The organism is Stenotrophomonas sp. OVS01A, from assembly GCF_019969775.1.
Classification (GTDB): Bacteria; Pseudomonadota; Gammaproteobacteria; order Xanthomonadales; family Xanthomonadaceae; genus Stenotrophomonas; species Stenotrophomonas indicatrix.
Genome location: NZ_JAHXYV010000001.1, coordinates 451,475 through 508,535 on the forward strand (window position 1 = coordinate 451,475; position 57,061 = coordinate 508,535).

At 67.0% G+C, this 57,061-nt stretch carries 49 protein-coding genes and 1 tRNA gene (2 of these 50 cut by a window edge); 36 read left to right on the plus strand and 14 right to left on the minus strand.

Features of this window, described 5'->3' with window-relative positions:
- From ileS to LC407_RS02220, 5 genes are all read left to right on the plus strand, one after another.
- A protein-coding gene (gene ileS / locus LC407_RS02200) for an isoleucine--tRNA ligase (protein ID WP_223482121.1) crosses the window boundary here: on the plus strand, positions 1-1,695 show its 3' portion. 1,137 nt of this gene lie to the left of the window's left edge; 1,695 of the gene's 2,832 nt are visible here — the last part of the coding sequence; its start codon lies beyond the left edge, outside the window; it ends in the stop codon at positions 1,693-1,695.
- A complete protein-coding gene (gene lspA, locus LC407_RS02205) occupies positions 1,695-2,219 on the plus strand; it encodes a signal peptidase II (RefSeq protein WP_032975973.1) in 525 nt (174 codons plus the stop codon). The genes ileS and lspA overlap by 1 nt, the downstream gene beginning before the upstream one ends.
- 27 nt (positions 2,220-2,246) lie before the next feature.
- A complete protein-coding gene (gene ispH, locus LC407_RS02210; RefSeq protein WP_059063475.1) occupies positions 2,247-3,197 on the plus strand; it encodes a 4-hydroxy-3-methylbut-2-enyl diphosphate reductase in 951 nt (316 codons plus the stop codon).
- Positions 3,198-3,447: 250 nt separating this feature from the next.
- The gene (locus LC407_RS02215; RefSeq protein ID WP_223482122.1) at positions 3,448-5,331 is read left to right on the plus strand and encodes a peptidase M61; all 1,884 of its coding nucleotides are present in this window, start codon (positions 3,448-3,450) and stop codon (positions 5,329-5,331) included.
- Positions 5,328-5,993 (plus strand): lysoplasmalogenase, encoded by a 666-nt coding sequence (locus tag LC407_RS02220; RefSeq protein ID WP_223482123.1) that lies wholly within the window; start codon positions 5,328-5,330, stop codon positions 5,991-5,993. The genes LC407_RS02215 and LC407_RS02220 overlap by 4 nt, the downstream gene beginning before the upstream one ends.
- A gap of 8 nt (positions 5,994-6,001) precedes the next feature.
- On the opposite strand, the gene LC407_RS02225 is transcribed toward LC407_RS02220, so the two are convergent.
- From LC407_RS02225 to LC407_RS02245, 5 genes are read right to left on the minus strand one after another with little or no spacing between them, the layout of a single operon-like run.
- Positions 6,002-6,706, minus strand: coding sequence for a hypothetical protein (locus LC407_RS02225; protein WP_223482124.1), 705 nt, complete (start codon positions 6,704-6,706; stop codon positions 6,002-6,004).
- Entirely contained in the window at positions 6,703-7,671 is a 969-nt protein-coding gene (locus LC407_RS02230; protein WP_099783247.1) for a hypothetical protein, read from the minus strand. The genes LC407_RS02225 and LC407_RS02230 overlap by 4 nt, the downstream gene beginning before the upstream one ends.
- 45 nt (positions 7,672-7,716) lie before the next feature.
- On the minus strand, positions 7,717-10,500 hold the full coding sequence (locus tag LC407_RS02235) for a TonB-dependent receptor (protein ID WP_223482125.1): 2,784 nt from the start codon (positions 10,498-10,500) through the stop codon (positions 7,717-7,719).
- Positions 10,501-10,556: 56 nt separating this feature from the next.
- The gene (locus LC407_RS02240) at positions 10,557-11,525 is read right to left on the minus strand and encodes a FecR domain-containing protein (protein ID WP_140227539.1); all 969 of its coding nucleotides are present in this window, start codon (positions 11,523-11,525) and stop codon (positions 10,557-10,559) included.
- Entirely contained in the window at positions 11,522-12,022 is a 501-nt protein-coding gene (locus tag LC407_RS02245) for a sigma-70 family RNA polymerase sigma factor (RefSeq protein WP_080149532.1), read from the minus strand. Before LC407_RS02245 ends, LC407_RS02240 begins: the two co-directional genes overlap by 4 nt.
- 267 nt (positions 12,023-12,289) lie before the next feature.
- Between LC407_RS02245 and LC407_RS02250 the strand changes: the two genes are divergently transcribed.
- From LC407_RS02250 to LC407_RS02280, 7 genes are all read left to right on the plus strand, one after another.
- Complete coding sequence (locus tag LC407_RS02250; protein ID WP_223482126.1) at positions 12,290-15,178, plus strand: autotransporter outer membrane beta-barrel domain-containing protein; 2,889 nt, start codon at positions 12,290-12,292, stop codon at positions 15,176-15,178.
- A gap of 97 nt (positions 15,179-15,275) precedes the next feature.
- Positions 15,276-16,280, plus strand: coding sequence for a 2-hydroxyacid dehydrogenase (locus LC407_RS02255; RefSeq protein WP_223482127.1), 1,005 nt, complete (start codon positions 15,276-15,278; stop codon positions 16,278-16,280).
- An 84-nt stretch (positions 16,281-16,364) separates the two neighbouring features.
- Positions 16,365-16,440 (plus strand) — tRNA-Thr (locus LC407_RS02260).
- 149 nt (positions 16,441-16,589) lie between these two features.
- Complete coding sequence (locus tag LC407_RS02265; RefSeq protein ID WP_051584968.1) at positions 16,590-17,270, plus strand: VWA domain-containing protein; 681 nt, start codon at positions 16,590-16,592, stop codon at positions 17,268-17,270.
- Positions 17,271-17,272: 2 nt separating this feature from the next.
- Positions 17,273-18,028, plus strand: coding sequence for a PP2C family serine/threonine-protein phosphatase (locus tag LC407_RS02270; protein WP_033830639.1), 756 nt, complete (start codon positions 17,273-17,275; stop codon positions 18,026-18,028).
- 4 nt (positions 18,029-18,032) lie between these two features.
- Entirely contained in the window at positions 18,033-19,418 is a 1,386-nt protein-coding gene (locus tag LC407_RS02275; protein ID WP_223482128.1) for a hypothetical protein, read from the plus strand.
- Entirely contained in the window at positions 19,415-21,433 is a 2,019-nt protein-coding gene (locus LC407_RS02280) for an energy transducer TonB (protein ID WP_223482129.1), read from the plus strand. Before LC407_RS02275 ends, LC407_RS02280 begins: the two co-directional genes overlap by 4 nt.
- A 23-nt stretch (positions 21,434-21,456) precedes the next feature.
- Here LC407_RS02280 and LC407_RS02285 read toward each other — a convergent pair whose 3' ends face one another.
- Positions 21,457-22,089, minus strand: coding sequence for a GyrI-like domain-containing protein (locus tag LC407_RS02285; protein ID WP_223482130.1), 633 nt, complete (start codon positions 22,087-22,089; stop codon positions 21,457-21,459).
- Positions 22,086-22,514 carry a VOC family protein gene (locus LC407_RS02290; protein ID WP_080149401.1) on the minus strand — a complete coding sequence of 143 codons (429 nt, stop codon included), beginning with the start codon at positions 22,512-22,514 and terminating at the stop codon, positions 22,086-22,088. Before LC407_RS02290 ends, LC407_RS02285 begins: the two co-directional genes overlap by 4 nt.
- A 338-nt stretch (positions 22,515-22,852) precedes the next feature.
- Between LC407_RS02290 and cyoA the strand changes: the two genes are divergently transcribed.
- The 4 genes from cyoA to cyoD are packed head-to-tail and all read left to right on the plus strand — an operon-like array spanning position 22,853 to position 26,872.
- On the plus strand, positions 22,853-23,896 hold the full coding sequence (gene cyoA / locus LC407_RS02295) for a ubiquinol oxidase subunit II (RefSeq protein WP_223482131.1): 1,044 nt from the start codon (positions 22,853-22,855) through the stop codon (positions 23,894-23,896).
- A gap of 2 nt (positions 23,897-23,898) precedes the next feature.
- Positions 23,899-25,896, plus strand: coding sequence for a cytochrome o ubiquinol oxidase subunit I (gene cyoB / locus LC407_RS02300; protein ID WP_025873833.1), 1,998 nt, complete (start codon positions 23,899-23,901; stop codon positions 25,894-25,896).
- Positions 25,893-26,531, plus strand: coding sequence for a cytochrome o ubiquinol oxidase subunit III (cyoC, locus tag LC407_RS02305; protein WP_025873832.1), 639 nt, complete (start codon positions 25,893-25,895; stop codon positions 26,529-26,531). Before cyoB ends, cyoC begins: the two co-directional genes overlap by 4 nt.
- On the plus strand, positions 26,531-26,872 hold the full coding sequence (cyoD, locus tag LC407_RS02310; protein ID WP_025873831.1) for a cytochrome o ubiquinol oxidase subunit IV: 342 nt from the start codon (positions 26,531-26,533) through the stop codon (positions 26,870-26,872). Before cyoC ends, cyoD begins: the two co-directional genes overlap by 1 nt.
- A 267-nt stretch (positions 26,873-27,139) precedes the next feature.
- On the opposite strand, the gene LC407_RS02315 is transcribed toward cyoD, so the two are convergent.
- Positions 27,140-29,197 carry a bifunctional diguanylate cyclase/phosphodiesterase gene (locus tag LC407_RS02315; RefSeq protein WP_025873830.1) on the minus strand — a complete coding sequence of 686 codons (2,058 nt, stop codon included), beginning with the start codon at positions 29,195-29,197 and terminating at the stop codon, positions 27,140-27,142.
- A 148-nt stretch (positions 29,198-29,345) separates the two neighbouring features.
- Between LC407_RS02315 and radA the strand changes: the two genes are divergently transcribed.
- From radA to LC407_RS02335, 4 genes are all read left to right on the plus strand, one after another.
- Positions 29,346-30,722: a DNA repair protein RadA gene (gene radA / locus LC407_RS02320; protein ID WP_025873829.1), complete on the plus strand. Its 1,377-nt coding sequence runs from the start codon at positions 29,346-29,348 to the stop codon at positions 30,720-30,722.
- 132 nt (positions 30,723-30,854) lie between these two features.
- Positions 30,855-32,711 (plus strand): ATP-binding protein, encoded by a 1,857-nt coding sequence (locus LC407_RS02325; protein WP_223482132.1) that lies wholly within the window; start codon positions 30,855-30,857, stop codon positions 32,709-32,711.
- 51 nt (positions 32,712-32,762) lie between these two features.
- Positions 32,763-35,069, plus strand: coding sequence for a tetratricopeptide repeat protein (locus LC407_RS02330; RefSeq protein WP_223482133.1), 2,307 nt, complete (start codon positions 32,763-32,765; stop codon positions 35,067-35,069).
- Between the two features lie 107 nt (positions 35,070-35,176).
- Positions 35,177-35,641, plus strand: coding sequence for a hypothetical protein (locus tag LC407_RS02335; protein ID WP_105163668.1), 465 nt, complete (start codon positions 35,177-35,179; stop codon positions 35,639-35,641).
- Between the two features lie 111 nt (positions 35,642-35,752).
- On the opposite strand, the gene ccsA is transcribed toward LC407_RS02335, so the two are convergent.
- Positions 35,753-36,547 (minus strand): cytochrome c biogenesis protein CcsA, encoded by a 795-nt coding sequence (gene ccsA, locus LC407_RS02340; RefSeq protein WP_025873825.1) that lies wholly within the window; start codon positions 36,545-36,547, stop codon positions 35,753-35,755.
- Between the two features lie 122 nt (positions 36,548-36,669).
- On the opposite strand from ccsA, the gene ffh reads away from it, so the two are divergent.
- From ffh to LC407_RS02395, 11 genes are all read left to right on the plus strand, one after another.
- Positions 36,670-38,046 (plus strand): signal recognition particle protein, encoded by a 1,377-nt coding sequence (gene ffh / locus LC407_RS02345; RefSeq protein WP_025873824.1) that lies wholly within the window; start codon positions 36,670-36,672, stop codon positions 38,044-38,046.
- 55 nt (positions 38,047-38,101) lie between these two features.
- A complete protein-coding gene (locus LC407_RS02350; protein ID WP_025873823.1) occupies positions 38,102-38,536 on the plus strand; it encodes a hypothetical protein in 435 nt (144 codons plus the stop codon).
- 88 nt (positions 38,537-38,624) lie between these two features.
- Entirely contained in the window at positions 38,625-39,701 is a 1,077-nt protein-coding gene (locus tag LC407_RS02355; protein ID WP_223482134.1) for a nitronate monooxygenase, read from the plus strand.
- On the plus strand, positions 39,698-40,480 hold the full coding sequence (locus tag LC407_RS02360; RefSeq protein ID WP_080149393.1) for an aminotransferase class IV family protein: 783 nt from the start codon (positions 39,698-39,700) through the stop codon (positions 40,478-40,480). The genes LC407_RS02355 and LC407_RS02360 overlap by 4 nt, the downstream gene beginning before the upstream one ends.
- A gap of 148 nt (positions 40,481-40,628) precedes the next feature.
- Positions 40,629-40,889, plus strand: coding sequence for a 30S ribosomal protein S16 (gene rpsP, locus LC407_RS02365; protein WP_025873821.1), 261 nt, complete (start codon positions 40,629-40,631; stop codon positions 40,887-40,889).
- Between the two features lie 45 nt (positions 40,890-40,934).
- Entirely contained in the window at positions 40,935-41,447 is a 513-nt protein-coding gene (rimM, locus tag LC407_RS02370; protein WP_025873820.1) for a ribosome maturation factor RimM, read from the plus strand.
- Positions 41,448-41,455: 8 nt separating this feature from the next.
- Entirely contained in the window at positions 41,456-42,214 is a 759-nt protein-coding gene (gene trmD / locus LC407_RS02375; protein ID WP_025873819.1) for a tRNA (guanosine(37)-N1)-methyltransferase TrmD, read from the plus strand.
- Positions 42,215-42,365: 151 nt separating this feature from the next.
- The gene (rplS, locus tag LC407_RS02380; protein ID WP_025873818.1) at positions 42,366-42,767 is read left to right on the plus strand and encodes a 50S ribosomal protein L19; all 402 of its coding nucleotides are present in this window, start codon (positions 42,366-42,368) and stop codon (positions 42,765-42,767) included.
- Positions 42,768-42,848: 81 nt separating this feature from the next.
- The gene (locus LC407_RS02385; protein ID WP_032976001.1) at positions 42,849-43,223 is read left to right on the plus strand and encodes a DUF6404 family protein; all 375 of its coding nucleotides are present in this window, start codon (positions 42,849-42,851) and stop codon (positions 43,221-43,223) included.
- 76 nt (positions 43,224-43,299) lie between these two features.
- Positions 43,300-43,734: a DUF1801 domain-containing protein gene (locus LC407_RS02390; RefSeq protein ID WP_033830650.1), complete on the plus strand. Its 435-nt coding sequence runs from the start codon at positions 43,300-43,302 to the stop codon at positions 43,732-43,734.
- A gap of 34 nt (positions 43,735-43,768) precedes the next feature.
- Positions 43,769-44,176, plus strand: a complete 408-nt coding sequence (locus LC407_RS02395) for a DUF1801 domain-containing protein (protein ID WP_154879693.1) — start codon at positions 43,769-43,771, stop codon at positions 44,174-44,176.
- A gap of 82 nt (positions 44,177-44,258) precedes the next feature.
- Here the strand turns inward: LC407_RS02395 and LC407_RS02400 are convergent, their stop codons facing one another.
- Entirely contained in the window at positions 44,259-45,731 is a 1,473-nt protein-coding gene (locus LC407_RS02400; protein ID WP_223482135.1) for an MATE family efflux transporter, read from the minus strand.
- A gap of 62 nt (positions 45,732-45,793) precedes the next feature.
- On the opposite strand from LC407_RS02400, the gene LC407_RS02405 reads away from it, so the two are divergent.
- Entirely contained in the window at positions 45,794-46,033 is a 240-nt protein-coding gene (locus LC407_RS02405; protein ID WP_025873813.1) for a hypothetical protein, read from the plus strand.
- A 9-nt stretch (positions 46,034-46,042) separates the two neighbouring features.
- The gene (locus LC407_RS02410) at positions 46,043-46,450 is read left to right on the plus strand and encodes an RNA-binding S4 domain-containing protein (RefSeq protein WP_025873812.1); all 408 of its coding nucleotides are present in this window, start codon (positions 46,043-46,045) and stop codon (positions 46,448-46,450) included.
- Between the two features lie 333 nt (positions 46,451-46,783).
- On the opposite strand, the gene katG is transcribed toward LC407_RS02410, so the two are convergent.
- From katG to mutS, 3 genes are all read right to left on the minus strand, one after another.
- Positions 46,784-49,024: a catalase/peroxidase HPI gene (gene katG / locus LC407_RS02415; protein WP_223482136.1), complete on the minus strand. Its 2,241-nt coding sequence runs from the start codon at positions 49,022-49,024 to the stop codon at positions 46,784-46,786.
- Between the two features lie 144 nt (positions 49,025-49,168).
- Positions 49,169-49,792 carry a DUF937 domain-containing protein gene (locus LC407_RS02420; protein ID WP_025873810.1) on the minus strand — a complete coding sequence of 208 codons (624 nt, stop codon included), beginning with the start codon at positions 49,790-49,792 and terminating at the stop codon, positions 49,169-49,171.
- A 119-nt stretch (positions 49,793-49,911) separates the two neighbouring features.
- The gene (gene mutS, locus LC407_RS02425) at positions 49,912-52,503 is read right to left on the minus strand and encodes a DNA mismatch repair protein MutS (RefSeq protein WP_223482137.1); all 2,592 of its coding nucleotides are present in this window, start codon (positions 52,501-52,503) and stop codon (positions 49,912-49,914) included.
- 196 nt (positions 52,504-52,699) lie between these two features.
- On the opposite strand from mutS, the gene LC407_RS02430 reads away from it, so the two are divergent.
- A complete protein-coding gene (locus tag LC407_RS02430) occupies positions 52,700-53,158 on the plus strand; it encodes a hypothetical protein (protein ID WP_099783281.1) in 459 nt (152 codons plus the stop codon).
- A gap of 56 nt (positions 53,159-53,214) precedes the next feature.
- Here the strand turns inward: LC407_RS02430 and LC407_RS02435 are convergent, their stop codons facing one another.
- A complete protein-coding gene (locus tag LC407_RS02435; protein WP_180831423.1) occupies positions 53,215-53,607 on the minus strand; it encodes a barstar family protein in 393 nt (130 codons plus the stop codon).
- A gap of 369 nt (positions 53,608-53,976) precedes the next feature.
- Here LC407_RS02435 and LC407_RS02440 point away from each other — a divergent pair, with 369 nt between their 5' ends.
- Positions 53,977-55,653 carry a ShlB/FhaC/HecB family hemolysin secretion/activation protein gene (locus tag LC407_RS02440; protein ID WP_223482667.1) on the plus strand — a complete coding sequence of 559 codons (1,677 nt, stop codon included), beginning with the start codon at positions 53,977-53,979 and terminating at the stop codon, positions 55,651-55,653.
- Between the two features lie 21 nt (positions 55,654-55,674).
- Positions 55,675-57,061, plus strand: partial view of a hemagglutinin repeat-containing protein gene (locus tag LC407_RS02445; RefSeq protein WP_223482138.1) — the 5' end (the start) only. The gene runs 10,055 nt beyond the window's last position; 1,387 of the gene's 11,442 nt are visible here — the first part of the coding sequence; its start codon is at positions 55,675-55,677; the stop codon falls past the right edge of the window.

Genomic DNA, 57,061 nt, shown 5'->3' on the forward strand with positions numbered 1-57,061 from the left:
TCGACGCCGCCGGCAGGCGAGGTGGTGCTGGCGGGCCAGCACCTGTGGAAGGCGCAGGAGGCGATCGTGCAGGTGCTGCGCGACAGCGGCGCGCTGCTGGCCTTCGTCGAGATCCGCCACAGCTACCCGCACTGCTGGCGGCACAAGACGCCGGTGGTGTTCCGCGCCACCCCGCAATGGTTCATCTCGATGGACAAGGCCAACCTGCGCAGCGATGCGCTGGCCGCCATCGATACCGTCGGCTGGTTCCCGACGTGGGGCAAGGCGCGCATCCAGAGCATGGTCGACGGCCGTCCGGACTGGACCATCTCGCGCCAGCGCACGTGGGGCGTGCCGATCGCACTGTTCACCCATCGCCAGACCGGCGAGATCCACCCGCGTTCGGTGGAGCTGATGCAGCAGGTGGCCGACCGTGTGCAGGCTGAAGGCATCGACGTGTGGTATTCGCTGGACGCGGCCGAACTGCTGGGCGATGAAGCGGCCGACTACGAGAAGGTCACCGACATCCTTGATGTCTGGTTCGACTCGGGCGTGACCCACGAAGCGGTGCTCGCTGCCCGTGGCTTCGGCAAGCCGGCCGACCTGTACCTGGAGGGTTCGGACCAGCATCGCGGCTGGTTCCAGTCCTCGCTGCTGACCGGCGTGGCCATCGACAAGCGCGCGCCGTACAAGCAGTGCCTCACCCACGGTTTCACCGTGGACGAGCACGGCCGCAAGATGTCCAAGTCGCTGGGCAACGGCATCGAGCCGCAGGAAATCATGAACAAGCTGGGCGCGGACATCCTGCGCCTGTGGATCGCCTCGGCCGACTACAGCAACGAGATGTCGCTGTCGCAGGAAATCCTCAAGCGCACCGCCGACGCCTACCGTCGCCTGCGCAACACCGCACGCTTCCTGCTGGGCAACCTGGACGGTTTCGATCCGGCCCAGCACCTGCGCCCGCTCGACGAGATGGTCGCGCTGGACCGCTGGATCGTGCATCGCGCCTGGGAACTGCAGGAGAAGATCAAGGCCGCGTATGACAACTACGACATGGCCGAGATCGTGCAGCTGCTGCTGAACTTCTGCAGCGTGGACCTGGGCTCGCTGTACCTGGACGTGACCAAGGACCGCCTGTACACGATGCCGACCGATTCGGATGGTCGTCGTTCGGCGCAGAGCGCGATGTACCACATCGCCGAAGCGTTCACCCGCTGGGTGGCGCCGATCCTGACCTTCACCGCCGATGAGCTGTGGGGGTATCTGCCGGGCGACCGTGCCGGCCACGTGCTGTTCACCACCTGGTACGAGGGCCTGGCTCCGCTGCCGGCCGACGCACAGCTCAACGCGGTCGACTTCGACCAGCTGCTGGCCCTGCGCGAGCAGGTGGCCAAGGTGCTGGAGCCGATGCGCGCCAATGGTGCGATCGGCGCCGCGCTGGAAGCGGAGATCACCATCGCCGCCAGCGAAGAGCAGGCGACCCGCTGGCAGCCGCTGGCCGATGAACTGCGCTTCCTGTTCATCAGCGGTGACGTGCAGGTGCGTCCGGCGACCACCGACGAGGTGTTCGTCAGCGCGCAGCCGACGCAGAAAGCCAAGTGCGTGCGCTGCTGGCACCACCGTGCCGACGTCGGCAGCAATGCCGACCACCCGGAACTGTGCGGCCGCTGCGTGACCAACGTCGCCGGTGCCGGCGAAGTGCGGAGCTGGTTCTGATGGCCGCCGCGCGCCCGCATCCCAATGCGCTGATCTGGCTGCTGCTGTCGGCAGTCATCATCGGCCTGGACCAGTGGTCGAAGGCCTGGGTGCTGTCGAGCCTGCCGGAGTTCCAGCCGGTGGTGGTCATCGACGGCTTCTGGAACTGGTACCGCACCTACAACACCGGGGCAGCGTTCAGCTTCCTGAGCGATGCCGGTGGCTGGCAGAAGCACTTCTTCACCGTGCTGGCGATCGCCATCAGCGGCCTGATGGCCTGGTGGCTGCGCGCGACCGCCCGTGGCAACTGGAAGGCCGCCGTGCCGTACGCGCTGATCATCGGCGGTGCGATCGGCAACGTCATCGACCGCCAGGTGCATGGCCACGTGGTCGATTTCATCCAGTGGTACGTCGGCGAGCATGTCTGGCCGTCGTTCAACATCGCCGATTCGGCCATCGTGGTGGGTGCCGTCGGCATCGCCCTGTTCGGCCTGTTCGACGGCAAGTCCGCCAAAAAGGCGGATAATGCCAATCCGAAACCGTAAGCCGGCCGCTGCCGGGAGACTGAACTGATGGATGTGCTGCTCGCCAACCCGCGTGGTTTCTGTGCCGGTGTCGATCGTGCGATCGAGATCGTCAAGCGCGCGATCGAAACGCTGGGCGCGCCCATCTATGTCCGCCATGAAGTGGTGCACAACCGCTTCGTGGTCGACGACCTGAAGCAGCGCGGCGCGATCTTCGTCGAGGAGCTCGACGAAGTGCCGGACAACAACACCGTCATCTTCAGCGCCCATGGCGTTTCCCAGGCCGTGCGCCAGGAAGCCGAGCGGCGTGGCCTGAAAGTGTTCGACGCCACCTGCCCGCTGGTGACCAAGGTCCACTTCGAAGTCGCCCGCCACTGCCGTGCCGGCCGTGACGTGGTGCTGATCGGCCACGCCGGTCACCCGGAAGTGGAAGGCACCATGGGCCAGTGGAACCGCGAAGCGGGCACCGGCCAGATCTACCTGGTCGAGGACGTGGAGCAGGTGGCCACGTTGCACATCAACCAGCCGGAAAACTTCGCCTACACCACCCAGACCACGCTGTCGGTGGATGACACGCGCGGCATCATCGATGCGCTGCGCGAGCGCTACCCGGCGATGCAGGGGCCGAAGAACGACGACATCTGCTACGCCACGCAGAACCGCCAGGACGCCGTGCGCGACCTGGCCAAGCGCTGTGACCTGGTGCTGGTGGTCGGTTCGCCGAACAGCTCCAATTCCAACCGCCTGAGCGAGCTGGCCCGCCGTGAAGGCGTGGAGAGCTACCTGATCGACGGTGCACACGAGATCGACCCGGCCTGGGTGGTGGGCAAGCAGCATATCGGCGTGACCGCTGGTGCCTCGGCACCGCAGGTGCTGGTCGATGGCGTGCTGGCGCGTCTGGCCGAGCTGGGCGCGTCCGGTATCGGTGAGCTGGACGGCGAGCCGGAATCGATGGTGTTCGCGCTGCCGAAGGAACTGCGTCTGCGCCTGGTCGACTGACCGGCAGCGCTGCTGGTGGGTGCGTACCCTGGTTCGCACTGTCGGCTGTACGTCATCCAGGCGTGGCGTGGATCTACTGCTCTGCTTTCCAGCAGATCCACGCCATGCGTGGATGCTGCCAGTCTTCGCCGACGCTCCGATGAGGCTTTGCCGCATCTGGTCGATGCGCCACTGACCATGACCTTCGGCCATGGGGCTCGGCACCTCACAGGCCTAGCATCGGGGAATCCTTCGCTGCTGGAAGTTGCCGATGAAAACCCGTGCCCTGGTGATGTCCGTGCTGTTCGCGCTGGCGGCTACGCCCGCGCTGGCGCAGACTCCGCCACCGGGTGATACCGCCGCCCCCGGCCTGCTGCGCATCGACGTCGATGCACGCGACCTGGCCCGGCGCATCTTCAAGGTGACTGCCACCGTACCGGCCAAGCCTGGCCCGATGACCCTGCTGTACCCGCAGTGGATTCCCGGCAACCATTCGCCCACCGGCCCGATCGACAAGCTGGCCGGCCTGCGCGTCACTGCCAACGGCAAGCCGCTGGCCTGGCAGCGCGACCAGTACAACGTGTACGCGTTCAAGGTGGATGTGCCGGCGGGCGTGAGCGAGATCGTCGCCCACTTCGATTTCCTGTCTTCGCAGGGCGGCAGCCAGGGCCGGGTGGTGATGACCCCGGAAATGCTCAACCTGCAGTGGAACGCCAACTCGCTGTATCCGGTCGGCGTGGACGCGCGCAACCTGCAGGCGCAGGCCAGCGTGACCCTGCCCAAGGGCTGGGCCTACGCGACCGCACTGGAAACCGCACGCCGCGATGGCGACACCGTGGTGTTCAAGCCGATTTCCTATGAGCACCTGGTCGATTCGCCGCTGTTTGCCGGTGAGCATCACCAGCGCATCGACCTCGACCCGGGCGCGAAGGCGCCGGTACATCTGAACGTGTTCGCCGACGATGCCAAATCGCTGAAGCCGACCGACGCGCAGCTGAAGGCGCACCGTGCGCTGGTGCAGCAGGCGGACAAGCTGTACGGCGCGCGCCACTACGACCACTACGAATTCCTGCTTGCGCTGACCGATCGCCTCGGCGGCATCGGCCTGGAGCACCATCGTTCCAGCGAGAACAGCGCCGACCCGGGCTACTTCACCGAGTGGGACAGCAACGCGTGGATGCGCGACCTGCTGCCGCATGAGTACACCCACTCGTGGAACGGCAAGTACCGTCGTGGTGCCGACCTGGCCACGGCCAACTTCAATACGCCGATGGGCGACAGCCTGTTGTGGGTGTACGAAGGGCAGACCCAGTTCTGGGGCCAGGTACTGGCCGCACGTTCGGGGCTGTGGTCCAGCGAGCAGGCGCGCGACATGCTGGCCAATGTGGCGGCCACCTATGATCGTGGTCGCCCGGGCCTGGCCTGGCGACCGCTGCAGGACACCACCAACGACCCGACCATCGCCCAGCGTCGCACCCTGCCGTACCGCAACTACCAGATGAGCGAGGACTACTACTCCGGCGGGCAGATGCTGTGGCTGGAGGTGGAGGGCAAGCTGCGTGGGCTGACCGGCAACCGGCGCAGCCTGGATGACTTCGCGCGTGCCTTCTTCGGCGTCGGCAACGGCGACTGGGACGTCAATCCGTACACCTTCGATGACGTAGTGGCGACCCTCAACGGCATCGCGCCGTACGACTGGGCGAGCTTCCTGCGCCAGCGCCTGGACGGGCACGGATCGCTGACCGGTGGCCTGGAACTGGCGGGCTGGAAGCTGGTCTACCGCGATGCGCCTAACGAGGCCTACAAGGCGCAGGAAAAGCGCGCCAAGGCAGCGCTGCTGGCCTACTCGCTGGGAGCGACGGTGCTCGACAGTGGCGTGGTCGGTGATGTGGTCTGGGACAGCCCGGCGTTCAATGCCGGCCTGGTACCGGGCATGAAGGTGATCGCCGTTGGTGGCCGCGAATACAGCAGCCAGCGCTTGAAGGATGCGGTGGCTGCGGCCGCCACTGACAAGGCGCCGGTCACGCTGCTGGTCAAGCAGTTCGACCGCATCGACACGATGAAGATCGACTACCACGGTGGCCTGCAGTATCCGGTGCTGGAGCGCATCGCCGGCCGCCCGGATCGCCTTGCAGAGCTGTGGAAGGCACGATGAAGCTGCGCACGCGCGATGGGTTGATCCTGGTGGTGGCCGTGCTGGCCATCATCGGCGCCTACCTGGACGGCGACGGGCGCTGGCTGCACTGGTTGGCCAAGCCGGCGACCACGCTGCTGATCGCCGCCATCGCCTGGCAGGCGCGGCCGGCGGGCGATGCGTTCTACCGGCGTGCGGTGCTGGCCGGCATGCTGTTGTCCTGTGCAGGTGATATCGCGCTGATGCTGCCGATCGACGCGTTCGTGCCAGGCCTGGTGGCCTTCCTGCTGGCGCACCTGTGCTACATCGCCGCGTTCCGTGCCGGCCTGCGCGCGGGCCGCGGATTGCTCGCTGCCTTCGTGCTGCTTGCCGCATTCGCTTCGATCAACGTCACCGGCCTGTGGCCGCATCTACCGCTGCCGATGCGCGTTCCGGTGCTGGCCTATGTCGTGGTGCTGGCGCTGATGGCAGTGCTGGCACTGGCCCGCTACTGGAAGCGGCCGCACGTCGACGCACTGGAAGCGGGCAGCACGCGTTGGGCTGCCGCTGGCGCACTGCTGTTCGTGGCCAGTGATTCATTGCTGGCGTGGGATCGCTTCGGCGGTGGCCTGCCGATGGCCAGCCTGCTGGTGCTGTCCACCTACTACGCTGCGCAGTACGCCATCGCCCGCTCGGTGAGATAGCCCTTTTTCTACTGCAGGTTGCCCTTGGCGTCGTAGCGCAGGCGTACGGTTTGGCGGTCGCCGGCTACTTCATCCGGCAACCACGCCAGCTTGCCGCCCTTGCGGATGACCACATACACATGGCCGACGTCGGCGGGCGTACGCATCAGTGCATTGCGCTGTTGCTGCAGGGCCTGCGTCACCCGTGGCACGGCATCGAAATCGATGTTGGCCAGTGCAGTGCTGCTGCGGCGCAGGGTGATGGTCGGCGCGAACTGCTGCGGATTCACCGCATCGCCCTTGCGCCATTGTCCGCGTTGGTAGTGGTAACTATCCACGTGGCCCGGCTGCTGTGGATCGACCAGGTCGATGTCGATTCGGCCGTCGTCATGGAAGTGGATGCTGTGGAAAACGACCAGGCGTTCGCCGGCCAGTCCGGGCATCGCCTCCAGCGCCTGCCGTGCCACCTGCAGGCGCTCGCTGTCGAGCAGCAGGTTCGGCCGCGCGCGCCTTGACAGCGGCATCGGTTCGGGCGCCGCCCGTGGCGTTGCGATGGCCACCGTTCGCAACGGTTGTTCCCATGGGTCTTGTTGCAACGCATCCGCAGGCACGGTCGATGCGGCGCCACGCAGGGTCGCGTTGACGGTCTGCAATGCGCCGCCTGCCGTGGCGGCACCGGCCAGGGCCAGCACCACCCCGGCGAACACCAGCGGCGTGGACACGGGCCGCTTCACGCGTGCTCCATGCGCACGCTGCGGCGATCATCCGGGTCGTAGAGGATGTCGACCTGCCCGCGTGGAATGTTGGCCAGTTCGAGCAGCGCAACGAAGCGGCGCACGCTGGCCTGCTGCACGTTGCCCTCGCGGTCGAGATATTCCAGCTTGAACTCGACCTGCGGTTGTTCGTTGACGTAGGTGCCGGTCTGGCGCACGTCGAGCACCTGCGCTTCAGCGCCGATACCACGGTACTTGAGCGCTTCGCCGCGCGCGTCGATCTGCAGTGTGCCGGCCAGCAGGCGCGCCAGCAGACGCAGGCCGATCAGGTAGCCGCACAGCACCAGCGGGCAGACCAGCAGCGGATGGCCGAAGCCCAGGAACGTCCAGCCCAGTCCATCGCTCTGCAGGCGATAGGCCATGACGTACGCGGCAGCGACCACGACAATGCCGATCAGGCCGCCGATGCCGCGGCGCCACAGGCTGGCGCGGTCCAGTTCCGGTTGCGATCCTGCCAGCATCAGGTTGGGCGCGGGGCCGGGTGTAGGGCTGAGCAGCACCTCCAGCTGGCTGCCCACGGCGAAGCGCTGCAGCTGTGGTTTGCTGTCGACCACGACCAGGGTTTCGGTGATCGGGGTGCCGGACAGATTGTCGAAGGCCAGCTGCAGCCGCCACTGCGCGAAGCCGCGCACCTGCACGCCGGTCTGTTCGGCCTGCTCGATGCGTGCGCTGCGTGGCGTGCCGTCGGCCAGGATGCCGCGCACACGTTGCAACGCACGGGGTGGCGCCAGCAGCAGGTAATGCAGGAAGGCGTACAGCAGCACCAGCCACAGCGTCAGCGACGTCGCCAGCAGGGCCAGTGCCAGCCAGGGCGCGCTGCGGTCGCCCGCTTCCAGCGGCCAGCTGGTGCCGAAGTACAGCAGGCAGGGGAAGGGCAGCGCGAAGAACAGCATGAGCGCGCCCAGGAACCAGAGGTAGGCTTTCATGACTCGCCTTCGACGCCGTGGAACAGGCGGCGTAGGGTACTACGCTCAACGGAATTGCAGGGTCAGCAGGAAGTAGCGCCCGAGTGGATCGTCCAGCCCGGGCATCTGCCCGCCGCTGCCGACCAGGTGGTTCACCGGCCGCGTATCAAGCAGGTTGTGCACGTCCAGTGCGGCAATCACGCGCGGGCTCAGCCGCCGCGCCAGATGCAGGTTCCAGCGCAGCTGCGCCGGGTTCATGCAACGGCCCTGGTCATGCTGCTCCTGCGCGCACGCTTCACCGGCCAGCCATGCGCGGGTGCGGCCGACGCGGTTGCCTCGCAGGGCGATGTCCCAGGACGGGTTCTGCCACTGTACGTTGAGGATGCCCGCGTTCGCCGGCGTGGCATGCCCGCGCAGGTCCACCGATTCGCCATGGCCGCGATCACGACGCAGCTCCTGCTGTTTCAACGCATCCAGCGAGAACAGCCACTGCCCGTTGCGGCCGGTATCCACCCGGTACTCGCCGCGCAGTACCCAGTTGCGCGAGGTGGTGCGGCCGATGTTGTCGAATGACAGGCGAAGATCACGCAGGCGACCCTGCTCATCCAGTTCCCAGGTGCCGGGATTCCACAGGGCATCGCTGGGTTGCAGGGCGAGGATCTCGTTGCGCAGTTCGACGATGTTGTGGGTCAGTGACAGCGAGAACGCATCGTTGGGTGTCCAGCTGGCGGCCAGCGAGTGGCTGCGCGAGGTCTCGGCTTTCAGCCCGTCGTTCTCCGCCACCTCCACTTCCACCGCGCAGCCGCCATCGCGCAGCGGGCGCGCGCACGTCGGCAGGGACTCCGAGGCGGGCAGGCCATACAGGCCGAAGTAGCCCGGTGGCCGCCGGCGCTCGAAGATGCTGGGAGCGCGGTAGCCGCGGCCACTGGCCAGCAGGAACGACCAGTGCGGGCTGGGGCTCCAGCGCAAGCCGGCACGCGGCGAAAACGCAGTGTCACCGCCATCGCGGTCCAGTCGCGCGGCCACGTCCAGGCGCAGTGTCGGCGCCAACGGCAGGCCCACTTCGGCGTAAGCGGCGTTGCTCTGCCGCGACAGCCGGCGTTGCTCCATCGGCAGTCCCAGCGCCAGCTCGCCCTTGCCCAGCAGCGGATCGGGCAGCGAGGTCCAGCGCTCGCGGCGCAGATCGATACCGGTGGCCAGTTGTGCTGCACCGCCGGGCAGTGTCATCAGGGTGCGCTGCATGCCCCACCAGCCCTGCCACTGCTCGGTACGTCCGCGGTTGTGGATGGCCGGGAACAGCTCCTCTGCCAGTCCCGCCGGCAGGGTGGAAAATCCGGGCAGGAAGTCCAGCGTGCGTGCTGCTTCCAGCAGGCGTTCGCTGCGCACGGTGCCTTCGGTGCGCAGGTCCACCTGGCTGCGCTGCGCGCTGAGGCCAGCATCCCAACTGCGGCCGGCGCGCTCACGGCCCATGCCGAAACTGATGTCGCCTTCGGTGGCATGCACGCGCGGGCGCACTTCGCCGCCTTCCTGCAGGACCACGTTGAGGATCGCGCCACGGCTGAAATTGAGGGCGACGGCGGTCGGGCCCAGCTCGAAACGCTGGCGGTTGTGGCTGGCGCGTGCTTCCACGTAGGCGTAGCGTCCGTCACCGCGCTCGTGGCGATAACGCAGGTAGCTGGACAGCGTTTCCGACGCCGGTTGCAGCGAGCGCGGGCGTGCGTTGTCGAACCAGCAACCGTCGTCTTCGCTCTGCAATGGCGGATGGCACTGCGTGGCCGGGTAGTAATCACCGTTGGGCATGATCAGCCCGATCGGGTACAGCGAGGTTTCCGCATGCCAGTCGCGCTGGTCACCGGCCACATGCTGCAGGCGATGCAGATCGATGCCGGCGAACCAGCGGTCGCCGCCTTCGCGCACGCCGCCCGTGGCCGCCTGCAGCCGGTACTGATCGCCATCGCCACGGCTGCTGACACCCGATTGCAGCGTCGCTTCCGGTCCCTCGGCCTGGTCACGCAGAATGATGTTGACCACGCCGGACATCGCATCGGCGCCGTAGATGGCCGAAGCACCGCCACGCACCAGCTCGATGCGCTCGACGAAGCTGAGCGGAATGCCTCCCAGATCGGTCAGCCCGCCTTCTTCCAGCGACACCATCGGATACCGCGGCAGGCGCCGGCCGTTGACCAGGAACAGGGTTGCGCGCGGGCCCATGCCGTCCAGGCTGGTGGTGGCGGCCGCGCCGACCGGCAGGTACAGCGAGTCGCCGCTGCGCGAGGTGCTCAATGGCGGATGGCCGTTCATGCCGGGCAGGTGGCGCAACAGGTCGAACAACGTGCCGTAGCCGCTGCGCAGGATGTCCTCGCGATCGATCACCGTTACCGGCAGCGTGGTCTGCACGGAGGTGCGCGGCAAGCGGCTGCCGGTGACATGGATCGGCGCCAGTTCCACCTGCACCGGCTTGGCTGGCGCGGGCGGCGGTGGCCGCCGTACCGGCTGCGCGACCACGGCGGGTGGTGCAGCGTGCCGGCGCACCACGAATCCGCCGCTGGGGGTCTGCAGGATGTTCACCGGCATGCCGGCGACGAGCTCCTTGAGTGCGGCGGCCGGCGCCAGCGAGCCGGCGACGCCGCCGGTGCGCAGGCCGGTCAGTTCACGTGCGTCGAACACCAGGGCAATGCCACTCTGGCGTGCCCATTGCTGCAGGGCCGGCGGCAGGGCGCCGGGAGCGATCCGGTAGTCGATCTGTCTGACGGCTTCTGCTGACGCCGCCGTTGCCGCCACACCGGGCACCAGCGCGACGCACAACAGGGCCTGCAGCAGACCCCAGCGCAGCACGTCCCAACGGAGCACGTCCCAACGAAGCACGTCCCAACGAAGCACACCAGGCGCCGGCATCGGCCGCCGCCTCAGTAGGTGCGGCGCAGTTCCAGCGCGCCATCCGAGCGCGGCTGGCCAGCAATGGACCACCCCAGTTCCAGGGCGGAAAGCAGTTCATGCGCGTCGCCTGCACGGAAGGTGCCGCTGACCGCGAGGTCGGCGATATCCGGGTCGGCGACCACCAGTGGCGTGCTGCCATAGCGGTTCATGCGCTCGACCACGGTGGCCAGGGGGGTGCCGTCGAACACCAGCTTGCCCTGCGGCCAAGCCTCGGCGGCGGCAGTCGAGGACAGCTGCGGGCCGGGTTGGATTTTGCCGGAGGCCAGGACCTGCAGCTGCTGGCCCGGCGAGAGCGTGTGCTGCGCACTGCCACTGGTGACTTCCACCACGCCTTCCAGCAGCGCGACCTCGACCCGGCCGTCAGCCAGGCGTTCAACCTGGAAGGTGGTGCCGATATCGCGGATCGAGCTGCCGCCGGCCTGCACCCGCAGCGAGCGCGATGACGGTTCGACCTGCAGCTGGATGCGACCGTGTTCCAGTGCCAGTTCGCGCTTGCGCCAGCCGAAGCGTGCGGTCAGCGTGGTGCCAGCGTCGAGCGTGGCGATGCTGCCATCGGCCAAGGTGCGCTGCTGCGGCAGCAGGCTGGCGTTGGCGTAGGTCAGCGGTGTGGGATTGCCATCGGTGTACAGCATCCAGCCCAGGCCAACGGCCAGGCACACGCCTGCAGCGGCGGCGACACCGGGCAGCCAACGCCGCTGCGGCCGGCGTGCCGCACGCGCGGCGGCGGTGCGCAGCCACGGGTCGCCGGCCAGGCCGGCGCTGCGCTGGTGCAGCTTCTCGGCCTGCACCCACGCGCTGACGTGTGCCGGATCCTCGGCCAACCAGTCCTCGAAGGACTGCCGTTCTTCGGCGCTGCAGTCGGGGGCGTCCAGCCGGGCTACCCAGGCGCTTGCGTGTTCAAAAAGCAACGTGTCATCCCTGTTGTCGTTGCGGATCATTCGGCATCTCCATCATTGTGGAGAGGATCGGGGCCCAGCTCCTTGCGCAGGCCCTGCAATGCACGGGCAATGTGTTTTTCCACGGTCTTGGCGGTGATGCCGCAATGCCGGGCGATCTGTGTATAGCTCATCCCGGTGATGCGGTTGAGCAGATACACCTCGCGGGCACGTTCGGGCAGCTTGAACAGCGCCTGGCGCAGCAGGGCGAGCATCTGCCCGGATTCTGCCTGACGCAGCGGATCAGGAGAAGCACTGGCGGCTTCTTCGTTGCCGTCGCGTTCGGTCAGCGACAGGTGGTTGCGCGATTGTGGCGAGCGCCCGCGGTCTGCCAGGCGGTTGCGGGCAATGCGGTACAGCAGCAGCCGCAGCTCCTCGGTGCCGTGCGCGCGGTAGCGGATCAGGCGCTCCATGCAGTCCTGCGCGATGTCCTCGGCATCCTCGGGGCCGACACCGCGGGCGCGCAGGAAAGCGCACAGCGGCGCGCGTTCCTCGCGCACGAATGCGATGAAGGCATCCGGAACCCCGGGCAGATCCGGCGCAGGACGGAGCAAAGGGGAGGGCGCGGACAGGGGAGGGCCTCGGACGACGATGACGGACGCGTCACCGAGTTTTACGCGACGGTGACCGGATGGGGAAGCCCACGTTTCTTCCGTATTTCCATTGTGAATGCATTCATGTTTTTTCTCGCCGTCGACTGGGGGCGTCGAGCCCGCTGCTGCGTTCTGCTTTCGACCCGCGTGGTGCGGGCGGAGAGAGAGAACGCAATGAAGCATTCGAAGTTGAGCATCGCCCTGGCAGGCCTGGTGGGTATCGCGACCCTGGGCCAGATGGATGACGTCATGGCAATGAATTATCACGTGCAGGGCGATCGCGTCGTGCTGAGTGGCGGTGTCACCGTCGCCGACGTCGTCGCGCTGCCGGCGCTGCTGGCCAAAGCGCAGGCCGAAGGCCGCCCGATCCGCGAAGTCGTGCTGCGCACCTCCAATGGTGGCGCGCTGATCGCGGGTGAGTGGCTGCAGGGCGTGATCCGCACCAACGGCCTGAACACCATCGTGTCCGGCCACTGCATCTCGTCCTGCTCGATCATGCAGTCCGGTGGCGTCGAACGTTACCTGGCCGGCGACCTGCCGCTGGTCGACTCGGTGCAGATCCACGCTGCCAGCAACAGTGGCAAGGTGATCTACACGCCGTCGCCGCGGATGACCGAGATCTACACCGGCAACTACGGCGGCGGCATGGACGCCGGCCTGCTGCACAAGGCCATGTACGAGGTGGTGCAGCCCAACGGCCTGCTGGTGTTCCGCGACCCGGCCCGGACCACCGGCGCTTCGGTCAGCTTCGATCCCGATGGCAGCGGCCGCAGGCTGGAGACCTTCCCCGGCCAGGACATCTACAGCAACAACATCATCACCGCCGCCGGTTACCGCGATCCGGGCGATACCCTGACGGTCACCGGCAATGTCAGCGGCGACATCAATCCAGGCTACCTGCGCACTGCGCGCCAGCTGCAGGCGTTCGTCGATGACGACTTCGCGCGCTGGAACGATACCGACTTCGCCACCACGTACATCAACTATGCGGTGAACATCTACAACCGCTCCAGCGCCGGCCCGAACGGCATCGGCCCGGCTTCGGTGCAGGATTACCTCAACGATCCGGGTACACAGCAGCTCCTTCTGGGCCAGCTGCGCCTGGATGAACTGGACGCCTCCACGCTGGGCAATTCGGCTGGCGTGATACGCGTCGCCAAGGGCGGCACCTGGCGCACCGCCGAAACCACCGGCGCCGATTTCATGCTGGTGGAGAACGGCACCATCGCCCTGGAAGGCGGCGCGTTGCGCACGCCGGAGCTGCGCGTGCTGGCGGCCGGCATGGTGGTTGGCCACGGCGACATCGCCTCGGTTGCCACCGACTCGAGCGCACTGCTCAATGGCACTGGTCCTTCGTACCGCGAGGATGGCTTCAACCGCCTACGCGTGTACGGCACCCTGATGCCGCGTGGTGGTGATCTGGTCACCCACGGCTACGTCAACATCATGCCGGGCGGCAAGGTGCTGTTCGACGTGACTGAAGCCGGCGGCTCCCAGGCCGGGCGCCTGCGTGTGGGCGACTTCTACGACAGCGGCGCCAACGAGGGGGCGCTGGTCATCTCGCCGGGCGCCCACCTTGAACTGAACGTGGCGCAGGGCTTCTACGCCGGCAACTACCAGCGTGAGCTGGTGAGCGGCCCGATCTACCAGGGCGGTTTCACCGATGCGGTGCGCCTGGGTGACACCGGCTATACGGCCAGCATCACCGACGGCGAGGTGTTCCGGCCGCGCCACAATTCGCTGCTGAGCTTCAACATCAACCAGACCGCCGAGGGCCTGTCGCTGACCGCCAACCCCGGCTTCGACCAGCTCGCGCAGCTTACCGGCAACAATGGCAACGATGGACTCGGTCGCGCGCTGGCCACTGCCGGCCAGCGCCAGGATGCCGGGCTGAAGCCGCTGCTGGGGGCGCTGCAGTTCGCTGACCGCGATGTGATTGCCCAGCAGGCCGGTGCGCTGCGCGGTGATGGCCATGCCAGCCTGCGCCTGGCCGACAACGCGCTGGTTGGCAGCATCGGCAGCGTGGTGCAGCAGCACCAGGCCGCACGGCGCAGCGGCAGCGGTGATGCCGGTGGCTTGGCGGCACAGGCCGCGCAGGCGGCGTCAGCTCAGCCGGGCATGGCCAATGGCAGTCTGTTCAACCAGTTGGCGATGCATCTGGTGGAGCCGGCGGGGGCGGGCGGTGGCAGCACCAACTTCGGCGACGAAGCGCCGCGCAGCCATGGCCTCTGGGGACGCGGTTTCGGCAGCCATGGCCGCATCGATGGCGAGGGCGGCGTGGCCGGCCTGAGCCATACCGTCGGCGGGATCGTGCTCGGTGCCGATACGCAGCTGGCCGATGACCGGGTGACGCTGGGCGTCAGCGTTGCCGCGGCGGACATGTCGACCAAGGGCCGCGATGGTTCCGGGTTCACCGGTGATGTGCGCGCGCTGGATGTGGGCGGCTACCTGGATGCCACCTACTCGCGTGGCTACCTCTCGGCCTCGGTGCGCTATACCGACCTGCGCCACGACACCCGCCGCAGCATCGACGGCATCGACGGCCTGCAGGGCCCGCTGCGTGCCAAGTACAACAACGATGCGATCTCGGCCCGGCTGGAGCACGGCTTCTCGTTCACCACCGCCAAGGGCGTGGTGATCCAGCCGCTGCTGCCGGTGGTCGATTACGCGCGCACCTCGGCCACCCGTTTCAATGAAGGGCAGGGTGCCGGCGCACTGGTGGGGCGTGGTGACAGCCTGGAAAGCATCCGCGTCGGTGCGGGCCTGCAGGTGTTCAAGACCTTCGAAGGCAACAACGGCGAGCGCATCACCCCGCGCGCGCGCGTTGTCTGGCAGAAGGAACTGGGCGACACCCAGGCCCGTTACAGCACCGGCTTCGCCGCGGCGCCGGACCTGGTGTTCGGTGCCAGCAGCCAGACCGTGGGCGAGCAGGTGCTGGCCTGGAACCTGGGCGTGACCAGCCGCGCCACCGATCGCCTGTCGGTGATGGTCGACTACGTGGGCGAGCGCCGCGACGGCCAGCTTCAGAACGGCGTGATGCTGGGCCTGGGCTATACGTTCTAAGGCAGTACCGGCACCGGCGGCCGTCGCGCCGCCGGTGCCATCCCCATCGGTGTGCGGGTGCGCTATGGTCGTGGCGGATTTCCGCGCAGGCCTTGCCATGCAGATCGCCGTTTTCAGTGCCCGTCCCTACGACCGCCGCTTTCTGGAGGAAGCCAACCAGCACGAGGGGGCAGGGCAGGATTTCCAGTTCGTGTATTTCGACGCGGCGCTGGACGTGCACACCGCCGCGCTGGCACAGGACTGCGCCGCCGTCTGCGTGTTCGTCAACGACAGGCTCGATGCACCGGTGCTGCAGGCCCTGCATGCACTGGGCGTACGCGCGGTGCTGCTGCGCTGTGCCGGCTTCAACAATGTGGACCTGGCCAGCGCAAATGCGCTCGGCCTGTTCGTCGCCCGCGTGCCGGCCTACTCGCCGGAAGCCGTGGCCGAGCACGCTCTGGCGCTGGTGATGACCCTCAACCGGCACACCCATCGCGCCTACAACCGGGTGCGCGAGGGCAACTTCATGCTCGATGGCCTGCTCGGCCGCACCCTGCATGGCAAGACCGTGGGCATCGTCGGTACCGGCAAGATCGGGCTGGCCACCGCGCGCATCTTCCGCGGCATGGGCTGCACTGTGCTGGGACATGATCCATATCCCTCGCCGGCGTTCACCGGGATCGGCGCGATGGTTGAACTGGACGAGCTGCTCTCGCGCTCGCACATCGTCTCGCTGCATTGCCCGTTGACCCCGGATACCCAACACCTGATCGACGACGGCTCGTTGGCGCGGATGAAGCCCGGCGCGATGCTGGTCAACACCTCGCGTGGCGGCCTGGTCGATACCCATGCGGTGATCCGCGCGCTGAAGTCGCGCCGGCTCGGCCACCTGGCCATCGACGTCTACGAGCAGGAAAGCGCGCTGTTCTTCCAGGACCTGTCCGGCGAGATCATCGACGATGAGGCCTTCCAGCGCCTGATGACCTTCCCCAACGTGCTGGTGACCGGCCACCAGGGCTTCTTCACCGTGGAGGCGCTGCAGGAGATCTCGGCGATCACGCTGGGCAACCTGGCCGATTTTGCGGCGGGGCGGGAGTGCGGCAACCGGGTGGCGGCGGGTTGAGGGGCCGGGCGGGTGGGCGTTTGACGGCAATCGTCACGACCGGATTGACCGCAGGGGCAGGGCGACCGTAAAATTGCCTGCTTCGCCGGAATAGCTCAGTTGGTAGAGCGGCGCATTCGTAATGCGTAGGTCGTAGGTTCGATTCCTATTTCCGGCACCAGTTTCAGCAAAAAGCCCCGGCCTTGGTCGGGGCTTTTTGTTTGGGCGGCACGGTTCTCCGTCGGCCCTCGCCCCTGGGGCCTTCAGCTCTGCCTATAATCGGCCGCGCAGATCACCTGCACTGGTTCACCCGCACGGAGGCTTCCCATCATGTCCATTGCTGCAATCCCCGATGTTTCGCTGGTCGACAACAGTGAGCAGCGCACGCCGCTGATCCTGGTGCTGGACTGTTCCGGCAGCATGAGTGGTGGCCCCATCGAGCAGTTGAACGCGGGCCTGAAGCTGCTGGAGCAGGAGCTGAAAGCCGATGTGATCGCGGCCAAGCGTGTGCGCGTGCTGCTGGTCGAGTACGGCGGCATGGACAACGCGGCCATCAGCGGTGACTGGTGCGATGCGATGGATTTCACCGCGCCCACGTTGTCGGCCAATGGCACCACGCCGACCGGTGCGGCCGTGGAAGTGGCGCTGCAGGAGATTGAAGACGAGAAGGCGCGCTTCCGCCAGGCCGGCGTCGCCTACACCCGGCCGTGGCTGTTCCTGATGTCCGATGGCCAGCCCACGGACGCCTGGGAAGCGGTGGCCGAGCAGTGCCGCGAGGCCGAGCAGCAGAACAAGGTGGCGGTTTTCCCGATCGCTGTCGGTAATGCAGACATGAGCGTGCTGGGTCAGTTCAGCCGCAATGGCGAGCGCGGCGTGAAGCGCCTGCAGGGCCTGCAGTTCAAGGAACTGTTCCTGTGGCTGAGCGCGAGCATGCGGGTGGTCTCCAACTCGACGCCCGGTGGCCAGGTGCAATTGCCGGCCACCGACAGCTGGTCGCAAGTGCCGGTCTGACCATGGCCTGGCGCGTGATGGCCGCATCGGCCACGGGACGGTCCCATCTGGACCGCGGGCAGCCCTGCCAGGACGCCTATGCGTCGGTGCAGGTGGGGCAGACATTGGTCGCGGTGGTCTGCGATGGCGCAGGCTCCGCATCGCACAGCGATGTGGGCGCCCGGCATGTATCCAGCAGCGTGGCGGCGTCGGTTACCGGGTCCGCGCAGCTCGGCGCCGATCCACTGGCACTGCCGGTGGACGCGCTGCGCAGCATCATCGAAACCGCTGTCGACGATGCGCGCGGGCAGCTGGCGATGCTTGCGCTGAGCCAGGGCCTGAAGCTATCCGACCATGCCTGCACGCTGGTAGGGGCGGTCGCTACACGCGATGGAGGGTGGTTCTTCCATGTGGGCGATGGCGTGGCCGCCTGTGCGTTCAGCAATGAATCGCCCGATGCGGTATCGCTGCCTGCCAATGGTGAGTACGCCAACGAAACCTGGTTCGTGACCGGTGGCAACTGGCGCGAGCAGCTGCGGTTGACCCGCTTCGAAGGGGCCATCGATGCGCTGGTGCTGATGTCCGACGGCGTGCAGCCGTTTGCGATGTCGCGTGCGGGCGACAGCCTGTTCCAACCGTTCATCGCACCGGTGATCCGTTATCTGGCCGGCGTGGACGAGACCCACGGCAGCCAGGCGTTGCATGCGACGCTGGCCGACCCGCGCACCGATCAGATCACCGGCGACGACAAGACGTTGCTGGTCGCGCTGCCGGCCTGAGCACATGCCCGGGCGCAGCGGCGAAAAGGTCTACGACGCGCAGCGCAGGCCGCTCACCCTGGAGCGGCTGCTCAAGAGTGGCGGTGCGGGCAGCGTGTTCACCCTCAAGGAGCGGCCGCGCGAAGTGGCCAAGCTCTACCATTCGGACAAGGATGCGCGCGTCTACGAGCGCAAGCTGCAGGCGATGCTGGAGCTGCAGCCGGACCTGCCGCCGATGGAAGGGCAGGGGGCCGACCAGGTACAGATTGCCTGGCCGATGACCCTGCTGCGGGATCGCAGTGGGCGTTTCATCGGCTTCACCATGCCGATCCTGGATCTGTCGGCTACCAGCGATCTGGAACATGTACTGCAGGAGCGGCAGGCACGCGCCGAGGGCCTGCCCACCGGATTGGGCGCGAAGATGACCCTGGCCGCCAACCTGGCGGTGATGCTGGCCGCGCTGCACCGGCGGCAGCACTATGTGGTCGACCTCAAGCCGCTGAACGTGCGGTTCTATCGCAGCACCTTGTTCATCGCGATGCTCGATTGCGATGGTTTCAGCATCCAGGGCAAGGGCGAGCGCTTTCCGGCCGGCCAGGTCACCACCGACTATCTGGCGTCCGAGTTCCAGCAGCCGGGGGTGAAGCCGGGGCAGGAGGAGGCGCAGGATCGCTTCGCGCTGGCGGTGATGGTGTTCCAGCTGCTCAATTCCGGCCTGCATCCGTATGCGGGCCGGCCGCAGGGGGCGACGGTGCCCAGTGACCTGCCGGCACGCATCGCCGCCAACCTGTACCCCTACGCGCGTGGCAAGCCGCATCCGCGGATGCTGCCCTCGCCGGTCAGCGGCCATGAGATGTTTCCGCCGGCGCTGCGCGACATGTTTGATCGTGCGTTCTCGGTGCAGGCGCGGCGGAGGCCTTCGGCGCAGGAATGGGCCACGCTGCTGCTGGACTACGCACGGCGCAACGCCGGTCAGCTGGTGGCGTGCGGCAAGGATGCGGCCCACCAGCATTTTGTCGGCATGCCCTGTGCCGCCTGCGCCCGCGCGGAACTGCTGGCCGGCAGCGCACGCGCGGCGCAGACCCGCACGCGGCAGAAACCGAACAAGGCCCGCAAGCAGCGTGCACGCACCGCCGCGCGCGTCGCCCAGGCGCAGCCGGTCGCCGCGCAGGCGTCGGCGGCCAGCGGCGTTCCCGGGGTGATGTCGCGGGTGACGATGGCGGTGATCGGCACGCTGCTGCTGGGCTGGGTGATGGGCTGGGGCATGCCGGTTTACCGCCGCTACAGCGCGCTGGTGGACCCGGGCATCTGGGATGGCGTGGGGCTGGCCGTGCAGATGGCCATGCTGGCGATCGCGATCCTGCTGTTCATCCTGTTCGTGCCGATGCTGATCATGAGCAAGCGCCCATGAAGCTGCTGGGTGTACTGGCCGTGCTGTTGCTGGCGCTGATCGGGATGGCGCCGTTCTGGGGCGACCTCGGCGTGCTGGTCTACAGCTCGATCGGCTGGCTCGGACGAGTGCTGTCGAGCGGCGTGTTGAGTGATGGCAGGGCGGCGTTGCGTGCTGCGCTGCTGATCGGCGGAGCGGTGTCGGTGCTGTCATTCCTGCGCGTAGCGGTGCAGGACCGGGCCGTGGACTATCTGATCGCGTCGGTGATGTTCGGCTTCCTCTCTTTCGTCGTCTTCATCGTCACCGGCATTTCCGGGGATGGCGCTACGGGCGCAGGAAGCGGTCAACAGGGGCCGAGCTCGGTACTGGTCGGCGAGGATCGCACTACGGTTCCGCGCTGGTACTCGCGCGGTCATTTCGAGCGGGAAATGCTCAACAAGGTGCACGAAACCGCGCGCACTGCTGCCCGTGGCGATCTGCCGCGTACGCAGGCGCTGATGCAGGAGCTGGATCTGTGGGCGCGCAATGGCCCCGTGCTGCGCGAAGACCGCACCGAGTACGAGCGCCTGCGCGCGGCGTACAACGAGACCATCGAGACCCTTGCCGCCCGGTCCGGCCGCCGCACGCAAAGGACGGCGGGTCTGGCCAGCGATGCGGGCGCGATGGTGGACCGGCTGACGGCGGAGGAAGCGCGCGAGCTGGAGCTGAAGCAGGTCGAGCTGCTGCAGCAGATGTGGAAGCTCTCGCCATCGAGCACCTCGGTTGCGATGCGCCTGCTGGCGACGGATCTGCAGGAGCTGGCGATCCGCTCACGGTGGTCGCCGCGCAAGCCGTTCGACCGTGAGGGCGACGCGGCACTGGAAGAGCGCCTGTGGCGCATCCACGGCACGCAGGAGGTGTTGTTTGCCTATGCACCGCTGGAGGAGCGTCTGTGGAATGCCTACGCTTCGACGATGGTCGACACGGACGAAGAGCTGGCGCTGGGCGCGCTGGTGATTGCCGGACTGATCGACCGCAGTGACAAGAACGCTTCGTCCGATCCCGCCCGGTTCGACGTGAACACGCTGCTGCTTGGCAGCGACGTGTTCATGCTCTCGACGCTGCTGGCCAGTGCGTCCGAAGACCGCATGGAGATCCTGACGGCGCGCGCGACACTGCTGCTGGGCGATGACGATCGGCAGGCGAAGGCAGGCAAAGGCAATGCGCCGGACGCCGCCGACACCGCCGCAGACCCCGCTGGCCCGGCGGTCTCGGAGCCTTCGCCGCCGGCGGTCCCGAAAGCGGACACCGCCAGGCAGGCGCAACGCGCGATGCCGCCAGCGGGGATGCTGGTCGATCGCAAGGGCCTGGCGTTGCGTACGTCACCCTCTCTGCCGCCGTCGTCGCCACCAGCAGAGTATGGGCAGGTGCTGGTCGACCTGCCCGCCGCCGGCTTCAAGGACCTGCGCCATGGCATCCCGCTGCGCGCACCTGTGGAGGCCGACACCATGGTGACCCTGCAGGTGGATGTCTGGCAGACCGGCGTGGTTACGGCAGTGCTGGTGGAAGGCAGCAGTGGCAGCGCCCAGCTGGATGAGGCCGCGCGCCGGGGCGCACGCACCTGGCTCAGCGCGTCGAAGGTGCCCACAGGCGGCGAGCGCAGGCAGGTGACGGTCGTGTTCAAAGCGCCTGTCGCCGCCACACCGCCGGCGGTGACCGTGGACGCACCAGCGCCGACGGCCATGGACCCGCCGCCGCCGCAGCTGGATCCCGAGCAGGCGCTGGGCGCGCAGTTGGCGGCGATGACGCGCCGGCATCCCCCGCGTTATCCGCGTGGTGACGGGGAGACGGTGCTGGAAGGCAGCGTCGAGCTGCTGATCACCATGTCAGCCGAGGGGCGCGTGCTCGATGTGACCGTGGACCGCAGCAGCGGACATCCTGCGCTGGATCGCGCCGCCCGTGAGGCTGCACTGCAATGGCACGTCACCCCCCGGCGGCCGGTGACCACGGTCAAGCAGATAACCCTGCGTCTCCCGGTGCAGTTCCAGGGCGGCTGACGGATCAGCCCTAGACGCGGCCGTCACCGCGCCCGTACCGGTTGCCGCAGCACCGTTTTCAGGCGAGCAGGCTCTACCTTGCGTGGGTCGCCCAGGTAGATCTCATGATGCGGCCCGGCGAAGGTCAGCCCCTGTGCCGGCATGATCCGTTCATGCAGTTCGGCCAGTGTCGGGCCCTCGTCATCGTAGGCGCCTACATGCAGCGTCTGCAGGCACAGGCCTTCCTCGTAAAGCGCCAGGCGCAGGCTCTGCGGCGCGGTACCACGCTTGTTCGATGCCTTGGCAACCGCTTCGCTGAAACGCAGAACGTCGACGTCCAGCGGTGTGCGGATCATCATCGTCCAGCGCCACGCGTGCTTGCGCCGTGCCACGAAGCTGGACGGGTCGTCGGCCCACCACAGTCCCTCCAGCGGCGGCACCACGTAGTCCCGTCCTTCGGCCTTCATCGCGAACTTCAGTGCGTAGCTGACCGAGTACAGCCACTCCACCGCATCGCGATAGGCCGGCGCCTGGTTCGGATCACCCTGTCCATCGACCATCACGAAGGACATCGGCGGCACCTCGATCCGCACGAACGAGCCGACCGGTGGCCGGTACAGCGCCTTGTCCTGCGTCTTGAAGTCGATCTTCGCCGGCGTGGTGGCGGACCGGGTCATTGCGCGGCTCCGTTGGCAGGCCCCTTCAGCTCCACCGTGTTGCCGTCCGGATCCTTGAAGTACAACGACAATCCGTCGCCCTCGGCACCGAAGTTGACTTCGGCCGGCGCCGGCACCGGTACGCCGTGGGCGGCCAGGTGGGCGACCAGCGCCGCTTCGTCGAAGGGATGCACGCGCAGGCACAGGTGGTCGACATTGCGCCCTTCGCTGCCCGGTCCGCTGCCGCCGTGGCGACCGAGCGTGCCGTCCAGGCTGATCAGGTCGATCATCGATGCGCCCGCGCGCAGGTGCACCAGGCCCAGGTGCTCGCGCCGCCGCACCACCGCGCAGCCCAGCACCTGGCCATAGAAGGCTTCGCTGCGGGCCAGATCGCGCACCCTCAGCACCAGGTGGTCGATGCGTTCAACGCTGAAGGGTCTGTCCATGCCGGGTTCCTCGAAGAAAGGGGAGTCACAATTTGCTGAACCTGTTCAGTCGACTGTGCCGAACGAGGGGCCTCGTCGTCCTCGCGGCCGATGCTACGCTGCCGTCCCCGCGCGTTCTGCCTGCCGCAATGGCGCGGTGCGACAACGTGTCGCATCCAGATCCGGGCCTTTCCTGCGCCTGATCATTGTCAATGCCTTTCTTAAATGGTGGGTGACGGCCTAAAATTGAAAGGCTGACTCGACCCCACCTCACCTGCCTGTCTTCTGGACGGGTGGGCCCGGCTTTGGCCGGTGCGGGCAGGACGGGGAACGGCATTCCCTCGCAATTGGATCGACCGATGATTCCGTTGAAAACCCTTGGGCGCTGGTTGCGCCCGGGCCTGCTGCTCGCATTGCTGGTGATGCTCACCGGCTGCGATGCCGTGGCCATCCTCAGTCCGAAGGGCCAGATCGGCCAGGATGAAAAGACACTGCTGATCACGGCCACCGTGCTCATGCTGCTGGTCGTCATCCCGGTCATCATCATGACCCTGACCTTCGCGTGGAAGTATCGCGCCTCCAACACCAAGGCCCGCTACGAGCCGAAGTGGTCCCACTCGACGGCGATCGAGGTGGTGGTGTGGTCGATCCCCTGCATGATCGTGCTGGTCCTGGCGGTGCTGACCTGGCGGTCCTCGCACGCGCTGGATCCGTACAAGCCCCTGGAATCGGACGTCAAGCCGGTCACCATCCAGGCGATCTCGCTGGACTGGAAGTGGCTGTTCATCTATCCGGAAGAGAAGGTCGCGGTCGTCAACGAGATCAAGTTCCCGGTCAACACCCCGCTGAACTTCGAGATCACCTCCGATACGGTGATGAATGCGTTCTTCATCCCGCACCTGGGCAGCATGATCTATTCGATGGCGGCGATGGAGACCAAGCTCCACCTGATCGCCAACGAGACCGGTGAATTCCCGGGCATGTCCTCGCACTACAGCGGTGCAGGCTTCGCCAAGATGCATTTCACTGCCTACTCGGTCACCGATGCGCAGTACCGCCAGTGGCTGGACCAGGTCCGTGCCGGCCAGCAGAGCCTGGACAAGGCCTCGTTCAAGGCGCTGGGTGAAGCGAAGAATTCCGAGTGGTATCCGGTCACCTACTTCGGCAAGGTTGAAGACAACCTGTTCGACTGGGTCATCGCCAAGCACATGGGCGACAACAAGCACTACGGCATGAAGCATTCCCATGCGGGTGCGGCTGCTGCCGATGCGTCCAGCCATGAAGCGCACGAGGGGCACGCCCCGAGCGACGCGCATGATGCCAAGGAATCCGGGAAGAACCTGGATGCCACCGAAGAACACGAACACGCTGGCCATGAAGGCCACATGGGTTCGGGAGAATGAACATGTTGGGAAAACTCTCTCTTGAGTCGATCCCCCACGATCCAATCGTGCTGACCACTCTGGTCGGTGCGGTGCTGGGTGGCCTGGGCGTGATGGCCCTGATCACCAAGTTCAAGCTGTGGGGCTATCTGTGGAAGGAGTGGTTCACCTCGGTGGATCACAAGAAGATCGGCGTGATGTACATCATCGTCGCCTTCGTCATGCTGCTGCGCGGTTTCTCCGACGCGATCATGATGCGTACCCAGCAGGCCATCGCCGTCGGCGGGTCCGAGGGTTACCTGCCGCCGCACCACTACGACCAGATCTTCACCGCCCATGGCGTGATCATGATCTTCTTCGTGGCGATGCCGCTGATCACCGGCCTGATGAACCTGGCCGTGCCGCTGCAGATCGGTGCGCGCGACGTCGCGTTCCCGTTCGTGAACTCGCTCAGCTTCTGGCTGTTCGTGTCCGGTGCGGTGCTGATCATGCTGTCGCTGTGGATCGGTGAATTCGCCGCCACCGGCTGGCTTGCGTTCCCGCCACTGTCGGGCATCGAGTACAGCAACAATGTAGGTATGGACTACTACATATGGGGACTACAGGTGGCGGGTCTGGGTACCACGTTGAGTGGTATCAACTTCTTCATCACCATCCTCAAGATGCGCACCCCGAGCATGAAGCTCATGCAGATGCCGGTCTTCACCTGGACCGCTCTGGTGACCAACGTGCTGATCGTGGCCGCCTTCCCGGTGCTGACCATCACCCTGGTGCTGCTGACCCTGGACCGTTACCTGGGCACGCACTTCTTCACCAATGACGGTGGCGGCAACGCCATGCTGTACATCAACCTGATCTGGATCTGGGGCCACCCGGAAGTCTATATCCTGGTGCTGCCGGCCTTCGGCGTGTTCTCCGAGGTCATCGCGACCTTCTCGCGCAAGGCCCTGTTCGGCTACAAGGGCATGGTCTACGCCACCGCCTGCATCGGCGTGCTGTCGTTCATCGTGTGGCTGCACCACTTCTTCACCATGGGCTCGGGTGCCAACGTCAATGCCTTCTTCGGCATCACGACGATGATCATCTCCATCCCCACCGGCGTGAAGATCTTCAACTGGTTGTTCACCATGTTCCGCGGTCGCGTGCAGTTCACCACGCCCGTGCTGTGGACCATCGGCTTCATGGTCACCTTCACCATCGGCGGCATGACCGGCGTGATGCTGGCGATCCCGGCCATCGACTTCGTGCTGCACAACAGCCTGTTCCTGATCGCCCACTTCCACAACGTCATCATCGGCGGCGTGGTGTTCGGCATGTTCGCCGGCATCACCTACTGGTGGCCGAAGATGTTCGGCTTCCGCCTCAACGAGTTCTGGGGCAAGTGCGCGTTCTGGTGCTGGTTCATCGGCTTCTATGTGACCTTCATGCCGATGTACGTGCTGGGCTTCATGGGCATGACCCGTCGTCTGCAGAGCACCGTCAACCCGGCCTACGAGCCGTTCCTGCTGGTGGCCGCTGTGGGCGCCTTCATCGTGGGTGCCGGCATCCTGTGCCAGATCATCCAGGTGGCCGTGTCGATCCGCGACCGCAAGAAGACCGCCGACCTGACCGGCGACCCGTGGGATGCCCGTACGTTGGAGTGGGAAACCTCTTCGCCGCCGGCCTTCTACAACTTCGGCACCCTGCCGGAAGTCACCGAGCTGGACGATTTCTGGGAGCGCAAGCAGCGTGGTGAAGCCTGGCCGAAGCCGGCCAAGTACACCGACATCCACATGCCGCGCAACACCGGCACCGGCGTTGTCATCGGCGCCTTCAGCCTGGTGTTCGGCTTTGCGATGATCTGGCACATCTGGTGGCTGGCCATCATCGGCTTCGTCGGCATGATCGCCACGTTCATCTACCGCACCTTCGACCAGGACGTGGACTACTGGGTCCCGGCTGCCGAGGTGGAACGCATCGAGAACGAACACCGCAAGCACCTGGAAGCCCAGGGCCTGGTGAAGTCGGAGCTGAAGGCATGAGCACCAATACCTCGACCCTGAGCCACGGGCACGCCGCACACGCGGCGGCCCATGGCCATGACGACCACGAGCACCACGACACCGGCGGCAACACCGTCTTCGGTTTCTGGGTGTACCTGATGAGCGACTGCCTCATCTTCGCCTCGCTGTTTGCCACCTACGTGGTGCTGGCCGGCGGCACTGATGGCGGCCCCGGCGCGAAGGACCTGTTCGAGCTGCCGTTCGTGGCGTGGGAAACCGCGCTGCTGCTGACCTCGTCGCTGACCTTCGGCCTGGGCATGATCTCCATGCACCGCAAGCAGGTCGGCCAGATGTTCCTGTGGCTGGGCATCACCTGGCTGCTGGGCTTCGGCTTCATGTGCATGGAAGTCTATGAATTCCAGCACCTGATTCATCAGGGCTACGGTCCGGACCGCAGTGCGTTCCTGTCGGCGTTCTTCGCCCTGGTCGGTACCCACGGCCTGCACGTCAGCGCCGGCCTGCTGTGGCTGCTGGTGATGTTCGTGCAGCTGAAGAAGTACGGCCTGACCCCGACCAACAAGACCCGCATGGCGTGCCTGAGCCTGTTCTGGCACTTCCTGGACCTGATCTGGATCGGCGTGTTCTCCGTCGTCTACCTCAATGGAGCGCTGTAATGGCACATGACAACCATGCACACGACCACGCCGCCGGCGGCGAAAGCCACGGCACCGTGAAGTCGTACCTGATCGGCTTCGTGCTGGCGGTGGTGCTGACCGTCATCCCGTTCTACATGGTGATGTCGGGTGATTTCTCGCGCACCGTCAACGGTGTGGTGATCGCCATCACCGCGGTGCTGCAGATGCTGGTCCACCTGGTGTTCTTCCTGCACCTGGACCGCTCGTCGGAGAGCCGCTGGAACGTCAACGCTGCGGCCTTCACCGTGGTGGTGATCGGCATCATCGTGGTCGGTACCCTGTGGGTCATGCACAACATGAACGTGCACATGATGCACTGACGTCTTCGCGACGTTGCCACGCAGAAAGGCCGCCCCCGGGCGGCCTTTCTGTTTGTTGCGCGATCGCGGGGAACGCATCCACGCATGGCGTGGATCTACCAGTCACCGCGAAGTCCCCGCACAGTAGATCCACGCCATGCGTGGATGCGGTTGCCGTTCAATGCATCCGGGGTATGCAGTAGATCCACGCCATGCGTGGATGCGGTTGCCGTTCAATGCACCCGGAAGATGCAGTAGATCCACGCCATGCGTGGATGCGGTTGCCGCTCAACCCACCTTGCGCAGGAATTCCTCGGCCTCCATCGGCCGCCCCAGGTGGTAACCCTGCAGCTGGTCGCAGCCCAGCTCGCTCAGGTAATCGCGCTGGGCCTGGGTCTCCACGCCCTCGGCCACCACCTGCAGCTGCAGGGTACGGCCCAGCGCGATGATCGAGGACACGATGGCGGAGTCTTCGTCATTGCGTTCAAGGTCATGCACGAACGCCCGGTCGATCTTCAGCTCGGTGGCCGGCATGCGCTTGAGGTACAGCAGGCTGGAATAGCCGGTACCGAAATCATCGATGGCGATGTGCACGCCCATCGCGGTCAGGTCGTTGAGGATCGCCAGGCTGGCCTCGACATCCTTCATCGCCGTGGTTTCGGTGATCTCCAGGGTCAGCCGCGCCGGGTCGATGCGATGCCGCTGCAGGACCGAACGCACGCTTTCCAGCAGGGCCGGCGAGGCGAACTGCAGCGGAGACAGGTTCACCGCCATCGTCCAATGGCTGTGTCCGCCGTCATGCCAGGCGCGCAGCTGCGCGCACGCCTGGTCCAGCACCCAGTCGCCGATCGGCAGGATCAGGCCGCTGCGCTCGGCGATGGGAATGAACACGTCCGGCGCCAGCAGGCCCAGTTCCGGGTGCTGCCAGCGCAGCAGCGCCTCGGCGCCGGTGGCAGGTGCATCGGCCGCCGGGAATTTCGGCTGGTAGTGCAGCAGCAGCTCGTTGCGCGCGATCGCCTTGCGCAGGTCCTGCAGCAGCCGCAGCTGGCGGTTGGCACTGAGCTGCATCGAGGGAATGAAGAAGGTGTAGCCGTTCCGGCCGGTTTCCTTGGTGTGGTACATCGCCGCATCGGCATGTGCCATCAACTCGCGTTCGTCGCTGGCATCGTCCGGATACAGGGCAATGCCCAGGCTGGCGGTAACCTGCAGTTCGGCAGCGTCCAGCACGAACGGTTCACCGGCCGCGGCGATCACCCGCTCGGCGACCACCGCCGCATCATCAGGTGCATCGATGGCCAGCACGATCACGAACTCGTCGCCGCCGAGGCGGGCGAGGGTGTCCTGCGGGCGCAGCTGCGCGCCCAGGCGCTGGGCCACCGCGACCAGCAGGCGGTCACCCAGCTGGTGGCCATAGGCATCGTTGACGGCCTTGAAGCCATCCAGGTCGCAGAACATCACCGCCACCGACTGCTGGCGGCGTTGCGCCTTCTCGATGGCCTGCTCGATGCGATCCTGCAGCAGCATGCGGTTCGGCAGCTGGGTCAGCGGATCGTGCAGTGCGGCCTGGATCAGCTTGTCGTTGGCGTGCGCCAGGGAATCGGCCAGCAGGCCGGTGCGCACGCGCATCTGGCGGTCGAACAGCGAGGCCACCAGGGCGATGCCGAGCGTGGCCAGGGTGGTCACGATCACCAGCACTGCCAGCCAGCGGGGATCGATGCCGCCGCTGCCGATGGCGCCGCAGACGCTGCCTGGCGGGAAGCGCGCGGCGGCCATGCCGGTGTAGTGCATGCCGACGATGGCCAGGCCCATCACCAGCGACGCCAGCATCCGCAGGCGCACCGTGTTGCGCTGTTCCACGCGCAGCCGGAAGGCAATCCACAACGCTGCACCGGCGGCAGCGATGGCCACTGCGATCGACGCGGCAAACCAGCCGGGGTGGTAATCGATACCGGGCTGCATGCGCATGGCGGCCATGCCCAGGTAGTGCATGGCGGCGATACCCAGTCCCATCAGCACCGCACCCGCGGCCAGCCGCTGCAACGGCAGGCTGGGGCGCGACACCAGCCACAGCGCATAGGCCGACGCGCCGATCGACACCGCCAGCGAATACAGGGTGATCGCCAGGTCGTAACCGACCGGAACCGGCAGCTTGAAGGCCAGCATCGCGATGAAGTGCATCGACCAGATGCCCAGGCCCATCGCGGCGGCACCGCCGGCCAGCCACCAGCGGGCGACCCGGCCCTGGGCCGTGGCCAGGCGGCCGGCCATATCCAGCGCGGTATACGATGCCAGCATGGCCACCAGCAACGAGATGGCGACCAGGCTCTGACTGTAACTACCAGTCATGTTGAATCCAGAGGAGGAGGGAGGGGCGCCCGCAAGGCGCACGCCCGCCACCGCTATCGGCACCGACGGGTGGGACTTGAGTGGTCGCAGCAGCTGCGACCCGGCTCGGCTATCCTGCCACGCTCGTTGCCCCTGCAGGAAATCTCCGATGGCCAAAGCCCGCACCGCGTATGTCTGCAATGAATGCGGCGCCGAATACAGCAAGTGGCAAGGCCAGTGCACCGAGTGCAATGCCTGGAACTCGCTGTCGGAAATCGTCCTTGAGAGCGCTGCGGCGGCCAAGGCGCCCGCGTCGCGCCGTGCCGGCTGGGCGGGCAAGATCGACCCGCCGAAGATCACCGCACTGAAGGACGTGGCGCAGACCGAACACAACCGGGTCAGCACCGGCATCGGCGAATTCGACCGCGTGCTGGGCGGCGGCCTGGTCGAGGGCGCGGTGGTGCTGGTCGGTGGTGATCCGGGCATCGGCAAATCCACCCTGCTGCTGCAGGCGGTGGCGAAGATGGCTGCGGTCCTGCCGGTGCTCTACGTCACCGGTGAAGAATCACTGGCCCAGGTCGCCGGCCGCGCGCATCGGCTGGAGCTGCCGCTGGAGGGCGTCAACGCGCTGGCCGAGACCGGTGTCGAATCCATCCTGCAGCACGCCACCAAGAGTGGGCCGCGGCTGATCGTGGCCGATTCGGTACAGACGCTCTGGACCGAGACGCTGACCGCCGCGCCCGGTTCGGTCAGCCAGGTGCGCGAGAGTGCCGCACGGCTGGTGCGTTTCGCCAAGGAAACCGGAACCGCCGTGTTCCTGGTCGGCCATGTGACCAAGGAAGGCGGCATCGCCGGCCCGCGCGTGCTGGAGCACATGGTTGATGCCGTGCTGTATTTCGAAGGCGAGAGCGGCAGCCGCTTCCGCCTGCTGCGCGCGTTCAAGAACCGCTTTGGTGCGGTCAACGAACTGGGCGTGTTCGCGATGGGCGACAAGGGCCTGAAGGAGGTCTCCAATCCGTCGGCGATCTTCCTTTCCGGTGCCAGCACGCACCAGCCGGGCAGCTGCGTGATGGTTACCCGCGAGGGCACCCGGCCGCTGCTGGTGGAAGTGCAGGCGCTGGTCGACGCCTCGCCGCTGTCCAATCCGCGCCGCGTGGCGGTGGGGCTGGAGCAGAACCGCTTGGCCATGCTGCTGGCGGTGCTGCATCGGCATGGCGGCGTGCTGGTTGGCGACCAGGACGTGTTCGTCAACGTGGTCGGCGGCATCCGCGTGCAGGAGACCGCCGCCGACCTGCCGGTGCTGCTGGCGGTGCTGTCCTCGCTGCAGGACCGTCCCTTGGCCGAGAAGACCATCGCGTTCGGCGAAGTCGGCCTGTCCGGTGAGATCCGGCCGGTGCCCAACGGCGAGGACCGCCTGCGCGAGGCGGCGACCCACGGTTTCAAGCGCGCCATCGTGCCCAAGGCCAATGCCCCCAAGGGCGGCTCGGTGAAGGGCATGGAAGTGATTGCGGTCGAACGCCTGTCCGAGGCCATCGACGCGGCGTGACCGGGGCAGGTCCGTGCTCGGACCTGCAGATGCGGCCGACGGCACAGCAGCGGTCAGCCAGCCTGTGCTAGTTTTCCCGGCTCGACGAAGGCGCCCCCTGGCGCCTTTCCGTGGCAAGGAGTAATCGTTTACATGCAGGACCCGATGTTCAGCACCCCCGCCGCCGAAATCCGCCGCGCCGGGGTCGATCTCAATGGACTGATGACGGTGCTGGGCAAGCACCTGTATTCCACGCCGATGGTGGCGCTGCGCGAGCTTGTGCAGAACGCGCACGATTCGATCATCCGTCGCCGTATCGAGCAGCCCGGCATCCAGAGTGTGTCGCGCATCGACGTGCAGGTCGATGTCGCCGCCGGCGTGCTGCGCATCACCGATACCGGTGCCGGCCTGACCCGGCAGGAAATCCACGATTACCTGGCCACGGTCGGTGTCGGTTACACCCGGGGCCTGCGCCAGGACGGCGAGGACGATGAAGGCCTGATCGGCATGTTTGGCCTGGGTTTCCTGTCGGCCTTCGTATTGGCGCGTCGTGTCAGCGTGCGCACCACCTCGTACCAGGCGCCGCAGCTGGGCCACCTGTACGTGTCCAGCAACGCCGAGCAGTACACCGTCAGCGAAGTGCCGGCGCGCGCGATCGGCACCGAGGTCGAGCTGGAGCTGCATCCGGACTTCCTGCCGCTGGCCAACGAAGCGCGCCTGCACGAGGTGCTGGGCCGCTACTGCGCGCTGCTGTCCGAGCCGATCTTCATCGGTGCGGCGGCCGCCGCGATCAATCCCGAACCGCCGCCGTGGCGCGGGCAGGGTGACGTCGCCCTGCATCCGGTGCAGGCACGCCGCCAGGCGCAGCAGTTCGCGGCCCGTTTCGAACACGATTTCGAGCCCATCGTGACGATGCCGCTGCAGCCCGATGGCAGCAGCGACGCCGTCGGCATGCTCTGGGTGCAGGATGGTGCCACCTACGGCACCAGCGACAACCGCAACCTGTCGGTGTTCGTGCGCGGCATGCTGCTGGACGACGATGCACGCGACCTGCTGCCGCCGTGGGCCGGTTTCATCGGCGGGGTGATCGAATCGTCGAAGCTGACCCCGACCGCCAGCCGCGAGGACCTGCAGCGCGATGACCACTATCGCGCCGTGCAGCACGCCCTGCTGGAAGCGCTGATCGATGGCCTGGCCGACGTCGCCCGGCAGCAGCCCGAAGCCTGGCGACGCGTGCTCAGCCGCCACAATGAAGCCCTGCTGGGCGCGGCGCTGTGCGATGAGCGCCTGTTCGACCTGCTGCTGGAACACGTGCGGGTGCCGACTTCGCAGGGTGACCTGCCGGCCAGCGCGTTGCCGGCGCGCGGCGCAGTGCATGTGATCCTCGACAACGGTGGTGGCTTCGAGGAAATGCTGTTCCGCGCGATGGGCGTGCCGGTCGCGCATGGTCATCGCTACGCGGTGGTGCCGTTCCTGCGGCGCTGGGCCCAGGCCAAGGGCCTGCGCCTGGTCGAACTGGGTACCGAGCAGGGCAACCGTGCACTGTTCCGCACCGACGACAGCCTTGACGATGCGCAGTTGGCCTGGCTGCGCGAACACCTGGGCGACGGCGAACAGCTGCTGCCGGCGCGGTTCAGCCCCGAGGCGCTGCCGGTGGTGGTGGTGCCCGACCGCGAAGCCGAACTGAAACAGCGCCTGGAAGACGACGAGAACGACAAGCGCGTATCGATGGCGGCACTGCGGCTGGCGCGCCAGTTCACCGCGCGCATCGAGGCGCGTGCGCCGTCGCGGCTGTACCTCAACCTGGACAATCCAGCGGTGCAGGCGTTGCTGCAGGCCCAGCGCGAGGGCCACCCGCAGGCAGGGGCGGCAGCGCGCCTGCTGCGCTCGCTGAAGATCATCGTGTCCGCACAGGGCCGGCCGCTGCAGCAGAGCGCGGCGACGCCGGGCCCCGATCTCAATGGTGCATTTACCGACATTGCCGGTGCCCTGCAGCAGATGCTGCGCTGAGCACCGCTACCCCCTCTCATCCAGCCTTCGCTAGACAGGAGCATTACCCCCATGGATATCTGGAACTGGGTCGAAAAACTGCAGGAAGACCTGCGCCAGGCAGGCCAGGCGCAGAACGCCCACCTGCTGACCCGCCTTGCCGATGAAGTCAGTGAACTGCAGGTCGACCGCGTCGATGCACTGCTGCCCGAAGCGCGCGCGCTGGGCAAGGCGCTGGACAACCCCTGGGTCGACGTCTATGTCGGCCATTGGGCGCTGCGCAACCGCGTCGGCAACCGCGTGGAAGGCGAAAGCGCGCTGGGCGAGTCGGTGGCGCTGTTCGAGCGCGCACACCGTGCCGATACCCTGGACTGCCCGCAGTCGATCTGCGTCACCCAGGATCTTGCCGCCTGCTACGGCAACATCGATGGTCCGGGCTGGGTGCCCGAACGCATCGAGGTCTGCGACGAGACGCTGGGCCGCATCGACCCGAGCTGGGCCTGCTTCCAGTGCCTGAGCTGCGAGAAGGCCGACGCGCTGCTGGACGACGGCCGCGGCCAGGACGCGCTGGATTACCTGCAGGTGCAGGCGGCGGCGATCCAGGCGCGCGGCAAGGAAGTGTTCGACAGCTTCCCTGAAATGCAGATCAAGATCCTGCTGGCCAGCGGCCGTGCGCAGGAAGCGCTGGCGCTGATCGAGAAGCGCGAAGCCGAAGTGGCCGCTGCGGGCGAATACGAGCCAGCCAACTGCACGGTGCCGCGCCGGCTGTCCAAGGCCTGGGCACTGGCCCAGCTGGGGCGCGATGAAGAGGCGCTGCAGCAGCTGGTGCCATGGAGCGAGCTGACGCCGAATCACTGGCGGTTGTGGGCCAATACCGCTTCGACACTGTGCAGCCGTGATGCCGCCCGCAACACCTGGGATCTGGGAACGCGCTTCAACACGATCATCGAACACTTCGCCGCTGTCGGCGCGCATCGCCTGGTGATCGAGATCGCCGCGTTGAGCCTGGAGCTTGCCCTGCAGCGCGGTGCGCGCTGGGTGGCGCAGCGCCAGCTGGGTCTGGCCCGCACCCATCTGGCGCAGCTGCGGCAGGACCGTGGCGCGGCCGCGCTGGTGGCCGGTCTGGCGGCACGCATCGAAGCGCTGCCGCAGATGGCGCCGCTGCCGGTGCCTGCCGATGAGCTGCTGGCGTGGCTGGAAGCGCAGGGCGAACAGAACCAGTCGCGCGATCCCGAGCGCGAAGCGCAGTGGCTGCTGCAGGCGCACGCCGAGCGGCCGGACGACGGCGCGCTGGCCGAGGTCGCCGCCTCGGCGCTGCATGCCTGTGGCGCGAAGAGCGAAGCGCAGGCGCTGCTGTGGGACTTCGTGCGCGGCCACGCGCAGGAAGACGGCGCGGCGGCCTACACGCTGATGCGTTGGCTGGCCGAGCAGGGCGATGATGATGGCCTGCGCAGGCTGGCCGCGACCTACCGCGACAGCGTGCCGGTGTTCGCGCACTGGTGCGAGGTGCAGCGTGCACGGCGCGCGTCCGACTGGCCTGCACTGGAACAGGCCGCGCAGGCATTGCTGGCGTTGTCGCCAGGTTCGAACGGCGCACGCGGGACGCTTGCCCGCATGTACATGGAGACCGGCCGCTTCAGCGAAGCACAGGCCTGCTATGCGCAGCTGGTGGAACTGCTGGAAGAGCCCAGTGCCGCGCATTGGGACCATATGAGTGCGGCCAGTGCGGCGCGCGACTGGGATGCGGTGCGCCGCTCGGCGGCAGCGATCGGCATGGAACTGTCCAGCCAGCAGGGTGTGGTCGAAGAGCCCTGGGGCTGGGTGATCATCCGCAGCGAAGAAGGCGGCGAGCCGATGGAGTACTACGCCCGCCGCAGCGGCCCGGTGACCGCGCGCATCGTCGAGAACGCACCGGCCAACCGCGCGCAGCAGGTGGGGGACTGGGTGGTGTTCGACGCCGGCCTGGTACACCCCGCACCAGAGGACGAAGCGGAGCGAGAGCACTTCATTCCGACCTATGCGCAGGTGCATGTGCTGGAGCGGGGTGGTTTCGCGCGCAGCTGGCTGGTCGACGGCGCGCACCCGGGCGAGGAGGCATGGAACGCTTTCGTGGAGGCAGCCGAGGGACAGGGCTGGAAGGTGTGGTCGCACAGCCGTGCGGACTACACCGTGACCGATCCGGATGCGGAAGACGGGACGTTGCCGGGCCTGTTGTTCACCGTCGCGCAGCCGCAGGACCATGCGCCGCTGGCGCTGCACCGCTTCCTGCAGCAGGCCACGGCGGATTGGGCACATCCACACTGCTGGCTGCGCCTGGCCGAGGCCTGCGACCAGGACCGCCAGCCGCATCTGGACGCGATCGAACGGTACGGGTTGTAATCCCTGCCGCGCTGCGCGTTCGCCGGGCATGGCCCGGCGCTACCGGGCAACACGCATGGGTAGCGCCGGGCCATGCCCGGCGTCCTTCCACCACCAAGGAACTGGATATGCGAAAGACAGGGATGTGGGTGATCATCGGCCTGCTGCTGGCCCCCACCGTGCAGGCCGCGCCGGCCTGCCAGCAACCGGCTGACGTGGCGCGGGCCTTCTTCGAAGCGACCACCGGCAAGGGCGACCTGCTGGAGCCGCCGCAGGCACTGGCCAGTGCGGCGTTTGCCAAGGCGCTGCACGGCGAGCGTGCCTGCCAGGTGCGCGAAGAGGGCATCTGCACGCTCGATTCCGATCCGTGGCTGGACGCGCAGGACGGGGAGATCGACAGCCCGGTGCGCTACAGCTGGAAGCAGGCCTCGGCCACGGCCGGCCAGGTCGAAATGCGCTATCCGGTCTGGGGCAAGGCCTACGTGACCCGCGTGCCGATGGTGCGCAAAGGGGAGGGCTGCTGGCAGGTCGACGACATCCTCACCAACAGCGGTCGCTCGGTGCGCAGGATCCTGGCCCAACCGCTGCCCTGAGCATCCGGGGCATCCACGCATGGCGTGGATCTACCGCGCTCCCATTGTCGGCCGGCGGCCGGCACGACCAGGTGATGTTGGGGTGGGTGCCGACCGTTGGTCGGCACGCCTCTAGCGCGAATGCCCGAACACCAGCTCGATCACGAATTGGCTGCCGAAGAACGCCAGCAGCAGCAACAGCATCGCCGTCAGCGTCCAATGCACGGCCTTCGTGCCGCGCCAGCCATAGCGGCGGCGGCCGATCAGCAGCACGCCGAACACGATCCACGACAGCACGCTCAGCACCGTCTTGTGCACCAGCTTCTGCGCCAGCAGGTCGTCGACGAACAGCACGCCGGTAACCAGGGTCAGGGTCAGCAGGGCGAAGCCGACGGTGATCACCCTGAACAGCAGCGATTCCAGATCGGCCATCGGCGGCAGCGCACGCAGCCACGGACGGAATTCACGGCGCCGCAGCGCACGCTCCTGCAGCCACAGCATGATCGCCAGCAGCGCGGCGATGCTCAGCGTGGCGTAGGCCAGCAGTGCCAGCCAGGCGTGGCTGGCCAGGCGCCAGCCCAGCACCTTGCTCGGTTCATGGCCATAGCCGTGGTAGACCACCAGCAGCAGCGCGGCCAGCGGGAACACCACTACGCCCAGGGTGGACATGCGCCCGCGCGCGCCCACCAGCGAGGTCAGCCAGGCCATTCCCAGGCCGACCAGCGACAACGCGGCGAAGAAGTGCATGTCCGGGCCGCCGGTCGTGCGCATCGCCACCAGCACGTGGTAACCGCCATGCAGCAGCATCGCCGGCAGCGCAGGCCACAGCCAGGCGGGCGAGGTCACCCCGTCGTTGCGACCAAGGGCGCGCACCAGCAGGGCGCTGGCGGCCAGGTAGAGCAGGACGGCGATGAGAACGATTGTCATCGTTGAAGTTTCGCATACCCCCGCGGTGCTGGCGACGGGCGTGGCGTCGCAGTCCGGGGAGCGCGATGGACCCGTTATACTGTGGGCCTTATTGTCCCCCGCTTTCAGACAGGTTGCGCCGCATGTTCGAGTCCCTGACCCAGCGCCTTTCCGGCACCATCGAGCGCCTGCGCGGCCGTGGCCGCCTGACCGAAGAGAACATCCGCGAGGCGACCCGCGAGGTCCGCATCGCCCTGCTTGAAGCCGACGTCGCGCTGCCGGTGGTGCAGGCCCTGATCGAACGCATCAAGGTGCGTGCGGTCGGCCAGGAAGTGCTGAAGTCGCTGACCCCGGGCCAGGCCCTGATCAAGGTCGTGCGCGACGAGCTGACCGCGGTGATGGGCGCCGAAGCCAGCGACCTGAACCTCAACGTTCCCGCGCCGGCCATCATCCTGATGGCGGGCCTGCAGGGCGCCGGCAAGACCACCACGGTCGGCAAGCTGGCCAAGCACCTGAAGGAAAAGCGCAAGAAGAAGGTGATGGTGGTCTCGGCCGACGTCTACCGTCCGGCGGCGATCGAGCAGCTGAAGACGCTGGCCGACCAGGTGGGCGTGCTGTTCTTCCCGTCCAGCGCCGAGCAGAAGCCGGAGGCCATCGTCCGCGCCGCCATCGATGACGCGCGCAAGTCGTTCGTCGACGTGCTGCTGGTCGATACTGCCGGCCGCCTGGCCATCGACGAAGCGATGATGGCCGAGATCAAGGCCCTGCACGCTGCGGTCAACCCGGCTGAAACGCTGTTCGTGGTCGATGCCATGACCGGCCAGGACGCGGCCAATACCGCCAAGGCCTTCGGTGATGCGCTGCCGCTGACCGGCGTGGTCCTGACCAAGACCGACGGTGACGCCCGTGGCGGCGCCGCGCTGAGCGTGCGCTACATCACCGGCAAGCCGATCAAGTTCGTCGGTGTCAGCGAAAAGCCGGAAGGCCTGGACGTGTTCCACCCGGACCGTATCGCCAGCCGCATCCTCGACATGGGCGACGTGCTGTCGCTGGTCGAGCAGGTCGAGCAGCAGGTCGACAAGGACAAGGCGCAGAAGCTGGCCGAGAAGGTCGCCAAGGGCAAGAAGTTCGATCTGAACGACATGCGCGACCAGCTCGAGCAGATGCAGAACATGGGCGGCATCGGCGGCCTGATGGACAAGCTGCCGGGCCTGGGCCAGATTCCCGAGCACCTCAAGCAGCAGGTCAGCCAGGGCAAGGAAGTGCCGCGCATGATCGCCATCATCGGCTCGATGACCAAGAAGGAACGGCGCAACCCGAACCTGCTCAATGGCTCGCGTCGCGCCCGCATCGCCAAGGGCTCGGGCGTGACCCCGGCCGACGTCAATAAGCTCATGAAGCAGTACATGCAGATGGAAAAGATGATGAGCAAGATGGCCGGTGGCGGCATGAAGGGCATGATGCGCAGCATGAAGGGCATGATGGGCGCCATGGGCGGCCGTGGCATGCCGTTCCGCTGAGCGCGCGCTGTATCGAACGCTTGAACAACCCGCGGAATCAATCAAAGGAATGTGCATGAACAAGTCGATCGTGGTGATGGCGCTGGCCCTGGGCCTGGTTGCCTGCAAGGACGACACCTCCGTGTCGCAGAAGGCCGGTAGTGCCATCAGTGGTACCGCTGCCGATTTCGTCGCCGGGCTGGGCGAGGGCGTGGACAAGCGCATGAACGTGACGCTGCAGGCCGATCCGGGCCTGGCCGCGCAGGGCCTCACCGTCACCCTCGGCAAGAGCCGTGGCATGGGCTCCAAGGACGCGGCGGTGTACGTGGTGGCCGACAAGGCGTTCAAGGGCAAGCTGGTGGCGCGTGCGCTGGATGCCGAGGGCACCGAGATCGGTCGCGCCAGCGCCGAGGAAGAGTTCGCCGCTGATGACGCGCGCTACGTGACGTTCAAGTTCAACGAAGAAATGGACAGCCAGCTGGTCCGCACCTACGCGGTGTCTGCACGCTGAGCCGGGCGGGAGCGGATCGCCCGCGGCGACGCTCCCGTCCACAGTGTCTGGCGTATGCTGGCAGCGACTCCTCCCACAGGTGCGTCGCGTGAGCCTTTCGCCGATTCTCGAACGCGCCGACGATTTCTGTCGGCGTTTTTCATTGCAGCTGCCGATCCTGCTGGCACCGATGGCCGGTGCCTGTCCGGTTCCGCTTTCCGCCACGCTGGCCAACGCCGGCAGCATGGGCGCGATGGGGGCCGTGTTGTCGCCGGCGGCGGATATCGGTCGCTGGATGCAGGACTTCCGTGCAGCGTCCAGCGGGCCGGCGCAGGTGAACCTGTGGTTGCCCGATCCCGCGCCGGTGCGCGATGTGGCCGCCGAGGCCGCCACGCGTGCGTTCCTGGGCCAGTGGGGGCCGGAGGTTGCGGCCAGCGCAGCGGATGCCACGCCTGCCGATTTCGAGGAGCAGTTCAGTGCGCTGCTGGCGGCGCGGCCGGCGGTGGCCTCGACCATCATGGGCGTGCTGTCGCCGCGTCATGTGCAGCAGTTGAAGGATGCGGGCATCGCCTGGATCGCCTGCGCTACGACGCTGGCCGAAGCGCGTGCTGCGCAGGACGCGGGTGCTGACGCGGTGGTCGCGCAGGGCGCCGAAGCCGGCGGCCATCGCGGCGCCTTCGATCCGATGCGTGCAGAGCAGCAGCTGGTCGGCTTGTTCGCACTGCTGCCGCGGCTGGCGGACAACCTGGATATTCCGGTGATCGCCGCGGGCGGAATCGGCGACGGTCGCGGCATTGCTGCTGCCTTGATGCTCGGGGCCAGCGCCGTGCAGATCGGCACGGCCTTCCTGCGCACACCCGAAGCAGCGGTGGCGCCGGCATGGGCCGATGCGTTGGCCCGCAGCGAACCCGAAGACACGTGGCCGACGCGCGCGTTCAGTGGGCGCCTGGGCCGCGGCCTGGCGACTGCCTACGTGCGTGCAGCTGTTGCCGAGGGCGCACCCGCGCCGCGCCCGTACCCGGTGCAGCGTGGCCTGACTGGACCGATGCGCAAGCAGGCCACGCAGGAAAACCGGCTTGCTGCGATGCAGGCCTGGGCCGGGCAGTCGGCATGGATGGCACCGGCAGCGCCGGCCGCCGACGTGCTGCGTGGCATGTGGGAACAGGCGCAGGCACTGCTGCGATGACGGTGACCTGCAACGGCGCAACGGCGCGGGCCGAAGACCTGCTGCCGGCGCTGACCAACTACGGCCACTTCACCTCGTTGCAGGTGCGCGGCAACGCGGTGCAGGGGCTTGATCTGCATCTGCAGCGGCTGGCGCGGGCAACGCAGGAACTGTTCGGCAGCGGGCTCGATATCGCGCAGGTGCAGGCGTGGATGGCGCAGGCGCTGCAACAGGCCGGCCAAGTCGACGCATCGATGCGGGTCACCGTGTTCTCGCGCCGTTTCGATTTCCGCGCGCCGCTGGCAAGCGTGCCGGTGGATGTACTGGTTGCCGTCTCCGCGCCGGTCGCGCTGACCGCGCCGAAACGCGTACGCAGCGCGACATGGCAGCGAGAGCTGCCGCAGATCAAGCATGTCGGTACGTTTGGCCTGTTCGCCCAGCGCCGTGCCGCGTTGGCAGCAGGTTTCGACGATGCGCTGTTCGTCACTGCCGACGGGCAGATCAGCGAGGGCACCACCTGGAACCTCGCCGTGCATGACGGCGAACACCTGATCTGGCCACAGGCGCCTGCGCTGCGGGGAACCGCTGAAGCGCTGCTGCAGGCGGGCTGGGTGGGCCCACAGCAGACCCGGCCGTTGCGGCTGGATGAGCTGGCCGGCATGCGGGCGGCTTTCGCCTGCAACGCCAGTGGGGTGTGGGCGCTGGACGCCATCGACGGTCAGGTGCTGCCGGGTTCGCAGGCCTTGGCCGAACAGGGCAGGGCGGTGTTGGCCCGGGTGCCCTGGCAGTCGCTTTCCTGAATGGAACCGTTGGAGTCAGAACCCTTTTGCTCGGTAAAAGGGATCTGACCCCGGGGTAGACGCCCGGGGTTGGCTCGGCCGGACTCTGCCGCTATAATCGCCCGCTTACCGCGCCATCCTGGCGACTGGGCAATAGGAAAAAACCACCATGGTCAAGATTCGACTGACCCGCGGCGGCGCCAAGAAGCGTCCGTTCTACCACATCATCGTCACCGACGTCCGCAGCGCCCGCGACGGCCGCAACATCGAGCGCGTTGGCTTCTACAACCCGGTTGCACAGGGCGGCGAGAAGCGCATCGAGCTGGACCTGGCCCGCGTTGACCATTGGGTCAAGAACGGCGCCCAGCCGACCGAGAAAGTTCGCAACCTGATCAAGGAAGCGAGCAAGTCCCAGGCCGCTGCGGCCTGATCCTGACGGGCCGCGCCCTGGTGCGGCCCATCTGATTGAACGCAGATGAAAGATAACGAGCGCCGCATCCTGCTTGGCAGGATTGTCGGCGCTTTTGGTGTGCGCGGCGAAATAAAGCTCGAGTCCTGGACCGAGCCGCGTTCCGCTATTTTCCGTTACCAACCGTGGATCCTGCGCAGCCCCAACGGGCAGGAATCGACACTTGAAGGCGCCCGTGGCCGGGATACCGGCAAGCATCTGGTGGCCCGTTTCCCGGGTATCGAGGATCGCGACACGGTCGAGGCGATGCATGGCACCGAGGTCTTCGTGGCCCGCAGTGCGCTGCCGCCGCCGAATGCCGACGAGTATTACTGGGTCGATCTGGAAGGCCTGGATGTGAAGACCGTCGAAGGCGTTGCCCTCGGCCAGGTCTCGCACCTGTTCAGTACCGGCGCCAACGATGTGGTGGTCGTACGCGGTGATCGCGAGCGGATGATTCCGTTCGTCGTGCCGGAGTTCGTCAAATCCGTCGACTTCGAGGCCAATCTGGTCGTGGTCGACTGGGACCCCGAGTTCTGAGTGTGAGCATGCGTTTCGACGTCATCACCCTGTTCCCCGATTTCCTCGCCCAGTCCGCTGGGCTGGGCGTGGTCGGCCGTGCGCAGGAAAAGGGATTGTTCAGCCTGCATGGCTGGAATCCCCGTGACTACGCCGAGGGCAACTACCGCCGGGTGGACGATCGTCCGTTCGGCGGTGGCCCGGGCATGGTGATGCTGATCGAACCGCTGCAGGCCTGCCTGCAGGCGATCCGTGAGGCCGATCCGACGCCTGCGCGGGTGATCCATCTCAGCCCGCAGGGCGCGCCGTTGACCCAGGCCAAGGTGCGGGAACTGGCGGCATTGCCGCGCATGGTCCTGCTCTGCGGCCGCTATGAAGGCATCGACGAGCGTTTCCTGGCCGCCAATGTTGATGAGGAGATTTCCCTCGGCGACTACGTGCTGTCCGGCGGCGAGCTGGGGGCGGCGGTCATCATCGACGCGGTGGCCCGGCTGCAGGAAGGCGCCTTGAATGACGCCGAATCCGCGGCGCAGGACAGTTTCGAGGGCGACCTCGGCCTGCTCGACTGCCCGCATTACAGCCAGCCGGCCCAGCATCCGCTGGGGGACGTGCCGGACGTGCTGCGCTCGGGCAACCATGCCGCCATCGCCGCCTGGCGCCGGCAGCAGTCGTTGATCCGTACCGCACAGCGGCGCCCGGACCTGCTGGATGAACAGGCGCTGGGCAAGGCCGACCGCAAGCTGCTGGCCCTGGCCCGCCAGGTCCCGGCGGAAAAGGGCAAGGTCTAGCGCCAGCCCTGCTTTATCGGCTATCATGGCCAATTACGCCGGCCCCGGCCGGTGCGCAGTACCCAAAACAAACGTGCAGCACAGTCCGGTGACTGCATGAGCCCACGCTGTCGAATGACACGCCCACCCGAACAATGAATCGGTGTAACCCATGAGCAAGCTGAACAAGTCCATCGTCGCGGAATTCGAATCCGCCCAGATCACCCGCGAACTGCCGCAGTTCAGCCAGGGCGACACCATTGTCGTCAACGTGAAGGTGAAGGAAGGTACCCGCGAGCGCGTGCAGGCCTATGAAGGCGTTGTCATCGCGACCAAGAACGGCGGCCTGAACTCCTCGTTCACCGTGCGCAAGATCTCGCACGGCTACGGCGTCGAGCGCGTGTTCCAGACCCACAGCGCCATCATCGACTCGGTCGAAGTGAAGCGCCGTGGTAAGGTCCGCGCCGGCAAGCTGTACTACCTGCGTGGCCTGGAAGGCAAGGCTGCCCGCATCAAGGAAGATCTGGCTGCTGCTGCTGCCGCCAAGGCTGCCCGTCTGGCAACCAAGGGCTGATAAACAACTTCGGTTGTTGCCGCGACGGCCGCCTTCGGGCGGCCGTTTGCGTTTGTGCTGCCGCCTCGTTAGTTTCAGTGAATGGATGAGAGCGACCATCGATACCCGGCGGACATCCAGGTGGCGTTGCGCTTCCTGGACCGTTCCGGGGTGCCACGGAGGGAAGCGGCCCCCTTGCTGCACCGCATGCTGTGGCGGCTGGGTGTCGCGCTGCCGCCGCCGATACTGGCCGGTTTCCTGACCAATACGCTGCTGCAGGGCCTGCTGTTTGGCGTGTTCTGGACGGTACTGATGTGGCTGCTGTTGTGGCAGGGCAGGGCCCCGGCGCTGGAACTGCTGTTGCTTGCCGGGGTGGCGGCAGGCGTGATGTTCGGCCTGGTGATGGCCACCCTGATGTGGTTCCTGCGCGGGGCCCGCAAGCTGCCCACCTGGCGGCAGTTCCGCAGCAGCCTCTGAGACCATGGCGCAGTGCGCCGTGACCGCTGCCGGGCGGCGGCGTACGCTCGGGCCTTCGACCCTCATGGCCCCTGCGATGCCCGCCAAGCGACCTGCCAGCAGTGCCGCGCCGAAGCTGCTGTCCGGCGGTAACCCGCAGATCGCCAAGGGTGAGGGCGATGCGCCCGTGCAGGCTTATATCGCTGCCATGCCGGACTGGAAACGGGCCGTTGGCGAGCGTCTGGACGCCCTGATCGAACAGGCCGTGCCCGGCGTGCACAAGGCAGTGAAATGGAACTCGCCGATGTACGGCGTTGCTGCCGGCGAGGGCTGGTTCCTCAGCTTCCATTGCTTCGCCCGCTACATCAAGGTCGCGTTCTTCCGCGGCGCGCTGTTGCAGCCTGTTCCGCCTGAACCGTCCAAGAGCGCCGACACGCGCTACCTGCACATCCTTGAGGACGAGCCGCTGGACGAGGCGCGGTTCCTCGACTGGGTGCGGCAGGCCAGCCAGCTGCCTGGCGAACGCATGTAATCCCCCAGGTTCTTTCCCCGAACGAGACCACGCGATGGCCACGCAGAAGTCCGATCCCGCAGATGCCGCTCTCCCCGCTGCCGCCCTGATTGACGCCCGCATCGCCGAGCTCGCTGATTGGCGCGGCGACATCCTCGCCCGTGTGCGCGCGCTGATCCACGAGGTGCTGCCGGACGTGGAGGAAACCTGGAAATGGCGCGGCACACCGGTGTGGGAGCACAACGGCATCCTGTGCACCGGCGAAACCTACAAGCAGGCGGTGAAGCTGACCTTCGCCCACGGCGCCGCGTTGCCGGACCCGAAGCGTCTGTTCAATGCCAGCCTGGAAGGCGGCACACGCCGCGCGATCGACATCCACGAAGGCGGCATGCCCAACGCCGCGGCGCTGAAAGCACTGCTGCGCGCCGCCGCCAGGCACAACGCGGAAAAGAAAAAGCGGTAGTGCCGGCCGCTGGCCGGCAATCCCATGGACTTCCCAGGTATCGCGCGGTTGCCGGCCAGCGGCCGGCACTACCGGTGCATGTTCAACGCGGTGGAATGGTTTCCAACGCCGCATCCGGGTCGGCCACCGGCGAAGGCGGACAGGCGGGAATCTCCGAGGGCGTGGCGAGTTCTTCGGCATGCACCGGTGTACTGATCATCTTCGCCTTGCGCCAGCCACCCCAGCGGTAATACGCCAGCGACAGCAGCATCGACACCAGCGAACCGGCCGGGAAACTCCACCAGATCGCATCGGCACCCCAGTACGGCTGCAGGAATTCGGCGAACGGCACGCGCACGCCCCACAGCGACGCGGCGAGGATCAGCAGCGGCGGCAGCACCGCGCCGGTGGAGCGCACCACGCCGGAGATCACGAAGCTGACGCCGAAGAACAGGAACGAACCGATCACGATGTGGTTCAGGTGCCGCGCGATCTGCAGCGACTCGCTGCCCTGCGGCAGGAACAAGGCCAGCGAATACTGGTCCAGCAGCACCAGCGGCAGGATCAACGCGCCGGTCAGCAGGAAGTTGAACGCGATGCCCTGGCGTGCGGTACCGCGCACGCGATCCCAGCGCTGCGCACCGACATTCTGCGCGGCCATCGACGAACACGCCGCACCGATCGCCATCGCCGGCATCTGCACGTAGTTCCACAGCTGCAGCGATGCACCGTAGGCTGCGCCGGTGTCAGTGCCGTACTGGTTGACCATGGTCATCAGCATGATCACCGACAGCGAGATCAGCACCATCTGCAGGCCCATCGGCACGCCCTTGACCACCAGCGCGCGCAGGATGGTCATGTCCAGCTTGAACAGGTGCATGTCGGCGCGGCCCAGCCACAGCGTGTGCCGCTTGTGCCGCATGTACAGCAGCAGGCCGGCCAGCGACAGCGTCTGCGACACCAGCGTGGCCCACGCCGAGCCGGCGATGCCCAGTTCCGGGAACGGCCCCATGCCGAAGATCAGCACCGGGTTCAGGGCGATGTCCAGCACCACCGAGACCAGCAGGAAGCGGAAGGGCGTGCGCGAATCGCCGGCACCGCGCAGCGCCGCACTGAGGAAGGCGAAGGCGTACAGCGTTGGCATCGCCAGGAAGATGATGCGCAGATAGGCCTCGGCCAACGGCAGCGAGGCGGCAGGCGTGCCCATCGTCGCCAGCAGCGGGTGGGCCAGGAACCAGCCGGCGATGGCGATGATCACCGACAGGCCGATGAAGAACGTGGCGCTGGTGCCGACCACGCGTCGTGCCTGGGCGATGTCGCGCGCACCGATGGCCTGGCCGATCAGGATGGTCGAGGCCATGCCGAAGCCGAACACCGAACCGATCAGGAAGAACATGATGTTGTTGGCGTTCGCGGTCGCGGTCAGTGCCGCTTCGCCAAGGAAGCGCCCCACCCATACCGCATTCACCGAGCCGTTCAGCGACTGCGCGATGTTGCCTGCCAGGATCGGCAGCGCGAACAGCAGCAGGTTGCGGCCGATCGGGCCGGAGGTCAGGTCAAGCGGCGCTTTGGCCATGGAGTGGTGATCGATTCCCGGGAGGCGCACACTAGCATCAAGCCGGTTTGCAGGATGTGGCAATGCATCAACCACAACAGGCGATGCGGATGATCGTGGCGGCCTTGATCGCAGCGGCACTGGCCGCATGTTCGTCGGGTGACCGGCTGGGCGATACCCAGGTGCGGCCGACCGACCGCCCCGAGTGCCTGGTCGGCAGCCAGCGCCAGGACCTGGCGGCCGGCACGCCGGCATTGATCGGGGGCAGCGGCTGCCGCACCGACCCCGACAATCCGCGCCCCCTGAACAAGCGAACGGAGTAGTCCCCACCGATGTCCGAGCTTTCCCCGTTGGCGCCCAGCGTCCGTCTGGACATCTGGTTGTGGGCGGCCCGCTTCTTCAAGACCCGCAGCCTGGCCAAACAGGCGATCGAGACCGGCAAGGTATCCGTGGCCGGGCAGCGCCCGAAATCCTCGCGCGCAGTACGCGTGGGAGAGCAGCTGCTGGTCGATCGCGGTGAAGAACACTTCGAGATCCAGGTGCTGGGCCTGAGCGACCAGCGCGGTCCGGCGCCGGTGGCGCAGCAGTTGTATGCCGAGAGCGAAGCCTCCAAGGCCCGCCGCGCCGAACAGCGTGCGCTGCGCATTGCCGCGCGTGATGGCTACCAGGCACCGGAGCACAAGCCGGACAAGCGCGCACGCCGGTTGATCCGTGCATTGGGTGATATCGACGCCCTGTGACGGCGCCGCCCGGGCGCTGGTAGTCGCCCACCTCGGTGGGCGTTGCGCCATGTGCCGACCAAGGTCGGCATCCACCGGGTAAAGGCCCCGCAGCAGTGTCTGGTAGTCGCCCACCTTGGTGGGCGCTGTGCCATGTGCCGACCAGGGTCGGCATCTACCGGGTAAAGATCCCGCAGCAGTGTCTGGTAGTCGCCCACCTCGGTGGGCGCTGTTCCATGTGCCGACCAAGGTCGGCATCCACCGGGTAAAGACCCCGCAGCGGGGTCGGGTAGTCGCCCACCTTGGTGGGCGCAGTGCCATGTGCCAACCAAGGTTGGCAACTACCATATCCGGTCAACCGTGCAGGTCGTAGCGATCCAGCTCCATCACCCGGGTCCAGGCGGCGATGAAATCCTGCACGAACTTCTTCTCGCCATCGGCGCTGGCGTAGACCTCGGCCAGGGCGCGCAGCACGGCGTTGGAGCCGAACACCAGGTCGGCACGGGTGCCGGTCCAGCGCGCAGCGCCATCGCTGCGGCCGCGGCCTTCATAGCTTTCGCGACCGGTCGCCTTCCAGGTGGTGCCCATGTCCAGCAGGTTGACGAAGAAGTCGTTGCTCAGCGTGCCGGGACGGCTGGTGAACACGCCGTGCCTGCCACCGTCGGCATTGGCGCCGAGCACGCGCAGGCCACCGACCAGGGCGGTCATTTCCGGTGCGGTGAGGGTCAGCAGCTGAGCCTTGTCGATCAGCAGCGCCTCACCCGGCACGCTGTAAGCGCCCTTGAGGTAGTTGCGGAAACCATCGGCAGCCGGTTCCAGCACCGCGAACGATTCGACGTCCGTCTGTTCCTGGCTGGCATCGGTGCGGCCCGGAGTGAACGGCACGCTCAGGTCATGGCCGCCGGCCTTCGCTGCCTGCTCGATGCCGACGCCACCGGCCAGCACGATCAGGTCGGCCAGCGACACCTGCTTGCTGCCCGCGCCGTTGAACTCGGCCTGGACCTTTTCCAGCGCGGCCAGCACCTTGGCCAGCTGCTGCGGCTGGTTCACCGCCCAGTCCTTCTGCGGTGCCAGGCGCACGCGTGCACCATTGGCGCCACCGCGCTTGTCCGAACCGCGGAAGGTCGAGGCCGAGGCCCACGCCGTGGACACCAGCTCGGCCACGCTCAGGCCGGTCGCTGCGATCTTCTGCTTCAGCGCAGCGATGTCCTTGGCGTCGATCAACGGGTGCCTGGCTTCCGGCACCGGGTCCTGCCAGATGAATTCCTCGGCCGGAATCTCCGGGCCGAGATAGCGCGCACGTGGGCCCATGTCGCGATGGGTCAGCTTGAACCAGGCGCGGGCGAAGGCATCGGCGAAGGCCTGCGGATCAGCAAGGAATTTCCGCGAGATCTTTTCGTAGGCCGGGTCCATGCGCAGCGACAGGTCGGTGGTCAGCATGGTCGGGCGGTGCTTCTTCGACGGATCGTGCGCATCGGGAATCACTGCGTCCGCATTCTTGGCGACCCACTGGTGCGCGCCGGCCGGGCTCTTGCTCAGCTCCCATTCGTTGCCGAACAGGATCTCGAAGAAGTCGTGGCTCCACTGCGCGGGGGTGCGGGTCCAGGTGACTTCCAGGCCGCTGGTGATGGTGTCGCCGCCCTTGCCACTGCCGAAGCTGTTGGCCCAGCCCAGGCCCTGGCTTTCCAGGCCCGCTGCTTCCGGTTCCTTGCCGACATTGTCGGCCGGGCCGGCACCATGGGTCTTGCCGAAACTGTGGCCACCGGCGATCAGGGCGACGGTTTCCTCATCGTCCATCGCCATGCGGCCGAAGGTGTCGCGGATGTCATGCGCGGCCAGCACCGGATCGGGATTGCCATCCGGGCCTTCCGGGTTCACATAGATCAGGCCCATCTGTACCGCGGCCAGCGGGTTTTCCAGTTTGCGCGAGTGCACATCGCCATCAGCGTCGTCATCGGACACCAGCACGCCGTGGTCCTCTTGCACGCCATCCGAGCCGTGCTTGTAACGCACGTCGCCACCGAGCCAGGTGGTCTCGCGGCCCCAGTACACGTCCTGGTCCGGCTCCCAGGTATCGGGACGGCCACCCGCAAAGCCGAGCGTCTTGAAGCCCATCGACTCCAGTGCGACGTTGCCGGTCAGGATCAGCAGGTCGGCCCAGGAAATGGCCTGGCCATATTTCTGCTTGATCGGCCACAGCAGGCGGCGTGCCTTGTCCAGGCTGACGTTGTCGGGCCAACTGTTGAGCGGAGCGAAGCGCTGCTGGCCGCGGCCACCACCACCACGGCCGTCATCGATGCGGTAGGTGCCGGCGCTGTGCCAGGCCATGCGGATGAACAGGCCGCCGTAGTGGCCGAAGTCGGCTGGCCACCAGTCCTGCGAGTCGGTCATCAACGCCTTCAGGTCGGCCTTCAGAGCGCTGTAGTCCAGCCCGTTGAAGGCCTTGGCGTAGTCGAAGCCCGCATCAAGGGGATTGGAGCGCGTGGAGTGCTGGTTGAGCAGATCCACGCGCAGCTGGTTCGGCCACCAGTCGCGGTTGGTCGTCGCATCACCGACGACGGCATGGTTGAACGGGCACTTCGCTTCGCTTTTCATGGGTCTCTACCTGTGGGCTGGCGAATGAGGGAATCAGATCGCTTACCCACCATAGGCATCGCCTAATGATGGGTAAATTCGATTGATTCAACCGATGCGATAGTGGCCGCCTATGGCAGGCAGCGCTTGCATCGTTGTGCGCGATCAGCGCTTGAGCAGGCCCGCGCCGAGCTTGAACAGATCGCTGGCGCCGAACTGGCCATCGCCGTCCTGATCGAGCGCACCGCCGAGCAGGCTGCCGATGCCGCCGCCGGATTGCTGTGCTTCCTGCCCCAGGGCCTGGCTGAGCTGGCCGGCGTTGCCGCTCTGGGCAAACCGCTGGGCCAGGAACGACATGACGATGGGGGCCAGGATCGCCAGCAGCTGGCTGGACCTGCCGCTGTCCAGGCCGGTCTTCTGGCCCAGCACTTCGGCCGCCTGCGAGGTCTGCCCACCGAACACGTGGCCGAGGATGCCGGCACCGTTGGTGGCGTTGCCGCCGCCACCGCCCATCACCGCGCCGAGGATGCTGCCGATGTCGAAACCGCCGCCAGCACCGCCACCGCCTCCCGAACCAAGGTGGTCGCGCTGCAGGGCATTGAGGAGGGACTGCGCACCCTGCGGCTCGCTGGCGTTCTGGCCCATCGCGCCGAGCAGCAGCGGCAGCGCGCTGCCGACGGCCTGGGTAGCCTGGCTGCTGTCCAGGCCGAGCTGCTGCGAGACCTGCTGCAGGCCCTGGCCCTGCTGCAGCTGCTGGAAGAGGGATGCAGCAAGGGATTCGGTGTTCATGGCGGTCTCCGGTCTGTGAAGGACGAACCGCCCGAGCATAACGCCGTGTACACGACGGCAATGCGAAGGCTTCATGGCGGGCGTCCGCCGGGCAGGGCCGGCGGAACCTGCGGCCGGCCTTACAGCAGCGCCTTCAACCGGTACAGCGCTTCCAGTGCCTGCTTCGGGGTCAGCTCGTCCGGGTCGATCGCGGCCAGCGCCTCCTGCGCCTTGTTCGGCGGGGCGGCAAACAGTCCGAACTGCTGCGGGGCATCCAGCGCCTGCGGGGCGAGTTCGGCGGCATGGCTTTCGCCACCGCGCTGTTCCAGCTCGGCCAGGCGTCGGCGCGCCTGTGCCACGGTGGAACGCGGCAGGCCGGCCAGGGCAGCCACCTGCAGGCCGAAGCTGCGGTTGGCCGGACCGTCCTTCACTGCATGCATGAACACCAGTGCTTCGCCGTGCTCGACGGCATCCAGATGCACGTTGGCGATGCCGCTGCGGCCGCCTTCGTGCTGTTCGTCGGCCAGCGCGGTCAGTTCGAAGTAATGGGTCGCAAACAGCGTGTAACAGCGGTTTTCGTAGGCGAGGTGGCGCGCTACCGCGTCGGCCAGGGCCAGGCCGTCGTAGGTGGACGTGCCGCGGCCGATCTCGTCCATCAGCACCAGCGAATGCGCGGTGGCGTGATGCAGGATGTAGCTGGTTTCGGCCATCTCGACCATGAAGGTCGACTGCCCGCGGGCAAGGTCGTCGCCTGCGCCGATGCGGGTCAGGATGCGGTCGATCGGGCCGATCAGCGCACGGCTGGCCGGCACGAAGCTGCCGATGTGGGCCAGCAGCACGATCAGCGCGTTCTGCCGCATGTAGGTCGATTTACCGCCCATGTTCGGGCCGGTGATGACCAGCATGCGACGGTCCGGGTGCAGGTCCAGGTCGTTGGGCTCGAACGGCTGGTCACGCACCGCTTCCACCACCGGATGGCGACCGCGCTCGATCTTCAGGCACGGCTCGGCCTGCAGCTCCGGGCGCGCCCAGTCCAGCGCCTGCGCACGTTCGGCGAAGGCGGCCAGCACGTCCAGTTCGCTGAGTGCGGCAGCACACTGCTTGAGCGGCTCCAGCTGGGTGCCCAGCGTGTCCAGCAGCTGCTCGTACAGGTACTTTTCGCGCGACAACGAACGGTCGCGGGCGGACAGCACCTTGTCTTCGAACGCCTTCAGTTCTTCGGTGATGTAGCGCTCGGCGTTGGTCAGTGTCTGCCGGCGGGTGTAGTGCACCGGCGCACGGTCGGACTGGCCCTTGCTGATTTCGATGTAGTAGCCGTGCACACGGTTGTAGCCGACCTTCAGGGTGGCGATGCCGCTGCTCTCGCGCTCGCGCTGCTCCAGGTCGACCAGGAACTGGTCGGCGTGGGTCGACAGTCGGCGCAGCTCATCCAGCTCGGCGTCGAAGCCATCGGCCAGCACGCCACCATCGCTGAGCTTGAGCGGCGGCATGTCGGCGATCGCGCCGGCCAGCAGGTGGGCGCATTCGTCGTGTTCGCCGAGCGCGGCGTGCAGGGTCTGCAGGCGCGGTGAATCCAGCGGTGCCAGCACCTCGCGTACGGCCGGCAGCAGGCCGAGGCCATCGCGCAGGGTGGAGAAGTCGCGCGGCCGTGCCGAGCGCAGGGCAACGCGGGTGAGGATGCGTTCAAGGTCGCCGAGGCGGCGGAACTGTTCGCGGATATCTGCGTCCGCACCACGGTCGATCAGTGTTTCCACCGCGTGGTGGCGCTGCACCAGCACCTCGCGCAGGCGCAGCGGCCGATGCAGCCAGCGGCGCAGCAGGCGGCCGCCCATCGGCGTCACCGTGCTGTCGAGCACGCCGAGCAGGGTATTGCGGGTATCGCCGTCGACGCGGGTGTCCAGCTCCAGATGGCGCCGCGTTGCCGCGTTCATCGCGATCGCTTCGCCGGCGGTTTCCATCGAGATGGAGGTCAGGTGCGGCAGGCGCTGCTTCTGGGTTTCCTCGACATAGCCGAGCAGGGCGCCGGCAGCGGCCGTGGCGCGCGGCTTGTCGTCAATGCCGAAGCCGCTCAGGTCATGCAGCTTGAAGAAGTTCAGCAGCTGGCGGCGGCCACTGTCGGCGTCGAACAGCCATGGCGCGCGGCGACGCACGCCGCTGCGCTGGCGCAGGAACTCCGGCCAGTTCTCCTCATCCGGCACCAGCAGTTCGGCCGGCTCCAAACGCGCGAGTTCGGCTTCCAGCGCGTCATCGGTGTCCACTTCGTTGACCAGGAAACGGCCGCCGGCCAGGTCGGCCCAGGCCAGGCCATAGCCGTTCTTGTTGCGCGACAGGGCCATCAGCAGGGTGTCGCGACGCTCGTCCAGCAGCGCTTCGTCGGTGACCGTGCCGGGGGTGACGATGCGCACCACCTTGCGTTCGACCAGGCCCTTGGCCAGTGCCGGGTCGCCGATCTGTTCGCAGATCGCCACCGATTCGCCCAGCGCGACCAGTCGTGCCAGGTAGCCCTCGTAGGCGTGCACCGGCACGCCGGCCATCGGAATCGGTGCACCACCGGAGCTGCCGCGCTGGGTCAGGGTGATGTCGAGCAGGCGCGCGGCCTTGCGCGCGTCGTCGTAGAACAGCTCGTAGAAGTCGCCCATGCGGAAGAACAGCAGCAGGTCCGGGTAGTCGGACTTGGCTGCGAAGAACTGCTTCATCAGCGGGGTGTGTTCGGCGGACTTGTCTTTGGACATGGGACTCGTGGATCAGGGGCGTCCGCTCGCGCCGGAGGGCAGCGGGGCGGAGCCGGTACAGGGTTGTCCATGGTAACGGGTAGAGCGGGCTGGCCGCTGCTGGAGCCGGCGGGCAGGGCGGCTGCCACGCCCCGCGGTGCGGGTGTAGGCTCTGGCCTGCGGCCATGCTGGCAGCACATCAGCCAAGGAATGAACGATGACGCAACAATCTGCACCCCAAGAAGACCAGCAGGCCAAGGCAGCCGTTGAAGCACCGCCTTCGCTCTATCTCGTCGCGCTGTACCAGTTGGTGGGGGGCGCCTTCGCCCTTTACGGCATGCTCAAGGTCTATGGGCCGGGTGTGCCCGAGTATCAACTGCTGGCCCGGATGAGCCTCCACCACTCTCTGCCGTATGCGGTGCTGGTCACTGCCGGTCTGCTCAACGCGTTGGCTGGCATCGTCATCGGGGTGGGCATCTTCGCGCGCTGGGCGTGGGTTCGCCCGCTGTTTGTGGTGATGCTTGTGGAGACGACCGTGTTGCAGTTGGTCGACATGAAGATGGCAGGCCCCTTCGAATTTCTGACCGTGGGGGCCATCTTCTGCGTTTCCCTGTATGTCGCATTCCTGTTGTACCGCGATCCGGCAGACCGTTACTTCCGCAACCGGTGGCGCTGAAACGGTTGGAGTATTCCGGAGGCGGATGCCGCAGTGGAAGGGCGCGCGCCGCCACTTCAGGCGCACACCAGTGCAACGTTCGGGTGGCTGGCGAAGATCTCCATCACGATGTCGAAGTAGGTCTGCCCCTCGCCACGTTGCAGGGCGTCCAGCTGGCGGCCGATGGTTTCGGCATTGAACGTACCCGGCTGCCGCAGCTTGTCTTCCAGCCACGCGCGCGTGGCCTCCAATCCCAGTGCCTCGCGGCTGCGGTCGATGTCGCGCCAGACCAGCGTGGCGGTTTCGTGCCCGGCCAGCGCGCCATAACCGCCGTACAGCAGATCGTCCAGCCCATCGAGACTGGGCCCGAGCTGCCAGGCTTCGCCGGCCATGAATACCCGGTTGATCTCCGCATAGAGGCTGGGGATATCAACAATGGCGGTGCCTTCGATCTGCAGGAATACGGTCATGCGCCGACTGTAGCGTGGGCCGGCGAAAGGCGTTGTGCTGAACGCCGTTGCTTTGCGACGTGGCGCGTGCGTACGCATACTCTGGATCTCTGCCTGCGGTGTTCTGTCCCGTAGTCCTGGGCATTTGAAAATTTTCCTATAGAAATCCTTCGGGCGGCCGATAGCCTATGCGCCACTTCGCGTCGGGCGCGGTGGCATGCCGTTGCATACCCCCGGCGAACCTCGATTCAAGCCATTGGGTTGGCCCTTCTCCTTTCCGGGAGCAGGACCGCTGACGCGTGGCATCAACACGTGGAATTGATTGTGCAAGCAAGGAAGATGTCTGTGCGCGGTGCGCGCCGCAGTGGTGGAGGGTTGGTGCTTCTGGGCATGGCCTTCAGTGTCGCTGCCCAGCAGGTGGGTGACCCGGGCGCGCAGGAGCTGCTGCGCCAGCAGGAACGAGAACGCGTGCTGCGCGAGCAGCAGGAAAGCCGGCCCGATGTACGCCTGGAGAGCAGCCAGGGTGAACAGGGGGAGCGCCTGCCGACGCAGGAGCAGCCCTGCGTGCGTATTGATCGCATCGTGCTGGACGGCGAGGGTGCCAAGGGCTTCCAGTGGGCATTGGCTGCAGCCGATCCGCGCGAAGATCCCGCCAGCGGCCGCTGCCTGGGCACTGAAGGCATCAACGTGGTGATGAAGCGCGTACAGAACGCGATCATCGCGCGCGGCTATGTCACCACCCGCGTGCTGTCGGCTCCGCAGGATCTGAATACCGGCACGCTGACACTGTCGGTGGTGCCCGGGCGATTCCGCGAGGCGGTGTTCACCGAGGCGGATGGGCGGCATCCGGCCATCGCCAATGCGCTGCCGATCCGCAGTGGCGACCTGTTGAACCTGCGCGACATCGAGCAGGGGCTGGAGAACCTGCAGCGCGTGCCCACCGTCACTGCTGACATCAAGATCGCACCTGCAGACGGCGAAGGCGCCGCGCCCGGGCAGAGCGACCTGAACATCGACTGGAAACAGCGTTCGCCGGTGCGTGCCAGCCTGACCCTGGACGATGCAGGCAGCCAGGGCACCGGCAAGCTGCAGGCCAACGCCACGCTGTCGTTGGACAACCCGCTGGGCCTGAACGAGCTGTTCTACGTCAGCGCGGGGCGCGGCGTGTTCAATGGCAAAGGCAAGGAAACCAACAGCTGGACCGCGCACTACGACGTGCCCTACGGCTACTGGCTGTTCGGCGCCACGGCCAGTGCCTACGACTACAGCCAGACCGTGGTGGGCGCGTACGAAAGCTATGACTACAGCGGCCGCAGCGGCAACGCCGAGGCACGCGTGGATCGCCTGCTGCTGCGCAATGCCAAGACCAAGCTGGGCATCTACGGCCGCGGCTGGCAGCGCACGTCGAAGAACTACATCGACGATACCGAGATCGAGGTGCAGCGTCGCCGTACCTCGGGCTGGGAGCTCGGCCTGACCCACAAGCAGTTCATCGGTGCGGCCACGCTTGATGCCACGCTGGCATACCGGCGCGGCACCGGTGCCTTCCATGCACTGCGCTCCCCGGAAGAGATGGCCCGGGCGTGGGATCCAAGCCTGCCGTTGGAAGGCACCTCGCGGATGAAGCTGATCACGGCTGACGCGCAGTTCAGCGTGCCGTTCCAGCTGGGCAAGCAGCGCCTGCGCTACACCGCTGCCTGGCGCGCGCAGTGGAACCGCACACCATTGTCGCCACAGGATCGCTTTGCGATCGGCGGCCGCTACACGGTGCGTGGCTTCGATGGCGAAAGCTCGCTCAGCGGCGAGCGTGGCTGGTCGCTGCGCAACGATCTGTCGCTGGGTATCGGCGGCGGCCAGGAGTTCTACGTCGCCGCCGACTACGGCCGCATCGGCGGGCCATCGACGCAATGGCAATCCGGCCGGGATCTGGCCGGCATGGCATTGGGCCTGCGCGGCGGCTGGCAGCAGCTTTCCTGGGACGGCTTCGTGGGCTCGGCCCTGCATAAGCCCTCCAACTTCCCGACTGACTACACCACCTTCGGCTTCAGCCTGGCGTGGCGCTACTGATCTGGCACAAGGATTCGTGAAATGAACAGCATCTATCGCCTGGTTTTCAACCGCGCGCTGCGCGTGTGGCAGGTCGCTTCGGAACTGGTGAAAGGCGGTGGCGGCCTGGTCGGCCAGCTCGCCGGCCGGCAGACGGCAGCCGTGTCGCCGCTCGGCTTCGCGCTGATGTGCGCGTTGGGATGGGTCAGCCTGGCGCCCGTGGCTGCAGCGCAATCGGTCGGCCACATCGTGTCCGATCCCAACGCGCCCGGCCGTGAGCGGCCCACCGTGGTCACCGCGCCGAACGGTGTGCCGATGGTCAACATCACCACGCCATCGGCCGGTGGTGTTTCGCGCAACCGTTACTCGCAGTTCGATGTCGGCCGCGAGGGGGTGATCCTCAACAACGCGCGTGGCCAGGTGCAGACGCAGCTGGGTGGCTGGGTGCAGGGCAATCCGTGGCTGGCCACCGGCAGCGCCCGGGTCATCCTCAACGAGGTCAACGGCCCGGCCAGCCGGCTCAATGGCTACGTGGAAGTGGCCGGACAGCGCGCCGAGGTGATCATCGCCAATCCTGCCGGCATCCAGGTCAACGGTGGCGGTTTCCTCAATGCCAGCCGCGTCACGCTCACCACCGGCACGCCGGTGTTCAGCGGCAGCGGTTCGCTGGAAGGTTATCGGGTCAGTGGTGGGGCAATCGAGGTCAACGGCGATGGCCTTGATGCCAGCCGCGCCGACTACACCGACCTGATCACCCGATCGCTGAAGGTCAACGCCGGCATCTGGGCCAACCAGCTGCAGGCGACCCTCGGCAACAACGTGGTCAGTGCCGACCACAGCCAGGTCAACGCTGCGGCGGCCAGCGGCGATGCGCCGACCTTTGCGCTGGACGTGGGCGCGCTGGGTGGCATGTTCGCCAACAAGATCTGGCTGGTCGGTAATGAACACGGCGTGGGCGTGCGCAATGCCGGCAGCATCGGTGCCCAGGCCGGCGAACTCGTGGTCACGGTGGATGGCCGGCTGGAGAACACCGGCGCGCTGCAGTCACTGCAGAACGTGCGCGTGCAGGCGAGCGGCGATCTGGCCAATGCCGGCACCATCGCTGCCACGCATGAAGCTGCGATCATCTCCGGTGGCACGCTGGACAACAGCGGCGGCAAGCTCAATGCACAGCGCCTGCAGCTGCAGGCACAGGCCCTGCGCAACCGTGGCGGTGCCATCGAGCAGACCGGCGTGCAGGCGTTGAGCCTCACCGCAGGCAGCGTGAGCAATCGCAGCGAAGGCCTGATCGGTGCGCTGGATGCGGTGGCGTCGGGCGGCTCCGGCGGTACCCCCAGTGGCACCTCGCCGGGAAGCGGCGGAACGCCAGGTACCGGTGCGCCCGGAACCGGCACGCCCGGTACGGGTACTCCGGGTACACCGGGTACCG

Excerpts from the sequence above, each read along its gene's own strand:
- lspA (WP_032975973.1), top strand. The coding sequence starts at position 1,695 with ATGGCCGCCGCGCGCCCGCATCCCAATGCGCTGATCTGGCTGCTGCTG.
- ispH (WP_059063475.1), top strand. The coding sequence starts at position 2,247 with ATGGATGTGCTGCTCGCCAACCCGCGTGGTTTCTGTGCCGGTGTCGAT.
- LC407_RS02215 (WP_223482122.1), top strand. The coding sequence starts at position 3,448 with ATGAAAACCCGTGCCCTGGTGATGTCCGTGCTGTTCGCGCTGGCGGCT.
- LC407_RS02220 (WP_223482123.1), top strand. The coding sequence starts at position 5,328 with ATGAAGCTGCGCACGCGCGATGGGTTGATCCTGGTGGTGGCCGTGCTG.
- LC407_RS02230 (WP_099783247.1), bottom strand. The coding sequence starts at position 7,671 with ATGAAAGCCTACCTCTGGTTCCTGGGCGCGCTCATGCTGTTCTTCGCG.
- LC407_RS02240 (WP_140227539.1), bottom strand. The coding sequence starts at position 11,525 with ATGATCCGCAACGACAACAGGGATGACACGTTGCTTTTTGAACACGCA.
- LC407_RS02250 (WP_223482126.1), top strand. The coding sequence starts at position 12,290 with ATGAAGCATTCGAAGTTGAGCATCGCCCTGGCAGGCCTGGTGGGTATC.
- LC407_RS02255 (WP_223482127.1), top strand. The coding sequence starts at position 15,276 with ATGCAGATCGCCGTTTTCAGTGCCCGTCCCTACGACCGCCGCTTTCTG.
- LC407_RS02265 (WP_051584968.1), top strand. The coding sequence starts at position 16,590 with ATGTCCATTGCTGCAATCCCCGATGTTTCGCTGGTCGACAACAGTGAG.
- LC407_RS02270 (WP_033830639.1), top strand. The coding sequence starts at position 17,273 with ATGGCCTGGCGCGTGATGGCCGCATCGGCCACGGGACGGTCCCATCTG.
- LC407_RS02275 (WP_223482128.1), top strand. The coding sequence starts at position 18,033 with ATGCCCGGGCGCAGCGGCGAAAAGGTCTACGACGCGCAGCGCAGGCCG.
- LC407_RS02280 (WP_223482129.1), top strand. The coding sequence starts at position 19,415 with ATGAAGCTGCTGGGTGTACTGGCCGTGCTGTTGCTGGCGCTGATCGGG.
- LC407_RS02285 (WP_223482130.1), bottom strand. The coding sequence starts at position 22,089 with ATGACCCGGTCCGCCACCACGCCGGCGAAGATCGACTTCAAGACGCAG.
- LC407_RS02290 (WP_080149401.1), bottom strand. The coding sequence starts at position 22,514 with ATGGACAGACCCTTCAGCGTTGAACGCATCGACCACCTGGTGCTGAGG.
- cyoA (WP_223482131.1), top strand. The coding sequence starts at position 22,853 with ATGATTCCGTTGAAAACCCTTGGGCGCTGGTTGCGCCCGGGCCTGCTG.
- cyoB (WP_025873833.1), top strand. The coding sequence starts at position 23,899 with ATGTTGGGAAAACTCTCTCTTGAGTCGATCCCCCACGATCCAATCGTG.
- cyoC (WP_025873832.1), top strand. The coding sequence starts at position 25,893 with ATGAGCACCAATACCTCGACCCTGAGCCACGGGCACGCCGCACACGCG.
- cyoD (WP_025873831.1), top strand. The coding sequence starts at position 26,531 with ATGGCACATGACAACCATGCACACGACCACGCCGCCGGCGGCGAAAGC.
- LC407_RS02315 (WP_025873830.1), bottom strand. The coding sequence starts at position 29,197 with ATGACTGGTAGTTACAGTCAGAGCCTGGTCGCCATCTCGTTGCTGGTG.
- radA (WP_025873829.1), top strand. The coding sequence starts at position 29,346 with ATGGCCAAAGCCCGCACCGCGTATGTCTGCAATGAATGCGGCGCCGAA.
- LC407_RS02325 (WP_223482132.1), top strand. The coding sequence starts at position 30,855 with ATGCAGGACCCGATGTTCAGCACCCCCGCCGCCGAAATCCGCCGCGCC.
- LC407_RS02330 (WP_223482133.1), top strand. The coding sequence starts at position 32,763 with ATGGATATCTGGAACTGGGTCGAAAAACTGCAGGAAGACCTGCGCCAG.
- LC407_RS02335 (WP_105163668.1), top strand. The coding sequence starts at position 35,177 with ATGCGAAAGACAGGGATGTGGGTGATCATCGGCCTGCTGCTGGCCCCC.
- ccsA (WP_025873825.1), bottom strand. The coding sequence starts at position 36,547 with ATGACAATCGTTCTCATCGCCGTCCTGCTCTACCTGGCCGCCAGCGCC.
- ffh (WP_025873824.1), top strand. The coding sequence starts at position 36,670 with ATGTTCGAGTCCCTGACCCAGCGCCTTTCCGGCACCATCGAGCGCCTG.
- LC407_RS02350 (WP_025873823.1), top strand. The coding sequence starts at position 38,102 with ATGAACAAGTCGATCGTGGTGATGGCGCTGGCCCTGGGCCTGGTTGCC.
- LC407_RS02360 (WP_080149393.1), top strand. The coding sequence starts at position 39,698 with ATGACGGTGACCTGCAACGGCGCAACGGCGCGGGCCGAAGACCTGCTG.
- rpsP (WP_025873821.1), top strand. The coding sequence starts at position 40,629 with ATGGTCAAGATTCGACTGACCCGCGGCGGCGCCAAGAAGCGTCCGTTC.
- rimM (WP_025873820.1), top strand. The coding sequence starts at position 40,935 with ATGAAAGATAACGAGCGCCGCATCCTGCTTGGCAGGATTGTCGGCGCT.
- trmD (WP_025873819.1), top strand. The coding sequence starts at position 41,456 with ATGCGTTTCGACGTCATCACCCTGTTCCCCGATTTCCTCGCCCAGTCC.
- rplS (WP_025873818.1), top strand. The coding sequence starts at position 42,366 with ATGAGCAAGCTGAACAAGTCCATCGTCGCGGAATTCGAATCCGCCCAG.
- LC407_RS02385 (WP_032976001.1), top strand. The coding sequence starts at position 42,849 with ATGGATGAGAGCGACCATCGATACCCGGCGGACATCCAGGTGGCGTTG.
- LC407_RS02390 (WP_033830650.1), top strand. The coding sequence starts at position 43,300 with ATGCCCGCCAAGCGACCTGCCAGCAGTGCCGCGCCGAAGCTGCTGTCC.
- LC407_RS02395 (WP_154879693.1), top strand. The coding sequence starts at position 43,769 with ATGGCCACGCAGAAGTCCGATCCCGCAGATGCCGCTCTCCCCGCTGCC.
- LC407_RS02400 (WP_223482135.1), bottom strand. The coding sequence starts at position 45,731 with ATGGCCAAAGCGCCGCTTGACCTGACCTCCGGCCCGATCGGCCGCAAC.
- LC407_RS02405 (WP_025873813.1), top strand. The coding sequence starts at position 45,794 with ATGCATCAACCACAACAGGCGATGCGGATGATCGTGGCGGCCTTGATC.
- LC407_RS02410 (WP_025873812.1), top strand. The coding sequence starts at position 46,043 with ATGTCCGAGCTTTCCCCGTTGGCGCCCAGCGTCCGTCTGGACATCTGG.
- katG (WP_223482136.1), bottom strand. The coding sequence starts at position 49,024 with ATGAAAAGCGAAGCGAAGTGCCCGTTCAACCATGCCGTCGTCGGTGAT.
- LC407_RS02420 (WP_025873810.1), bottom strand. The coding sequence starts at position 49,792 with ATGAACACCGAATCCCTTGCTGCATCCCTCTTCCAGCAGCTGCAGCAG.
- mutS (WP_223482137.1), bottom strand. The coding sequence starts at position 52,503 with ATGTCCAAAGACAAGTCCGCCGAACACACCCCGCTGATGAAGCAGTTC.
- LC407_RS02430 (WP_099783281.1), top strand. The coding sequence starts at position 52,700 with ATGACGCAACAATCTGCACCCCAAGAAGACCAGCAGGCCAAGGCAGCC.
- LC407_RS02435 (WP_180831423.1), bottom strand. The coding sequence starts at position 53,607 with ATGACCGTATTCCTGCAGATCGAAGGCACCGCCATTGTTGATATCCCC.
- LC407_RS02440 (WP_223482667.1), top strand. The coding sequence starts at position 53,977 with ATGGCCTTCAGTGTCGCTGCCCAGCAGGTGGGTGACCCGGGCGCGCAG.